The organism is Aquabacterium sp. (genome assembly GCF_036279675.1).
In the GTDB taxonomy this organism is placed as follows: Bacteria; Pseudomonadota; Gammaproteobacteria; order Burkholderiales; family Burkholderiaceae_C; genus Aquabacterium.
Genome location: NZ_DASUIS010000128.1, coordinates 1 through 57,671 on the forward strand (window position 1 = coordinate 1; position 57,671 = coordinate 57,671).

The window sequence follows — 57,671 nt, forward strand, 5'->3', positions numbered from 1 at the left end:
CCGTCGAGCATCATGTGGTCGAAGATGCGGTCGTGGCCCATGCGGTAGCCGCCGCGGCCCTTGAGCATGAGGTAAGGCGCGTTGGTCATGCTCTCCATGCCGCCAGCCACCATCACGGTGGCGCTGCCGGCCAGCAACATGTCGTGCGCCAACATGGTGGCCTTCATGCCCGAGCCACACATTTTGGACAGGGTAACGGCGCCAGCCGACAGCGGCAGGCCGCCCTTGAGCAGCGCCTGGCGCGCGGGCGCCTGGCCCTGGCCGGCCATCAGGCAGTTGCCAAACAGCACCTCGTCCACCAAGGCCTTGTCCACGCCGGATCGCTCCACGGCGGCACGGATGGCGACACCCCCGAGGTCGTGGGCGGCCAGCGAGGCGAAGTCGCTCTGAAAAGCACCCATGGGGGTACGGGCGGCGCCAACGATGACGATGGGATCGGTTGTGGACATGGCAAAACTCCTGTGAAAAGTGCAAACAAAAAAGGAAGGGTCAAACCGTTTCAGCGGGCACCGGCGCCTGGAAGCGCCGGGCCTGCTCGTAAGGGAACACGTCGTGCACGTGGCCGGCGAGGACGCGGTCTTTGTGCGCCTGCCAGAAGGCCACGTCCAGCAACTCGGCGTGGTGCTGCATGAACACCTCGCGCACCGCCGGGTGGCCCAACAAAAAGGGGGCAAAGGTTTCGGGGAACACGTCGTTCTTCGCCACCGCGTACCAGACCTCGCCCGACAGCTCGTCTTCCTCGTTGCGCGGCGGAGGCACGCGGCGGAAGTTGCAGTCCGTCAGGTACTCGATCTCGTCGTAGTCGTAAAACACCACCTTGCCCTGGCGGGTGATGCCGAAGTTCTTCCACAGCATGTCGCCCGGGAAGATGTTGGCGGCCACCAGGTCGCGGATGGCATTGCCGTATTCGATGACCGCGTGCTCCAACTGGGCATGTGCACGAGCGTCGTTCAGTCCGGCGTCGAAGGCCTCTTGCAGGTAGAGGTTGAGCGGGATCATCCGCCGCTCGATGTAGCAGTGCTTGAGGATGACCTCCAGCTGGCCATCACCGTCGCGGTCGGAAATTTCGAGCTGGCTGGGTGCGAACTTCTGCAGCTCTTCGATCAACTCATCCTCGAAGCGATCACGCGGAAACGCCACCAGCGAGAACTCCAGCGTGTCGGCCATGCGGCCCACACGGTCGTGCTGTTTGACGAGCTGGTACTTGGCACGCACCTGCTCGCGGGTGGTGTCCTTCTGGTGCGGAAAGTGGTCTTTGATGACCTTGAACACAAACGGAAAGCTGGGCAGATCGAACACCAGCATCACCATGCCCTTGATGCCAGGCGCGATGCGCAGGCGGTCGGAGCTGTGGCGCATGTGGTGCAGGAAGTCGCGGTAGAACAGCGTCTTGCCCTGCTTGGCCAGGCCGAGTGCGTTGTAAAACTCGGCGCGTGGTTTGCGTGGCATGAGGCTGCGCAGGAATTGCACATAGGCGCTTGGCACGGCCATGTCCACCATGAAGTAGGCGCGCGCGAAGCTGAACAGGAGTTGCAGGTCGTCCTCGCCGAACAAGGCGGCGTCGATGACCAGCTGGGCGCGGCGCTGGTGCACGATGGGCAAGGCGAACGGCACTTCCTGGAAGCCGTTGATGACCTTGCCGACCACGTAGGCGCCCTTGTTGCGAAAGAACAAGCTGGACAACACCTGCAGCTGGAAGTTGGAGCGCAGCTTGCCGTGGTCGAAGTGGCGCAGCATGGCCTGGTGGACGCGCTCGATGTCGCGCTCCAGGTCCACAAAGGGCACGTGCAGGTCGAAGTCGGTCACCATGCGCCGCAACTCGTCCGCCAAGGTGTCGCGCCGGGGGTAGTAGCTGCGGTAGGTCGGTCGCGTGCCGACGGCCTCGTCTTCGATGTATTCGGTGCTGACCGCGGGCCGAACGAAGATGAAATCGTTCTGAAAGTAGGTGCGGTGCAAAATCTTGGTGGTAACCGAATTGAAGAAGGTTTCGGCCAGCTCGGGCTGCAGGTGGTTGACCAGCAGGCCGATGTAATGCAGCTTGACCTGCTGCCACACGTCCATGGGCTGCTGGCTGGCCTGGAACTCCTTCTCCAGCCGCATCACACATTCCTTCACGCGCAGGTCGTAGAACTCGATGCGCTCCCGCTGGCCGCGTTGCTGGGCGTGCCAGTCGGCGGTTTCGAAGCGGTGTTTGGCACGCGCGGATTCGGCGCGGAACAGGCGGTAATGGCGGTTGAACCCGTCCATCATGGCCCGGGCGATGCCATAGGCGACGGTGGAGTCCAGCCGCTGAGGGAACATCGCCGGGATCGCCCTCAGGCGTCTTGCCTGGGGTAGCGTTTGAGTGCGTTGCGGAAGGTGGTCATGACCTCATCGGGACGGCTCATGCTCACGCCCAGGTCTTTCACCAGGCCGTCCTTCAGGCCGTAGCACCAGCCGTGCACGGTGACGTTTTGGCCGCGAGCCCAGGCGTCCTGCAACACGTTGGTCCAGGCGACGTTGCCGACCTGCTCGATGACGTTCATCTCGCACAACACGTCTTCCTGCACCGCCTCGGGCAGGTGATCCAAGCGCTTGCGGTGGCGCATTTTCACGTCGTACACATGGCGCAGCCAGTTGTCGGCCAGGCCCACGCGCATGCCGCGCAGCGTGGCCAGCACGCCGCCACAGCCGTAGTGGCCCACCACGAGGATGTGCTCGACCTTGAGATATTCCACCGCGAACTGGATGACCGACAGCGCGTTGAGGTCGGAGTGCACCACCACGTTGGCCACGTTGCGGTGCACGAACACCTCGCCTGGCTCCAGACCAGTGATCTGGTTGGCCGGCACGCGGCTGTCGGAGCAACCGATCCACAAGTACTTGGGGTTCTGCTGCTGCGCGAGCTGGCTGAAGTAGCCCGGCCGGTCGCGCTCGGTTTCAGCGGCCCAGCGGCGGTTGTTTTCGATCAGGGTCTGGATGGAGGTGGTGCTCATGTGCCGATGTTACCGAGGCGCGTTCCGCTGCCGGGCCGTCCCAAGGCGGGACAGCCCCCTTGGTGGGGCAGCGACCCGCGCAGCGGTGGAGCGTGGGGGTTTCGAAGACATCACATCGTTTCGGCAAACAACTCGCGACCGATCAGCATGCGGCGGATTTCGCTCGTTCCCGCACCGATCTCGTACAGCTTGGCATCGCGCCACAGGCGACCCAGCGGGTATTCGTTGATGTAGCCGTTGCCGCCAAACAGCTGGATGCCGTTGCCCGCCATCTTGGTGGCCTCTTCGGCGCACCACAGGATGACCGAGGCGCAGTCCTTGCGCACCTGGCGCACGTGTTCGGCGCCCAGGCTGTCCAGGTTCTTGCCGATCTGGTAGCAGAAGGCGCGACCGGCCTGCAGCACGGTGTACATGTCGGCGACCTTGCCTTGCACCAACTGGAATTCGCCAATGCTCTGGCCGAACTGCTTGCGGTCGTGAATGTAGGGCACCACGTTGTCCATGACGGCCTGCATGATGCCGATGGGACCGGCGGCCAGCACGGCGCGTTCGTAGTCCAGGCCGCTCATCAGCACCTTGGCGCCATTGCCTTCGCCACCCAGCACGTTCTCGGCAGGCACTTCGCAGTCTTCGAAGAACAACGGGTAGGTGTTGGAGCCACGCATGCCCAGCTTGTCGAGCTTGGTGCCCTTGCCGAAGCCCTTGAAGCCTTTTTCGATGATGAAGGCGGTCATGCCCTTGGCGCCGGCCTCTGGCTCGGTCTTGGCATACACGACCAGGGTGTCAGCGTCCCCGCCATTGGTGATCCACATCTTGCTGCCGTTGAGCACATAGCGGTCGCCACGCTTGTCGGCGCGCAGCTTCATGCTGACCACGTCAGAGCCGGCGTTGGGTTCGCTCATGGCCAGGGCGCCGACGTGATCACCACTGATCAGCTTGGGCAGGTACTTCTGGCGCTGGGCCTCGCTGCCGTTGCGATAGATCTGGTTGACGCACAGGTTGGAGTGCGCGCCATAGCTCAGCGCCACGGCGGAGCTGCCGCGGCTGATTTCTTCCATGGCCACCATGTGAGCCAGGTAGCCCATGTTGGTGCCGCCATATTCTTCGGGCACCGTCAGGCCATGCACGCCCAGGTCGCCCAGCTTCTTCCACATCTGCGCGGGGAAGTTGTTCTCGCGTTCCACGTCGGCGGCGATGGGCGCCAGCTCCTTGGCGACGAAGTGCTGGACGGTGTCGCGCAGGGCGTCGATGTCTTCACCGAGCTGGTGGTTCAGGCCTGGCAGGTTCATGGTCTTGTCTCCTCGGGTATATGGGTTGAATCAGGTGGTGGGGTGCGCGCGTTTGGCCAGCAAGGCATTGCTGACGCGCGAAACGGGCTTGCGGCCCAACACACCGGAGATGAAATCCGCCGCGTCCACCAGCTTGCCCAGGTCGATGCCGGTCTGAATGCCCAGGCCGTGCAGCAGGTAGACCACGTCTTCGGTGGCCACGTTGCCGGTCGCACCCTTGGCATACGGGCAACCGCCCAGCCCGGCCACGCTGGCATCGAAGGTGTGGATGCCCAGTTCCAGGCAGCCGTAGATGTTGGTCAGGGCCTGGCCATAGGTGTCGTGGAAGTGGCCGCTGAGCTCGGCGATGGGCACGTGCTTGAGGGCGCGCTCCATCACCTGCTTGACGCGGCCGGCGGTACCCACACCGATGGTGTCGGCAATGCCGATGTGGTCGCTACCGATGTCGAGCAGGCGCTTGACCACGTCTTCCACCGCATCGATGGACACCTCGCCTTGATAAGGGCAGCCCAGGGCGCATGAGACGGCGGCCCGCACACGCATGCCGGTGGCACGCGCCGCATCGGCCACGGCACGGAAGCGCTCGATGGATTCGGCGATCGAGCAGTTGATGTTGCGCTGGCTGAAAGCCTCGCTGGCCGCGGCAAAGATGACGACCTCGTCTGCGCCGGCAGCCAGGGCGCCTTCAAAGCCCTTCATATTGGGCGTGAGCACGGAGTAGCGCACCGTGTCCTGTCGCTGGATGCCAGCCATGACCTCCGCGTTGTCGGCCATTTGCGGCACCCACTTGGGGCTCACGAAGCTGGTGACTTCGATCTGCTTGAGGCCGGCCTGCTGCAAGCGGTGCACCAGCTCGATCTTGTCGGTCGCATCGACGGGGCGGGCCTCATTCTGCAGGCCGTCACGCGGGCCCACATCAACCAGTGAGACCTGTCTGGGGAAGTGAGAAGGCATCATGATGAAGACCTCTGGTTAGTCGATGCGCAGCAGTTCGACACCTTCTGCCACCTGGTCACCCACGGCGCACAGGATGGCGGCCACGGTGCCGTCTTGCGGCGCGGTGAGCGTGTGCTCCATTTTCATGGCCTCGGTCACGGCCAGGGGCTCGCCCTGTTTGACCTGCTGACCTTCTTTCACCAGCAAGGCCACGACCTTGCCGGGCATCAGCGCGGTCAGTCGGCCTGTGCCCTGGTGGCTGTGGTCGACCAGGGTCAAGGGGTTCACGCGTTGCAGATGTACAGCGCCTTCTGATGTGAAGACATGGATGTCGTCTTCATGGCGGTAGGTGTTGATGCGCAGTCGCTGGCCATTGAGGCTGATGTCTTGCTGATCGCCTTGTGCGCTCAGCAGGCTCAGTTTGCCGAGTTGATCGCCGACCTGCAGCTCATAGTCTCGCGGCCCCACGCGGGTGGTGGTCACGGTGAGGGGCTGGCCCTCATGCAGCAGCACCTCTCGATGGCGCGGCTGGCCCGACAGGCGCCAGCCGTCTTGCACGGACCAGGGGTCTCGCGCCTTGCTGCCATGGGCGGCCTTGGCCGGACGCAAGAGGCTGGCCATGGCGGCACCTATGGCCACCTCGGCGGGCACGCCAGGTGCCTGGAACAACGCCGCATGCTCGCGCTCGATCAAGGCGGTGTCCAGGTGGGCCTTCGAGAAGGAGGCGGTGTGGATCACCCTGCGCACAAAGGCCACATTGGTGTGCAGGCCGGTGATGTGCAGGTCACGCAGGGCGGCATCCAGCCGGCTCAGTGCGGCATCGCGGTCTTCGCCCCACACGATGAGCTTGGCGATCATCGAGTCGTAATAAGGCGAGATCACGTCGCCTTCGCGCACGCCGCTGTCTACGCGCACGGGGGCCACTTCAAATGAAGACGAGGCGGGTGTGCGCAGGATCTGCAAGGTGCCGGTGGCGGGCAGGAACTGCTGTGCGGGGTTCTCGGCGCAGATCCGGGCTTCAATGGCATGGCCCTTGAGTTGCAGCTGATCCTGCCTCAGGGGCAGCGGCTCGCCTGCGGCCACGCGCAGTTGCCACTCGACCAGATCCAGGCCGGTGATGGCCTCGGTGACGGGGTGCTCCACCTGCAGGCGGGTGTTCATCTCCATGAAATAGAAGCGGCCATCTTGCTCGCAGATGAACTCGACGGTGCCCGCGCCCACATAGCCCACGCTGCGCGCCGCGGCGATGGCGGCTTCGCCCATCTGCTGGCGGCGCTCGGCTGTCATGCCGGGGGCAGGGGCTTCTTCCAGCACTTTCTGGTGGCGGCGCTGCACCGAACAGTCACGCTCGAAGAGGTAGACGTAGTTGCCCTGCTGGTCACCAAAGAGCTGGATCTCGATGTGGCGTGGCTGGGTGACGTAGCGCTCGACCAGCACATGCGCGCTGCCAAAGCTGGCTTGCGCTTCGCGCTGGCAGGATGCGAGTGCGGCTTCAAAGTCGGCAGAAGCCTGCACGGCGCGCATGCCTTTGCCACCACCGCCTGCGCTGGCCTTGATCAGCACGGGGTAGCCCATGGCATCGGCCTGGGCCTTGAGGAAGGCGGCATCCTGCTTGTCGCCGTGGTAGCCAGGCACCAGCGGCACGCCGGCCTTTTCCATCAGCGCCTTGGCGGCGGACTTGCTGCCCATGGCCGCAATGGCGGAGGCGGGCGGACCGATGAAGGCGATGCCAGCCTCTTCGCAAGCTTGTGCGAAGTCTTCGTTTTCGCTCAGGAAGCCGTAGCCCGGGTGCACGGCCTGGGCGCCGGTGGCCTTGGCGGCCTCCAGGATGCGGTCGGCGCGCAGATAGCTTTCACGCGGGCTGGCCGGGCCGATGTGCACGGCTTCGTCACAAGCTTTGACGTGCTGGGCGTTGGCATCTGCGTCCGAGTAGACGGCCACGGTGCGGATGCCCATGCGGCGCGCGGTCGCCGCCACGCGGCAGGCGATTTCGCCTCGGTTGGCAATGAGAATTTTTTGAAACATCACGGCTCCGGGCGCTTCAGTCGTTGGGTTCGGCGAGATCACGCACGCCTGGTTTGATTGGTGCAGGCCGGGCATCGGCCAGCCAGGCAGGCGTGCGCTTTTGCAGGAAGGCCTGCAGGCCTTCGCGGCCTTCGTCGCTGGCGCGGATGTCGGCGATGCGGCGCGCGGTCATGTCGCGCAAGGTCTCGTTCAGCGGCTGGCCCGCCACGTCCTGGACGAGTTGCTTGCAGGCCCGCACGGCCGCCGGGCCGTTGTGGGTGATGCTGTGCACCACCTGCTGCGTGGCTTCGTGCAGGTCATCGGCTGCGCACACTTCGTGCACCAGGCCCAATGCCTGCGCACGTGCAGCGGTGAAGCGCTCGGCTGTCACGAAGTAGCGCTTGGCAGCGCGCTCGCCCAGTGCCTTGATCACATACGGGCTGATGGTGGCGGGGCTCAGGCCCAGTTTCGCTTCCGACAGGCAGAACCCAACCTGCTCGGCGGCCACCACCACGTCGCAACAAGCCACCAGGCCCACGCCACCGCCATAACAGTCGCCTTGCACCTTGGCAATCACGGGCACCGGGCTGCTGGCAATCGTCCACAACATCTGCGCCAGACGCCCGCCATCGGCGTGGTTCTCGGCCCAGGTGTAGTCGGCCATGGCGCGCATCCAGTTCAGATCGGCGCCGGCGCAGAAGGCCTTGCCATGCGCGCCAAGCACGATGGCACGCAAGGCCTTGTCGGTGGCCAAGTCGCTGAACGCGTGGGTCAGCTCGGCAATGGTCTCGGCATCAAACGCGTTGCGCAGTTCAGGCCGGTTCAGGTACACGTGGCAGACGTGCCCTTCATGCTGGATATCCAATCGGGACATGCGCGCGCTCCTTACATGCGGAACACGCCATAACGCGTGTCGCCAATCGGTGCGTTGAGGCTGGCACTCAAGGCCAGGGCCAGCACGCGGCGTGTGTCGGTGGGACGGATCACGCCGTCGTCCCACAGGCGGGCCGAGGCGTAATACGGGTGGCCCTGCGCCTCGTACTGTTCGCGGATCGGTGCCTTGAAGGCTTCTTCTGCATCGGCGCTCCAGGCTTCTTCGCCCTTCAAGCCGGTTTTGGCCTCGATGCCATCGCGCTTGACCGTGGCCAGCACGCTGGCGGCCTGTTCACCACCCATCACGCTGATGCGTGCGTTGGGCCACATCCACAGGAAGCGCGGGTTGTAGGCCCGCCCGCACATGCCGTAATTGCCGGCGCCAAACGAGCCACCGATGATCACCGTGAACTTGGGCACCTGGGCGCACGACACGGCCGTCACCATCTTGGCGCCTGCGCGCGCAATGCCTTCGTTCTCGTACTTGCGGCCCACCATGAAGCCCGTGATGTTCTGCAGGAAGACCAGCGGGATCTTGCGCTGGCAGCACAGCTCGATGAAGTGGGCGCCCTTGTTGGCGCTCTCCGAAAACAGGATGCCGTTGTTGGCGACGATGCCCACGGGCATGCCTTCGATGTGCGCAAAGCCGGTGACCAGCGTGCTGCCATAGCGGGGCTTGAACTCGTCGAACTCGGAGTTGTCCACGATGCGGGCGATCACCTCGCGCACGTCAAAAGGCTTGCGCGTATCGGTGGGGATGATGCCGTTGAGTTCGGCCTCGTCAAACCGGGGTGCGCGGGGCTCCTGCAGCGCGATATCGGGTGTCTTGCGCCAGTTCAGGCGCGCCACGCATTGGCGTGCCAGGGCCAGCGCGTGGGCGTCGTCGCGGGCCAGGTGATCGGCCACACCCGACAGGCGCGTGTGCACGTCGCCGCCGCCCAGGTCTTCCACGCTCACCACTTCACCCGTGGCGGCCTTCACCAGCGGCGGACCGCCCAGGAAGATGGTGCCCTGGTTCTGCACGATGATGGTTTCGTCGCTCATGGCAGGCACATAGGCGCCACCGGCCGTGCACGAACCCATCACCACGGCGATCTGCGGGATGCCGACCGCGCTCATGTTCGCCTGGTTGTAGAAGATGCGGCCGAAGTGGTCGCGGTCGGGGAAGACTTCGTCCTGATTGGGCAGGTTGGCACCGCCCGAATCCACCAGATAGATGCAGGGCAGGTGGTTCTGCGCGGCGATCTCCTGCGCACGCAGGTGCTTCTTGACCGACAGCGGGTAGTAGGTGCCACCTTTGACCGTGGCGTCGTTGCACACGATCATGCATTCCACGCCGGACACGCGTCCGATGCCGGCGATCACGCCAGCCGAAGGTGCGGCGTTGTCATACACATTGAGCGCGGCGAGTGGTGCCACTTCCAGGAAGGGCGAGCCGGCATCCAGCAGTTGCTCTACGCGGTCTCGTGGCAGCAGTTTGCCGCGGGCCAGGTGCTTGGCACGAGGGGCTTCGCCGCCGCCCAGCGCGATGCGGGCGAGCTGTTGTTCCAGGTCATCCACCAGGGCTTGCATGGCCTGGGCGCTGGCCTTGAAGGCTTCGGAGCGCGGATTGAGTTGGGTCTCGATGACGGGCATGGTCGGTGTGGGCCTCAGGGTTGGGGCTGGATGTGGCGCAGCGCTTCGCTCACCTCATCCTTGAAGCGGCTCAGGGCCGCCAGGGAGGCGTCTTTGGGCATCAGTGCGCTCCAGATCAGTTCGGTCAGTTGTTCTGCCGTGGTGTCGATGCGGGGGCGCTTCATCGTGGTGATGGCATCCCACAGCACGTGCTCCATCGAGCCGTAAACCAGATCGCGCAGCAGGCGCAGTGGCATGTCCTGACGGATCTGGCCTTGCGCCTGGGCTTCGGCCAGGCAGTCCATCAGGGGGGCGGTGTAGCGGCGTTTGCAGTCGGTGATCACCTGGGCCAGTTCCGGCTCGGCGGCGCGGCCTTCGCTGAGCACCAGGGCGCACATGCCCGAACCATCGGCCAGCAGCGTCACCAGGTGGGCGCGCACCACGTGGCTGAGCTTGGCGTGCACGCCGTGCAGGTGCGGCACATCGCGCTCCAGCTCGCTGCTGATTTCGTCATACCAGTCCTTGATGACCTGGATGCACAGTTCCCGCTTGCCAGGGAAGTAGGTGAACACCGTCGCCTCGGAAACCCCCGCTGCTTCGGCGATCTGGGCGGTCGTGGCGCGCTGGTAGCCGTGCTCGGAGAAAACGCGTCGAGCGGCACTCAGCAGCGTCTGGATGCGCTCCTGGGACTTGGCTCGACGAGGCGTGGTGCGTTGCAGGCTGGTGGGCACGATCAAAATTGAGTGTCACTCAAGAATGGCGCGATCATGCCACGGGCCGCTCAGCTTGTGGGGGATGCAAAACCTAGGGTAAACACGTGTTTGTGACGCATTGCGCGCAACGCGTTCACCCTTTGAGTCAGACTCAGCTGGCGGCCAGCCTCAGCCCGCCGTCCAGGCGTATCACCTCGCCATTGAGGTAGTCGTTTTCCACGATATGGCGCACCAGTGCCGCGTATTCCTGCGGCTGCCCCAGGCGGGTCGGGCAGGGCACGCTGGCGGCCAGGGCGGCCTGCCGTTCCGCAGGCAGGCCAGCCACGAGCGGCGTGTTGAAGGCCCCGGGCGCAATCGCCATCACGCGGATGCGGTCGCGCGCCAGATCGCGTGCTGCGGGCAGGGTCATGGCGGCGATGCCACCTTTCGAGGCCGCGTAGGCGACTTGCCCCATCTGACCGTCAAAAGCGGCAATCGAGGCGGTGTTGATGATCGCCCCCCGGCAGGCGTCCATGGCCTCGCCGGGCCGAGGTGGAGAAGCCATCATCACCGACACGGCCAGCCGCATCATGTTGAAGCTCCCCAGGAGATTCACCTGCATGACACGCTGGAAGGTGGACAACTGGTGAGGCCCCTCACGACCGTGCAGGCTTTCCTCGAAAGCAACGCCAGCGGCATTGAGCAGCACGTCCAGCCTGCCGAAACGATCCTGCGCCATGTACACAGCGGCAGACCCTTGCGTGTCATCGCTGACGTCGGTGTCCATCCAGTGCCATCGTTCCTGATGCGCATCCAGTTGCCGCAAAGGGTGATCAGGCGGCGGGGCGCAGCGGTCGGCCAGCAGCACGCGCGCGCCAGCCTCCCAGGCCATCAGACTGGCGGCCGCGCCCAGGCCGGAGCAACCACCTGTGATCAGGAAAACGCAGGGTGCAATCTTCATGGCCGTCCCCTTCGGATGCTGAATGGCATCATGGCGCCAATCCGCATCACACACAAGCCATGACAAGCAACTCTGTGACCGACCTCAAATGGGACCTCCCCAACCCGCATGTGCTCAAGGTATCCGTACAGGATCAGCACATTGACCTCATGCGCCATACGAACAATGTGGTCTATCTCCAGTGGCTGGAGGATGTGGCCTGGGCGCACTCCATCGCGCTGGGGTTGGGGCCTGCAGAGTACGAGGCCCTGGGTCATGGCATGGTGGTGCGCCAGCACGAGCTCAACTACATCCAGGCCACACGCCTGGGGGAGCACTTGGCGCTGGCTACCTGGATCACGCAGGCAGACAAGTTGTCCATGCGGCGCCAATATCAGTTCATCCGGCTGGACGACGGCGCCACGGTTTTCCGCGGGCACTCGCAGTTTGTGTGCGTGGATATTGCGCAAGGCAAGGTGCGCCGCATGCCGCCGGCCTTCCTGGCTGCGTACACCTCCGCCGTTGTGACGTTGCCGAATGGCCTGGCAGATGGCGTCATTTGAGCCTGCATTTCATGCTTATTTAAGCTTTTCAACTCTTCAGGTCGAGGTGTCTTTGCCCGATATCGAGGGAACTTCAGCCGGAGAAGTGTTCATGCTGGGCGTTGCCGTTTGAGCCATGCCGCCAGCCCGGCGATCGCCGGTGGGCTGGCGAGCCAACAGCCCGAAACGACCAGGGAGTCGTGATGAACCTTTCGGACTTGAAGATCGGCGCACGCGTTGCCGTGCTCGGCGGGACCATGAGCCTCGCGTTGCTGGTGGTGGGGGCCACCGGCTGGTGGGGCCTCAAGGCCGATGAGGCGCAATTTGAAGCATGCGCGCACAAGGCTCAGCAATTCGAGCAGGCCATCGACCTGGCGCGGAGCGCGCAGGTGTCGTTCAAGATTCAGATCCAGGAGTGGAAGAACACCTTGCTGCGCGGTGGTGATCAAGCCGCCTTTGAGAAATACAGCACGGCTTTCGCCAAAGAGGGCGAGGTCACGCAAGCCCGGTTGCAGGAGTTGAAGGGCGTGCTGTCCGGCATGAACTTGCCCACGTCGGACATCGATCAGGCCCAGGCCGCGCTGAGTGAGCTCAAATCAAAATACCTGGATGCGCTGACGCACTATGACCGCGCCAATCCCGATCACAGTGCCCATGAGGTAGACAAGCTCGTCAAGGGCATGGACCGACCACCGACCAAGAAGATCGACGAGATCGTGGCCGGGGTCCTGTCGTCTGCCAAGACCATGCAGGCTCGGGCGCTGGACGTGGCCAAGGCCAGGATGCGGGCGGCGATCACGACCATGCTGGGTGTGGTACTGGTGGCGCTTGGCATCGGTGCTTCGGCAGCGTGGCTGATCCTGCGCAGCATCACCGATCCCCTGGCTCAGGCCGTGTCTGCGGCGACCGAAGTGGCCAATGGGAATCTGCGCGTGAACATCCATGCCGATGGGCAGGACGAAGTCAGTCAGTTGCGCGCCGCCATGGGCAAGATGAACGACAGCCTGTTGCGTGTGGTCAGCCAGGTGCGCGAGTCGGCCGACATGGTGTCGCATGCATCGGGGGAGATCGCATCGGGCAATATGGACCTGTCTTCGCGCACGGAAGCGCAAGCGTCCAACCTGCAGCAGACGGTGGCGACCATCAGCCAGTTGTCGACGGGTGTGCAGCACAGTGCAGATCACGCGGCACAGGCCCAGGATCTCGCCAGTCGCGCCAGTGATGTCGCTGAACGCGGTGGCGCCGTGGTGGGGGACGTCGTGCAGACCATGAACGACATCAACACCAGTTCGCGCAAGATCTCGGAAATCATCGGTGTGATCGACGGCATCGCCTTCCAGACGAACATCCTGGCGCTGAACGCGGCGGTCGAGGCTGCACGCGCAGGCGAACAGGGCAGAGGCTTTGCCGTGGTGGCATCTGAAGTGCGCGCCCTGGCGCAGCGCAGTGCCAACGCCGCACGCGAGATCAAGTCCCTGATCAACGCCAGCGTGGAGTGCGTGGATCGCGGCAGCCATCTCGTGGGTGAAGCTGGCTCGACCATCGCCGAGGCTGTTCAGGCGGTCAAGCAGGTACGCGACGTGATCTCCGAGATCTCGGTTGCAGCCAGGGAGCAAGCCGAAGGCATCAGCCAGGTCAGTCATTCCATTGGTGCCATGGACACAACCATGCAACAGAACGCAGCACTGGTTGAGCAGGCCGCGGCTGCAGCGTCATCGCTACAGCAACAGGCGCAAGCCCTGCAGGGATCGGTGAGTTTCTTCCGCGCCTGACTGCACTCAACCCGCCGCATGGGCGCCCTCTGATTGGGGGTCTGCGGCTGAGTCAGCGTTGAACGCCCGGTCAGGGGCGACAATAGCGACTTGGCGCCATCAGGCTGGCGCTTTCACCGGCTGCCCATTTCCACCCCAACGTGTCTGCACTGCCCAGCGCGGCCTCTGACCAGGCTGCATCGTCCACCGAGCCCCTGACCATCCTCCAGGAGGTCTTCGGCTATGCCGCCTTCCGGGGGCAGCAGCAGGCCATTGTCGATCACGTCACCGCTGGCCACGATGCCCTGGTGCTGATGCCGACTGGCGGGGGCAAGAGCCTGTGTTACCAGATCCCGGCCATTGCGCGCCACCGAGCCGGCAAGGGCGTGACCGTGGTGGTGTCACCCTTGATCGCGCTGATGCATGACCAGGTCGGTGCACTGGAGGAAGTCGGCGTGCACGCGGCCTTCCTCAACAGCAGCCTCAGCCAGGAAGATACGCAGCGCATCGAGCGCGAAATGATGTCCGGCCGGCTGGTGCTCTTGTATGCGGCGCCGGAGCGCGTCACCAACCTGCGTTTTCAGGCCCAGCTCGCCAGCCTGCACGAGCGCGGTCTGCTCAGCCTGTTTGCGATTGACGAAGCGCACTGCGTCAGCCAGTGGGGGCACGATTTCCGTGAGGACTACCTGCAGCTGAGCATGCTGCACGAGCGCTTCCCTGACGTGCCTCGCCTGGCCCTGACCGCCACGGCCGACGACCAGACCCGGGCCGACATGATCGAGCGCCTGCAATTGCAGGATGCCCGTGTCTTTATAAGCAGCTTTGACCGTCCCAACATCCGCTACGCGCTGGTGGAGAAAGACAACCCGAGGCAACAGCTGTTGCGCTTCATCCGTGACGAACACGATGGCGAGGCCGGCATTGTTTATTGTCAGAGCCGCAAGAAGGTGGAGGAAACGGCTACCTGGCTCAATGAACAAGGCGTCTCTGCGCTGCCCTATCACGCCGGGCTGGATTCATCCGTTCGCCAGAAGCACCAGGATCGCTTTCTGCGTGAAGATGGCCTGGTCATGGTGGCCACCATTGCCTTCGGCATGGGGATCGACAAGCCCGATGTGCGTTTCGTGGCTCACCTGGACCTGCCCAAGAACATCGAAGCCTATTACCAGGAGACCGGGCGTGCCGGCCGAGATGGTGGCGACGCCGACGCGTGGCTGACCTATGGCCTGGCCGACGTGGTCAACCAGCGCCGCATGATCGATGAAAGCCCTGCGGCCGATGATTTCAAGCGCATCCAGCGCGGCAAGCTCGATGCCTTGCTGGCGCTGGCCGAAGCCCATGACTGCCGTCGCGTGCGCTTGCTGGCGTACTTTGGCGAGGAGAGCAAACCCTGTGGCAATTGCGATAACTGCCTGCATCCCCCAGCCACCTGGGACGGCACCGAGGCGGCACGCAAGATGCTCAGTTGCATTTACCGTTTCTGGCAACACGGCCGCCAGCGTTTCGGGGCTGGCCACCTGATCGACGTGCTGCGCGGCAAGCAGACGGACAAGGTGCAGCAATACGGTCACCAGAGCCTCAGCACTTTCGGCGTGGGGGCTGATCTGTCGGAAAACCAGTGGCGCGCGGTGCTGCGCCAGCTGGTGGCCTTGGGCCATGTGGTGGCGGAAGGGGAGTTCAACACCCTGACCTTGACGGACAGTGCCCGCGCCGTGCTCAAGGGTGAGGTCAATCTCACCTTGCGCGAGGCGGTGGAAGCGCCTCGTCGGGGACGTGCGACCAAATCTGGCGGCAAGGCGGCCTCCGCGCCTGCGGATCTGATCGGTGACGCACTGTCACGCTACAACGATCTCAAGGCCTGGCGCGCTGGTGTGGCACGCGAGCACAACCTGCCGGCCTACGTGGTGTTTCACGATGCGACCCTGGCCGACATGGCCCGGATTGCGCCGCAGACTCTGGGGGAGCTCGGGAGCATCAGCGGCGTAGGCGCCAAGAAGCTGGAAGCTTATGGCGCGCAGATCCTGGCCGTTCTTCAGCCTTGAAGCTCTGAGCATGCTCCATATTGGGGCTTCATTTTCCGGAAATGCAAACGATCGTTTGACAATCCGCACCATTGATGTGCATATGTGGAATTGTTTGCATGGGCAACTAAAAAGCCGGGAAATCCGCGTGATTTGGATGGCAAATGTCCTTAAATCTCATGATTAATGGGTAAAACGTTGCTTGGAGGCAACGAAAAGTGCTGAAAAACGCCTCTACAGGCTGTCACGATTCTTGCTTAAAGACCCTCGGCGGACTTTCCGTCCCACAATGAACTTCGTGGTTGGGGCTGTTTTTGGCACCCTCCCTGTTCAAATTTTTGTTCATCTCATTGCTAGGAGAACTCAATGTTTGCAAAGAAGAACCTGGTGGCTGCTGCTGCCCTGCTGGCTGTCGCTGGCGCTGCCCAAGCCGACGTCAAGCTGTACGGTTACGTTGAAATGGACGTCGGCTCCTACGAGCTGGCTCACACCAAGGGCACCCCTAGCCGCGTGACCAAGGTTCAAAGCGGCGACATGATGACCAGCTTCATCGGTTTCGCTGGTTCGGAAGATCTGGGTGGCGGCCTGAAGGCTGAATTCACGCTCGAATCCTTCCTGGCTGCTGACTCTGGCTCGACCCTGGCCAACAACCACGGTGGTTTCTGGGGCCGCGGTTCGAACGTGGCACTGAGCGGTGGTTTCGGTAAGGTTGCTCTGGGCCAATACGACAACGCGCTGTTCACTTCGGGCTACACCTACAACCCGTTCGGCAGCTCGATGACCTTCTCGCCCACGATGCGTCACCTGGCCTACATCGGTCAGACCCAAGGCGGCGTGAGCTTCGACACCGGCTGGATCAACTCCATCACCTATGAAACGCCAGTGATGGGTGGCTTCCAGGGTATCGCCCAGTACGCGCCCAAGGAAACCACTGTGGCCGGCACCAAGAACAGCTACACCCTGGCTGGTTCGTACAACGCTGGTCCTTTCAGCGCCATGCTGACCTACGTGAACGCCGGCAAGGCACCTTCGACCGCCTGGACGGGTGAAGAGAAGGTCTGGAGCGCTGGCGCCAGCTACGACTTCGGCGTGGTGAAGGCCTTCGCGCAGTACACCGACATCAACGAAAAGGATTCCGTGGCTGTGGTGGTGAGCAACACCGTGACCAACGGTGCTGTTGATGCCAACAAGACCAAGATCTACCAACTGGGCGTGACCGTGCCTGTGACCGACAAGGCCAACATCATGGCTTCGTACGGCGAATCCAAGAACAAGGTCACCTCCACTGGTGACAAGTACAAGGACCGCATCCTGTCGATCGGTTACGACTACGCTCTGTCCAAGCGCACTGGCGTGTTTGGCGCTTTCATGAACAACGATGCCACCGAAAAGGATTCGGGCCAATCGTTCGCCGTGGGCGTGAAGCACAGCTTCTGATCGATTCATTCGAATTGAATCGCGCATGAAAAACGCCCCGCGAGGGGCGTTTTTCTTTTGGCGTTTGCAAAGAGTGGCCGCCAATCGATGGTGCCTGTCTTGCGGATTCAGCGCGATCGGCCCATCAACTGCGTTCGAACTTGAAGACCGCCGTGCTCGACATCAGATTGGGCCAGTTGTGGACCACATCTCCCTGGCTGCTCAGCCCGAACGAGGCCAGGATGCGCAGGCCGTTCTTGCGCGCCAGCACCTCGAAGTCGGCAAAGGTGGCCACTCGGATATTGGGCGTGTCGTACCACTGATAGGGTAGGGCCTTGGTCACCGGCATGCGTCCGCGCAGCACGCTCAGACGGTGTTGCCAGTGGGCAAAGTTGGGAAAGCTCACCAGGCCCAGGCGGCCAATGCGCGCGGTTTCACGCAGCATGGCTTCGGTATTGCGCAAGTGTTGCAGCGTGTCGAGCTGCAGCACCACGTCGAAGCTGTTGTCTTCGAACAGGCTCAAGCCTTCTTCCAGGTTGCGCTGAATCACGTTGACACCGCGGCGCACGCATTCCAGCACCTTGGCATCATCCAGCTCCACGCCATAGCCCGTGCATTGGCGGTGGTCACGCAGATAGGCCAGCAGGGCGCCATCGCCGCAACCCAGGTCCAGCACGCGGGAGCCGGTGGGAATCAGGTCGGCAATGATCTGGTGGATGGCGCGGTCGTTGCTCATCATCGTCTCCATCACACCGCCATGTTCAAGGGCTGACCACTCGAGGTGCTCAGCGCCGCCGATCGCCCGCGCAGCTCCAGTGCGATGCGATCGAAATAGGCGCGGACCACGTCGTGGTAGCGTGGGTCGTCGAGCAGGAAGGCGTCGTGGCCGTGAGGTGCATCGATCTCGGCATAGCTCACGTCATGGCGGTTATCCACCAGGGCCTTGACGATCTCGCGCGAGCGGGCCGGCGAGAAACGCCAGTCCGTCGTGAAGCTGATGACCAGGAACTTCGCCAGCGCCTTGGCCATGGCGGCCGACAGTTTGCCGCCATAGGTGCGTGCAGGGTCGAAGTAGTCCAGTGCCCGCGTGATCAGCAGGTAGGTGTTGGCGTCGAAGTAGTCACTGAACTTGTCGCCCTGGTAACGCAGGTAGCTTTCCACCTGGAACTCAATGTCCTGGGTGCTGTAGGCGGGCTCGTCTCCGATCGCGCGGCCAACCATCTCGCGGCCGAACTTCTCGTCCATCACGTCATCGGACAGGTAGGTGATGTGGCCGATCATGCGGGCCACGCGCAGACCACGGCGCGGCACCACGCCGTGCTCGTAGAAGTGGCCGTTGTGGAAGTCCGGGTCGGTCACGATGGCGCGGCGGGCCACTTCGTTGAAGGCGATGTTCTGGGCTGACAGGTTGGGTGCCGTGGCCACCGCCACGCAATGGCGCACGCGCTCGGGGTATTGCAGCGTCCAGCTCAGGGCCTGCATGCCGCCCAGGCTGCCGCCCAGCACGGCGGCCAACTGGTTGATGCCCAGGCGATCCAGCACGCGGGCCTGCGCGTTGACCCAGTCTTCCACCGTCACGACGGGGAAGTCGGCGCCGTAGAGCTTGCCAGTGGCGGGGTTGGTGTGCATCGGGCCCGTCGAGCCAAAGCACGAACCCGGGTTGTTGATGCCGATGACGAAGAACTTGTCGGTGTCCAGCGGCTTGCCGGGGCCGATCATGTTGTCCCACCAGCCCTGGCTCTTGGGCAGGGGCTGGCCGTTTTCGTCGGCATGCAGTCCGGCCACGTGGTGCGAGGCATTGAGCGCGTGGCAAACCAGCACCGCGTTGCTGCGGTCTTCGTTCAATCGGCCGTAGGTCTCATAGACCAGGGTGTAGTCGCTCAGCACCGCGCCGCTTTGCAGCGACAGGGGGGTGCCGAAGTGCATGGTTGCGGGGGTGACGACCCCAAGATTGGACATGACGCTTGCAGATGGATCAGACAACAAAAAACCGGCCTCGCATGAAAGCAGGGGCCGGTTAGCAGCGCCCTCTTTAGCGGAATTTCTTGAGCGCCCGCAATCCGGACAAATCGGCGCTATAGGCATCAGTGTAGCGCCATTTCAAACCGCGTGGCGCACGGTGATATTTCACAATCTGACGGCGATTTGTCGCGTTGTGCGATGGACCGACCCGTCAAGTGCCACCGTAGCATGGTGCAAGGGCGTCTTTGCATGGCGTCCGTTCCATAAGGAGGCCTCATGCCCAGGTGGTTGATTCGACTCAATGAACACGTGCCCATCCGTTATGGGGCTTGGGTGTTGGTGTTGCTCCTGGCCTTGGCGGGGCTCTGGCTGTGGGGTATGGACCATCACCGATATGGCTTGTGGTTGGCGGTCATTGGCGGCTTTCTGACCTTGCTGGGTATCAAGGACATGCGCCAGACCAGCCGCTCGGTGCTGCGCAACTACCCGGTCATCGGGCACCTGCGCTACCTGCTGGAGTTCATCCGCCCCGAGTTGCGCCAGTACTTCATCGAAAGCGACAACGAGGCGGCCCCTTTTTCGCGTCAGCAACGGTCGCTGGTCTATCAGCGTGCCAAGGGCGAATCCGACAAGCGACCATTCGGCACCCAGCGTGATGTGGGTGCCGTTGGCTATGAATGGATCAGCCACTCCATGGTGCCCACGGAGGTGGCCAGCGAGGATTTCCGCGTGACGATCGGCGCGGGCGGCTCCTCCTGCACGCAGCCCTACAGCGCCAGCGTTTTCAACATCTCGGCCATGAGTTTTGGTGCCTTGAGCGCCAATGCCGTGCTGGCGCTCAACGCCGGGGCGAAGAAGGGGCGCTTTGCGCATGACACGGGCGAAGGCTCGATCAGCCGCTACCACCGGGAGCCCGGTGGGGACCTGATCTGGGAGATCGGATCAGGCTACTTTGGCTGCCGCAATGAAGAAGGCAAGTTCGACGAGGCCAAGTTCGTGGCCAATGCGCGTGAGCCTCAGGTCAAGATGATCGAACTCAAGCTGAGCCAGGGCGCCAAGCCTGGCCACGGTGGCGTGCTGCCCGGGCCCAAGGTGACGCCCGAGATCGCCGAAACCCGAGGTGTGCCTGTGGGCAAGGACTGCGTGTCGCCTGCCAGCCATTCGGCCTTCTCGTCGCCCATCGAGATGATGCGTTTCATCGAGCGCCTGCGGCAACTCTCAGGTGGCAAGCCGGTGGGATTCAAATTCTGCGTGGGCCATGTCTGGGAGTGGTTTGCCATCGCCAAAGCCATGCGCGAAACCGGCATCTGGCCGGACTTCATCGTGGTGGACGGTGCCGAGGGCGGCACGGGCGCTGCCCCGCTGGAGTTCACCGACCACGTCGGGGCGCCGCTGCAGGAAGGGCTTCTGCTGGTGCACAACACGCTGGTGGGCCTGGGTGAGCGTCATCGCGTCAAGATCGGTTGTGCGGGCAAGGTGATCAGCGCGTTCGACATCGCCCGCATGATGGCGCTGGGCGCCGACTGGTGCAATTCGGCGCGGGGCTTCATGTTCGCGCTGGGCTGCATCCAGGCGCAAAGCTGCCACACAGGCGAGTGCCCGACGGGCGTCACTTCCCAGGACCCCATGCGCCAGCGCGCGCTGGTGGTGCCGGACAAGGCCGAGCGTGTCTACCGCTTCCATCACAACACCCTGCATGCCTTGCAGGAACTGGTGCAGGCTGCGGGCCTGCATCACCCCAACGACATCACGGCCGATCACATCTTGCGCCGGGTGTCAGGGTTCGAGGTGGGGCGGCTGTCCAACCTGCTGCCTTACATGAAGCCAGGTGAATTGCTGGCTGCGGAGCGAGGTGATGCGCCCTGGCGCCAGCCCGGCTTCGAACAGTACTGGCAGCGTGCACGCGCCGACTCCTTCGAGCCGGCGGACTGGGTGCACTGAGACCGAGGGCTGATCAGGCCTTCGGGGGCGCGGTGTCGATGAAGCTCTGGCGCTGCATCAGCTTTTCATGCAGCTTGGCCAGATTGGGGTAATCGTCGCGCCAGTCGATCTCCGGGAAACGGAAATCCAGGTAGCCCAGCGCGCAGCCAACGGCGATATCGGCCAGGCTGTGGTGGGTGCCGGTGCACCAGGGGCGGTCGCCCAGGCCCTGACTCATGGCCTTGAGGCTGGCCTTCACCTTGTCGAGCTGGCGGTCGATCCAGGCCTGGCTGCGTTGCGCTTCCGTGCGGCCGGCCCAGGTCTGTTCCATGCGGGCCAGGATGGCCGCATCCAGCAGGCCGTCAGCCAGGGCTTCCCAGGTGCGGACTTCCACACGCTCGCGGCCGCTCAGGGGGATGAGCTTGCCGACAGGTGAGAGCGTGTCTACATATTCCACGATGACGCGCGAGTCAAAAATGGCCTCGCCGCCTTCCATGACCAGGCAAGGCACCTTGCCCAGCGGGTTGGATTCCGTGATCGTCGTGTCAGCCGACCAGACGTCCTCGATATCGAACTTGTAGTCGAGTTTCTTCTCGGCCAGCACGACCCGTACTTTGCGGACAAAGGGGCTGGTCAGGGATCCGATCAGTTTCATTCTGTGTTTGATGTGTGTTTGGGATCATTTTAGCCACCGACTGGGGCTTGACGCACACGTAAGGCTTCTGGGGGAGGTACCCACCCAATCAGGGGGAGCCACGGGTCGGCTGACGGTTCTAAATCGTTACATTTGATGCTGAAATGAACAATTCCGGCGTTCGCTCAGCAGTACGCGTCATCCGGCTGGACGAGTTCGTTCCCAAACAAGCCGTCATGCTCCCCGAGCGTGCGGTGGACGAACTCGAGCCTGAATGGTCGAGCCTGCCTTCTCTAGCCTGGCCTGAACCCATCGGGTCGGCTCGGCCGCGCACGCCTGTTTTGCCGGATCCCGTCGAGGACGATGGCCTGGATCCGGTGCTGGAGGAAGGCGCGCCCACCGTGCCCACGAGCACGGCGTTCGAGACGTCGGCTGCCGCCTCGTCCGCGCCCGGCAAGATGCCGCGTCTGCCAAATGGGGTTGTGACATCCTGGCCCCTGCGGTTTCAAGGCGAGCCGCTGGGCTATGCCCGCCTGTGGCTGCGCAATCTGCTGCTGATCTTGTTGACGGCGGGTCTGTATCTGCCGTGGGCACGTGTGCGCAGCCAGCGCTACCTGATGCGCCACACCAAGGTGGCTGGCCATGTGCTGGACTATCACGAGCCTCCCGGCAACCTGCTGCCTCGCTATGCGCTCAGCGCCGCCTTGATGCTGGGCGTGACAGGGGCGTGGGCCGGAGGCTCGACTCTGGCGGGCATGCTGGCCTTGTCACTGGCGCTGGCAGTCTGGCCTCTGCTGGTCTTCATGAGCCTCACGCACCGCATGGCCCACTTGAGCTGGGCGCATCGGCGGCTGGCCTTCGATGGCACGTGTCAGCAGGTCTATCGCGCCATGTGGGCGCCGTTGTTTGGCGGCGGCGCCGTGGCCTGGTTGCTGATGGCAGCCGTCATCGTGCGCAGCCCTGGCAACTGGGTGGCCTGGGGGGCGGCGCTGGGTTTGTGGGTGCTGGCCATGCCGGCCTTTGTGTGGACCTGGTATGTGTTTCGCCAGCGGCATCTGCGTCTGGGGCCCTTGCACCTGCTGTGGAAGGCGAGCAAGCCTGCCGTGATGATGATGTTCCTGCGCACCCTGGTGTGGGCCATGCTGGCGACTGTGTTCAGCCTGGGCGTGGCGGCCGTGGTGCTGGCGGGCGTGCTGGTCATGCGTGGCAAGCTCAACCTGACGATCGAGCGCGGCCTCTTGCTGGCCTCGGCCCTGGCCGTGTGCGCAGCGGTTCAGCCCTACGCCCAGGCCCGTCTGCAGAACCTGGTGTGGAACAAGTCCGGCAACCGCTACCTGCGTTTTCGCAGCAAGTTGTCGGTGGCCGATTTCGTGATGCTGCAAAGCAAGCACGCGCTGCTGCTGGTCTTGACGTTGGGGCTGTACTGGCCCTGGGCCGTGATCGCCACGCGTCGCATGCGGGCGCAATCGCTCACGATCTGGTCCCGGGTGGACGCGGACGTGCTGAAGGCGCATTGGCCCACCTATGAGGCGCCGGCTACCGGTAAAATGGCGGGTTCGCCCGCGAATTTGTAACCCGTCTCGGACCCTTGCCCATGAACCAGTCTGCCTATTCCGCCTTGACCGCCTTATCGCCGCTGGACGGCCGTTATGCCGCCAAGGTCGCCACGTTGCGCCCTTTGCTGTCCGAGTTTGGCCTGATGCACCGCCGCGTGCAGGTTGAAGTCGAGTGGTTCATCGCCCTGTCCGATGCCGGTCTGCCCGAGTTTCCATCCCTGTCCGAAGCCTCTCGCGGTTACCTGCGCGGCCTGGTGGCACGGTTTTCCGAGGCTGATGCCCAGTCCATCAAGGACATCGAAAAAACCACCAACCACGATGTGAAAGCCGTCGAGTACTGGCTCAAGCAACGTTTTGCCAATCATCCCGAGCTGGAAAAGACCGGCGAGTTCGTGCACTTCGCCTGCACCTCGGAAGACATCAACAACACCAGCCACGGTCTGATGCTCAAGGCCGCCCGTGAGCAGGTGATCCTGCCCGCCATCGACGGCCTGATCGGCACGCTCAGCGGCCTGGCCCACAACATGGCCGAGATCCCCATGCTGAGCCGCACGCACGGCCAGACGGCATCCCCCACCACCGTGGGCAAGGAAATCGCCAACGTGGTGGCCCGCCTGGCTACGGCCCGCGCCCGCATCGCTGACGTCAAACTGCTGGCCAAGATGAACGGCGCCGTGGGCAACTACAACGCCCACCTGTCGGCCTATCCTGACAAGGACTGGGAAGCCTTCAGCCAGTCGGTCATCGAAAACCAGCTGGGCCTGACCTTCAACCCCTACACCATCCAGATCGAGCCACACGACTACATGGCCGAGCTGTTTGATGCCGTGACGCGCACCAACACCATCCTGATCGACTGGTCGCGTGACGTGTGGGGCTACATCAGCCTGGGCTACTTCAAGCAGAAGACCAAGGCCGGCGAGATTGGTTCGTCCACGATGCCGCACAAGGTCAACCCGATCGACTTCGAGAATGCCGAAGGCAATTTCGGCCTGGCCAACGCCGTGCTGACGCACCTGAGCCAGAAGCTGCCGATCAGCCGCTGGCAGCGCGACCTGACTGACTCCACCGTGCTACGCAACATGGGCGTGGCCCTGGGTTACGCCCTGCTGGCGTACGACAGCCTGGCACGTGGCCTGGGCAAGCTGGAAGTCAATCCGCAAGCGCTGGCCGAAGACCTCGACAACTCGTGGGAAGTGCTGGCCGAGCCCATTCAGACGGTGATGCGCCGTTACGCCTTGCCCAACCCCTACGAGCGCCTCAAGGAGCTGACCCGCGGCAAGGCCATCACCCGCGAGTCCATCCAGGCTTTCATCGAGACGCTCGAGTTGCCTGAAGAAGAGAAGGCTCGTCTGATGCAGATGACACCTGGCAACTACATCGGCAAGGCCGTGGAGCTGGCCAAGCGCGTCTGAACCTGCTGATGAGCGCTTTGTCGCTCACTTGAAGTGGCCCGCGATCCGTTTGTGCAGCTTGCACACGTGATTGGCGGGCCATTTCCGCCATGGGGCGAGCCCCTAAGGTGAGGCCATACCTTGCCCCTACCGCTAGGGATGCGCGCTCGGCCCGCCCTTCCTACATTGGTGACTCCTGCTTTTCAGCTATTCACAAAGGAGTATCACCATGCGCTTTACCCTGTCTGCCTTGACCCTCGGCGTCAGCCTCTTGCTGGCCCAGGCCGCTCAGGCCGTGTCCCTGACCGAGCCCGTTTCCCCCGCACTTTTTGCCGACACCAGTTTGAATGGCACGACGGCAGCCGCTCGTCCCGAGCTGGCTGGTACCGTCCTGGAAGATGTCATCACCCCTTTCAGCTTCAGTGGCGTGACGGGCACCGTGCAGAACCGGGTGGTGCGTGAAACCGGCACCGGTACGCTGGACTTTTACTGGAAGGTCGATGTGGACGCCTCCACAACCGGGCTGGGTGTGAGCGCCTTCCGTCTGGCTGATTTCGGATATGCCAACCTCAAGGATGCCGACTGGCGCATCGATGGCCTGGGCAACCGTGCGCCTGACGTGGCAAGGTTGTTCAACGCGGCGAGCTACCCGACGGGCGACGTCAATTTCCTGTTTTTCAACGGCATCGCGCCCGGCAGCCAATCCGCCTTCTTCTTTTTGCACACGGGCGCCACGGCCTACGACAGCACGGCCAAGTTCGACCTCCTGACCACCGGTCCCCAAAACCTCTCCGGCAGCTTCTCGACCTTTGCGCCCAGCGCAGTGCCCGAGCCCTCCACCTATGGCCTGCTGGCAGGTGGTTTGCTGGTGATGGGGGGCGTGCTGCGCCGCCGTCGTTCTGCCTGAAATGCGGCGTGATGGGCGGGGCTGGTTCTGGCCTCGGGGTTGAGCCGGTAAAATTGGCGAATGAACTTCACCGACCAGCTCGCGCAAGCTCAGCGCCAGAACGATTCCCTGCTTTGTGTGGGCCTGGACCCCGAACCGTCCAGGTTCCCCGGTGCCTGGAAGGGTCAGAGCGACCGCATCTATGACTTCTGCGCTGCCATCGTGGACGCCACCAAAGATCTGGTCTGTGCCTTCAAGCCTCAGATTGCCTACTTTGCGGCCCACCGTGCCGAAGACCAGCTGGAGCGCCTGATGGCGCACATGCGCCGTGTGGCGCCTTACGTGCCCGTGATTCTGGACGCCAAGCGCGGGGACATCGGCAGCACGGCCGAGCAATATGCGCATGAAGCCTTCGATCGTTATCAGGCCGACGCCGTGACGCTCTCGCCTTTCATGGGCTTTGACACCATGCAGCCCTTCCTGAAGTACCCGGGCAAGGGCGTGATCCTGTTGTGCCGGACGTCCAACCCTGGTGGTTCGGATCTGCAGAACCTGCGTCTGGCCGATGTGCCCGGCCAGCCCCGCGTGTACGAACACATCGCCGCGCAGGCGCAAGGCCCCTGGAACACCAACGGCCACATGGGCCTGGTGGTGGGCGCGACCTTCCCCGAAGAGATCGCCCGCGTGCGTGAACTGGCCCCGACCCTGCCTTTGCTGATCCCCGGCGTGGGCGCACAAGGTGGTGATGCCGTGGCCACCGTCAAGGCCGGCCTGAAGAAGGATGCCAGTGGCGCCATCACCGGTACCATCATCGTCAACAGCTCGCGTGCGGTGCTGTACGCCAGCAGCGGCGAGGACTTTGCCAGTGCCGCCCGCAAGGTGGCGCAGGACACCCGCCTGGCGCTGAACGCCGCACGCTGATCCGAGCGATGCAGTCAGCCTGACATCGATGGTGCGTCAGCCCATGTCAGACTAGGGCATGTTCCTCTTCAGGCTGTTGCTCAAGAACGCGTTCAGGTATCGCCTGCGCGCCTTGCTGACCATGATCGGTCTGATCGTGGCCATTTCGGCATTCGGCCTGCTGCGCACCATCGTCGATGCCTGGTATGCGGGCGTCGACGGCACCTCCAGCACCCGCCTGGTCACGCGCAGCTCCATCTCGCTGACCTTTCCCCTGCCGCTGAACTACGCCGAGCGCATCCGCTCCGTCGATGGCGTCAGCGGCATCTCCTGGGCCAACTGGTTCGGCGGTATCTACATCACCGAGCGCAACTTTTTTGCGCAGTTCGCGGTTGATCCGCCGACCTACCTGGCGCTGTACCCGGAGTTCGTCCTCAGCGACCAGGAAAAGGCCGAGTTCTTCCGTGATCGCAAGGGCTGTGTGGTGGGCCGCAAGCTGGCGCGTAAATTCGGCTGGAAGGTGGGGGACACCATTGCCCTGCGCGGCACCATCTACCCGGGCACCTGGAGCTTCACCATCCGCGGCATCTACCAGGGCAAGGATGCCAAGACCGATGAGCAGCAGATGTTCATCCACTGGAAGCTGCTGGCCGAGACCATTCGTGCGCGCATGGGTGCCCAGGCCGATCACGTCGGCGTGTATGTGGTGGGCATCCACAACCCGGATGACGCGCCGGCGGTTTCGCAACGCATCGATGCCTTGTTCAAGAACTCGCTGGCCGAGACCATGACGGAAACCGAGAAGGCCTTCCAGCTGGGTTTCGTGTCCATGAGCGAGGCCATCCTGATGGCCGTGCAGGCGGTGAGCTTCATCATCATCCTGATCATCATGGCCGTGATGGCCAACACGATGACGATGACCGCACGTGAGCGTCTGGCCGAGTACGCCACGCTCAAGGCACTGGGCTTTCCGCCGGCCTTTGTGGTCAAGCTGCTGTTTGGCGAGAGCCTGTTGATCGCCCTCATCGGTGGGCTGATCGGCATGGCCGTGACCTTCCCGCTGGCGCGGGCCTTCGTGAATGCGGCGGGCACCTTGTTTCCTATCTTCAATGTGTCCGCGCTGACGATCAGCCTGCAGTTGCTCGCCAGTGTGGTGGTAGGCACGGTGGCCGCAGCCTGGCCGGCCTGGAAGATGTCGCGCATCGACATTGTTCAGGGCTTGCGCCATGTGGCTTGAGGACCTTGCATGATCGCTCGCAAGACGGTTCCCTTCAGCTACATCGCACGCAATCTGTGGGTGCGTCGGGTGACCACGCTGCTGACCGCGGGCGGCATGGGGCTGGTGGTCTATGTGTTTGCCACCGTGCTGATGATGAGCGAAGGCATTCGCGCCACCCTGGTGGCCACCGGGCAGCCTGACAACGTGATGGTGCTGCGCAAGGGCGCAGGTGCCGAGATCAACTCCGGGATCACGCGTGGGCAGGCCTCCGTCATCGAGAGCCTGCAAGGCATTGCGGTGGATGGCGGCGGCAACCGTTTGATCACCAAGGAACCGGTGGTGCTCAACACCTTGCCCAAGCGTTCATCGGGCAAGCCCAGCAATGTGACGGTGCGCGGCACCTCGGCCACCGGCATGGCCTTGCGGCCGCAGGTGCGCCTCTTTGCCGGGCGCATGTTCCGGCCGGGTACGAGCGAGATCGTCACCGGCAAGGCCGTGGCCAGGGGCTTTGCCGGAGCCGGGTTGGGCGAGACCATGCGCTTTGCCGGCCGCGACTGGAAGGTCGTGGGCGTGTTCGATGCCGGGCGCAGCGGTTTCGACTCGGAAGTGTGGGGCGACAGCGAGCAGATGATGCAGGCGTTTCGCCGCCAGGCCTACTCGAGCGTGGTGTTCAAGCTGACGGACCCATCCAGTTTCGATCGGGTCAGGCAGGCCTTGGAAGACGATCCTCGCCTGACGCTGGAAGCCAAGCGCGAAACCATTTTTTATGCCGAGCAATCGGAGGCCCTGGCCACTTTCATCCGCTTGCTGGGCCTGGCCTTGTCCATCATCTTTTCGATCGGGGCCGTGGTCGGCGCCATGATCACGATGTTCGCGGCGGTGGCGTCGCGCATTGGCGAAATCGGTACCTTGCGCGCACTGGGGTTTCGGCGCACGGCGGTGCTGTCGGCCTTCATGAGCGAGTCGCTGTTGCTGTCATTCGTGGGCGGCATCATGGGCCTGGGGGCCGCCGCCCTGATGCAGACGGTCAACATCTCGACGGTCAACTTCCAGACCTTTTCCGAGCTGGCTTTCCAGTTCACACTCACGCCACGCATTGCCATGCAGTCGATCAGCTTTGCGCTGGCCATGGGCTTTGTCGGGGGCTTCATCCCGGCCTGGCGCGCGGCGCGCATGAAGATCGTGGATTGCCTGCGTCAGGCATGATGACGCGGCGCCTCATCCCATAAGGAGACACCCATGCATTTGTGCAGTTATGAAGTCGATGGCCAGGTTCAAGTCGGTCTGGTGCACGGCTCCGGCATCGTCAACCTGAGCAAGGCCTTGGCGGGCGAACTGTCGGCGCACCAGCCCATGATCGACCTGATCACGCGTTGGTCGGCATTGAAAAATCGCGTGGCTGCGTTGCTGGAGGCCCCGGCCGATGTGACGGTCGACCAGGTGCACCTGCTGGCCCCCGTGCCGCGCCCCGGCAAGACGCTGGCCATCGGCCTGAACTACGTCGAACACGTCAACGAGAACATCATTGGCGAGAGCCGCACCGTGCCGGATCACCAGATCTGGTTTCCCAAGCTGGCCAATGCCATCAACGGGCCCTTCGACCCCATCGTGCTGCCGCGCATTTCGCAGATGACGGATTACGAGGCCGAGATGGTGACCATCATCGGGCAACGTTGCCGCCATGTGCCGCGTGAGCGCGCCAGCGAGGTGGTGTTCGGCTACTGCGTGGGCAACGATGTGTCGGTGCGCGACATCCAGAAGCGCACCTCGCAATGGACGCTGGGCAAGTCATTTGACACGCATGCGCCGTTTGGCCCCTGGATCACCACCGCTGACGAAGTGGGCGACCCGCATGGCCTGGAGATCCAGTGTCTGGTCAATGGCGAGGTGCGCCAGCACAGCAACACGCGCCTGATGATCCACAAGGTGTGGGATCAGATCGCGCAACTGAGCCAGGTGATGACGCTGGAGCCAGGTGATGTGATCTTCACGGGCACCTGCAGCGGCGTCGGGGCCGCGTTCAACCCGCCGAAGTTCCTGAAGGCCGGTGACACGGTTCGCGTCGAGATCGAAAGCCTGGGCGCCATCGTGGCGCGTTGCGTGGACGAGGATGACGACAGCGGCGAGGCCTGATCCGGCCTTGATCAGGCGCTGGTCTGAACCGGTGCTTCCAGCGACTGGATCACCGCCTGGACGAACTCGGTGACCGTGCCGGTGAGTTCGCTCAGGCGATGGGCCTCACCCCGCTCGATGGCCTGCAGGATCAACTCGTTGATGCCGCCGATCACGGCCGTGGCCATGGTGGGTGTCAGCGGGCGCTTGTGGGGCTCGACCACACGGAAGGCCTCGACCTGCATGATCAGGAACTGACCAAAGCGCTCGCCCATGCGCCGCCGCAAGGCCAGGCCTTCGTTGCCGATGGTCATCAATTCGATGTACATCGCCCGCATGACGGCCGTCTGGCTTTCCAGGCTGCTCAGGTAGGCATGGGTCACGTTGCGCAACTGTGTGATCCAGTCTTCGTCGAACCGGTAGTTGGCGGCGATCAGGGCCAGGGTCTGGTCACACAAGCGCTCGCCCAGCGCCAGCAGGCAGGCTTCCTTGCTGGCGAACTGTTCGTAGAAGGTGCGCTTGGAGACGCGCGCCTTGGCCACGATGTCGGCGATGGTGATGTCGGCAAAGGCCTGCGTCTGCAAGGCGTCCGCCAGCCCGTCCAGCAGGCGCTGGCGGTGCTCGGTGGCGGCAGCAAGCGCCGCTTTGGATGACGAAGAAGCCTTGTCCATGAATGAGGGGTGATTAGGCCATATGTCGCATTTGGTACTTGACGGTACCAATCGCATTGGTTATCTTTGCGGCAGTTTGGTACTGAACAGTACCAGAACGGTACTCATTCCGCTTACAAGTGTCCATACCTACCGAGGAGAGTTTTCATGCGTTCAGACAAGTTGATGGGATGGCGCCCGCTCGCCGTGGCGATGGCGACAGGCCTGCTCGTCTCGGCGGGTGGTGCGGCGCACGCGCAGCCCGCTGGTGCCGCCAAGCCCTATACCGTGGTCAACGCCAGCTTCGCCTGCCAGCAGACCACCTGCGACGCCGAACTCTGGTTGCCCGTGCAGGCGGCCAACGCCCCCAAGCCACCGGTGATCATCATGGCCCACGGTTTTGGTGGCCTGAAGGACTGGGGCTTGCAGCCTTTCGCCGAGCGCTTCGTGAAGGCCGGCTTCGCCGTGGTGCGATTTGACTACCGCGGCTTCGGCAAGAGTGGTGGCCAGCCCCGTCGCGTGGTGGACGGCAAGGAGCACGTCAAGGACTGGTTGTCTGCCATCGACAACATCAGCCAGCGCGCTGACGTGGACGGCCAGCGCCTGGGCATCTGGGGCACGTCCTACAGCGGCGGGCAGGTGCTGGTTGCCGGTGCGGAACGCCCCGCCGTGGTCAAGGCGGTGAGCGCGCAGGTGCCCTTTGTGAGCGGCTTCTCCAGCAGCCTGCGTTTCCCCATCAAGTATCAGCCGCTGGCTGGCTGGTATGCCCTGCGCGACATGATGCGCAGCGACAAGGAAGAGCCCCTGTATGTGCCCACCATCGCCAAGGGCGAGTTTTCTGCCCTGATCTGCGATGAGTGCAACGAGGGCTACAAGAAGCTGGTGCCGGCAGGTGTGGGTGAAGAAGAGAACAAGGTGGCGGCACGTGTGTTCATGACACTGCCTTTCTTCTCGCCTGGCAGCCGCGCCAAGGACATCAAGGCCCCCACACTGATCGTGGCGGCCGAGAACGATGGCCTGATCCCGGTGGGCAAGGTGCGTGAAGTCGCCAAGGAGCTGGCCAAGGGTGAGTACGTCGAGCTCAAGGGCGCAGATCACTTCTCGCCCTACACCGGCCCCCTGTTCGAGCAGGTGGTGGCCAAACAGACGGCGTTCTTCCAGAAGAACCTGATGGGGCAGTAAAGGGCTGCACACGCCCAGCATTCCTGTCAGCGTCTGAGTAAGTGGTGGCGCCAGAGAGCGAAGCCGACGTATCATGATCGGTTGCTTTTTGCCGAGGGCCCGACGCAGGTTGGGGCCTCTTCTTGCTCAGATCCGCCGATGTCTCGCCCAGCTCTCCCTGATCCCCTTGATGCGGCCCCCGAGGCGCCTGCCCAGCCCGCATCCCGACCCAGGGGCGACAACCCCTTGATCCAGATCCGAGGGGCCCGCACCCACAATCTGAAAAACATCGACCTGGATCTGCCTCGCCACCAGCTGGTGGTGATCACCGGCTTGTCCGGCTCGGGCAAGTCCAGTCTGGCCTTCGACACGCTGTATGCAGAAGGCCAGCGCCGCTATGTCGAAAGCCTGAGCGCCTATGCGCGCCAGTTCCTGCAGTTGATGGACAAGCCCGATGTGGATGTCATCGAAGGCCTGTCGCCCGCGATCAGCATCGAGCAGAAGGCCACCAGCCACAACCCGCGCTCCACCGTGGGCACGGTCACCGAGATCCACGACTACCTGCGCCTGCTGTACGCCCGCGCCGGTACCCCGTTCTGCCCCGATCACCACGTGCCGCTGCAGGCACAAAGCGTTAGCCAGATGGTGGACATGGTGCTGGGCCTGCCCGAAGACACCAAGCTGATGGTGCTGGCGCCTGTGGTGCGCGATCGCAAGGGCGAGCACGCCGAGCTGTTTGCCGACATGCAGGCGCAAGGCTATGTGCGTTTTCGCATCAACGGCGAGATCGTGGAAGCGGCCGATCTCAAGCCCCTGGTCAAGAACGAAAAGCATGACATCGACGTGGTCGTGGACCGCCTCAAGGTCAAGCCCGACATGCAGCAACGACTGGCTGAGAGCTTCGAGGCCGCCTTGCGTCTGGCTGATGGTCGCGCGCTGGCTTTCGAGATGGACACGGGCACCGAGCACCTGTGCTCGGCCAAGTTCGCCTGCCCCGTGTGCAGCTATTCGCTGGCCGAGCTGGAGCCGCGCCTGTTCTCGTTCAACTCACCCGTGGGCGCCTGCCCGACCTGCGATGGCCTGGGCCATGTGATCGCCTTTGATCCCCTGCGTGTGGTGGGTTTCCCATCGCTGAGCCTGGCCAGTGGCGCCGTGAAGGGCTGGGACCGTCGCAACCCCTACACCTACAGCCTGATCGAATGCCTGGGCAAGCACTACGACGTGGACATGGAGCAGCCTTTCGAGGAGCTGCCCGCCCATGTGCAACAGGTGGTGCTGTACGGTTCGGGCGAAGAAGAGATCGAGTTCGTCTACGAAGCGGATGGCCCGTCGGGCAAGAAGCGCAAAGTCAAGCGCACGCATGCGTTCGAGGGCATCATCCCCAACTTCGAGCGTCGCTTCAAGGAGACCGACTCCGCTGCCGTGCGCGAAGAACTGGCCCGCTATCAGCAGCCCAAGGCCTGCCCTGATTGCCACGGCACGCGCCTGCGCACCGAGGCTCGCAACGTCAAGCTGCTGGATGCCAACACCGGCGAAACCCGCGCCATCTTCGAGATCGCGCACGCCACCCTGGCCGAAGCACACCACTACTTCGAGCACCTGCATCTGCAAGGCGCCAAGGCCGAGATCGCCTCCAAGGTGGTCAGCGAAATCCGCTCGCGCCTGCGCTTCCTCAATGATGTGGGCCTGAACTACCTCAGCCTGGATCGCAGTGCCGACACGCTGTCGGGCGGCGAAGCACAACGCATTCGCCTGGCCTCGCAGATCGGCTCCGGCCTGACGGGCGTGATGTACGTGCTCGACGAGCCCAGCATCGGCCTGCATCAGCGCGACAACGACCGCCTCATCGGCACGCTGCAGCATCTGCGCGATCTGGGCAACAGCGTCATCGTGGTCGAGCACGATGAAGACATGATCCGTGCCGCCGACCACGTGGTGGACATGGGGCCGGGTGCTGGCGTGCATGGCGGCAAGGTGTTGGCGCAAGGCCGGCCAGCCGACATCATGGACAACCCCGACAGCCTCACAGGCCAGTACCTGGCGCGCGCCTTGCGCATCGAGGTGCCGACCAAGCGCCATGCCTTCACCAAGGACACGCCACGACTGCGTGTGGTCAACGCCCGCGGCCACAATCTCAAGGGCGTGACCGTGGAAGTCCCTGTGGGCCTGCTGACCTGCGTGACCGGCGTGTCCGGCTCCGGCAAGTCCACCCTGGTCAACGACACCCTGTATGCTGCCGTGGCCAAGAAGCTCTACCAGAGCCACACCGAACCCGAGCCGCACGACGAGATCGAAGGCCTGGAGCTGTTCGACAAGGTCATCAACGTGGACCAATCCCCCATTGGCCGCACACCGCGCAGCAACCCGGCCACCTACACCGGGCTGTTCACACCGATCCGCGAGCTGATGGCCGATGTGCCGGCGGCACGCGAGCGCGGCTACAACGCCGGGCGCTTCTCTTTCAACGTGGCCGGTGGCCGCTGTGAAGCCTGTCAGGGCGATGGCGTGCTCAAGGTGGAGATGCACTTCCTGCCCGATGTGTATGTGCCGTGCGACGTGTGCCATGGCAAGCGCTACAACCGCGAGACGCTCGAGATCCTGTACAAGGGCAAGAACATCCACGAGATCCTGGACCTGACCGTGGAGGCCGCGCTGGCCTTCTTCAGCGCCGTGCCCTCGATCGCACGCAAGCTGCAGACGCTGATGGATGTGGGCCTGGGCTATATCCGCCTGGGGCAGGCCGCCACGACCTTGTCAGGCGGTGAGGCGCAGCGTGTCAAGCTGGCGCTGGAGCTGTCCAAGCGCGACACGGGCCGCACGCTCTACATCCTGGATGAACCCACCACGGGCCTGCACTTCCACGACATCGCCTTGCTGCTCAAGGTGCTGCATCAACTGCGTGATGCCGGCAACACCATCGTGATCATCGAGCACAACCTGGATGTCATCAAGACGGCCGACTGGTTGATCGACATGGGGCCAGAAGGCGGCTCAGGTGGTGGCCAGTTGCTGATCGCCGGTACGCCGGAAGACATCGCCCGGCACGCAGGCAGTCATACCGGGCACTACCTGCAGCCCTTGCTCACAGCATGAAACCCAGATCGTAGGCGTTGCTGTTGAACTGACTGAGGTTGGGCAGGATGCTGGCCAGATCGGTGGGTGACACGCCCATCCATTTGCCCAGCGTGTAGGCGTACTGATCGACCGAGGTGCTCGGCAGCATCACGCCGTTCTGGATCTGATCCGGGCTGGCGAACACACCGTTGGCGTCGGCCGTGCTGTATTGCGGGAAGGTGCCATAGACCTCCGTGCCGCGAACGGCCCCGCCCATGATCAGGTGGTGCGAGCCCCAGCCATGGTCGGTGCCATCGCCATTGTTGGTGAACGAGCGGCCGAACTCGGATGCCGTGAACGTGGTGACCTGGTTGCGCATGCTGCCGCCAGGCATGTTGCCCAGCAACGTGTCGAAATAGGCCATGGCGTGGTTGAGCTGCGCCATCACGTCAGCGTGAGCCTGGTTCTGGTTGTCATGCGTATCCAGGCCATTGAGGCTCACCATGAAGAACTGCCGCTTGATGCCCAGCCCGGCACTGCGGTTGACATCGATCAGGCGCGCCACCATCTGAAGCTGTGCCGCCAGGCTGTTGAATCGCGTGCTGCCTTCAGTCGGACTCATGTATTGCAGCATCGGATCCGAGTAGGCGTTGTAGTTGCCGGAGCCGGGCGTGCCCCAAGGCGCCTGATTGGCCACAGGCAGGCGGCTGCTCAGCAGGTTGCCTGCCTGAAAGCTGCGCTGTACCAGTTGCTGATGATCCTGCACCAGGTAGTTGCTGCTGGAGGCCGAGCTCATGATGTTGCTCAGCGCTGTCTGCAGTTGCGTGTAGCCATAGGTTCTGGTGCCCAGGCTGGGGATGCCACTGGAGCTCGTCTGGTAGGGCAGGACCGCGCGTCCATTCATCCAGACGGATGCCCCGGCCGGTGTCATGCAGGTGAACGAACGCTGGATCAAGGCCATGTTCGCGCCCGCGCTGGTGGCGTTGCCCGCCATCAGCAGGTCGCCCATGCGGCCCGCCCACCCTTCGGTGCTGCCCTCCACTCCGAATGACTGCCAGGTGGCTTGCTGGTCATTGTGCGAAAACAGCTTGGCAGGCTTCTCGAACCGGGCGTTGGACCAGTCCGCCTTGGTGGTTGGCCGGGTCAATGGGCCGACATTGGCCAGGACGGCCACGCGTCCGGCTTGATGCAGCTGTTGAACCTGGGCCAGTGCGGGGTGCATCGCAAATTGACGCCCGGTGTGAACCGCCCGCCCTGCGTGGTTGATGGGCAGCACGCCCCCGAGCTTTTCTGGTGAGCCACCTGATGCCGTGTTGTCGGGCGTGGTGCCGGGGGCCAGCAGCGCAATCGATGTGCTGCTGTCCTGTGGATTGCGCAGGCGTGGGTTGCGGTGGTTGACGTAGTGCGTCCAGGAGGTGGAATCGGTCGCCAGCACGGTGTTGTAGGCGTCGTTGCCGCCGTACATGAAGATGCAGACCAGAGCGCGGTAATCCGACGGGGCTGATTGCGCAGCAGCCTGTGTGATCGCAGACAGGTTGACACCCAGAGGCAGTGCACTGCCCATCGCGGACATGGCTGCAGTCTGTTTGAGGAAGGCGCGGCGGCTGACTTGGCTCATGCGTATCTCTTACTGCTGGATGTTGAAGGCTGGCGAAGCTGCCACCAGCAACAGTGCGCCGGTGATGCGCACACGCTTGCCGTTGGCATCAGCAGCAGGGATGGCCGACAACGCGGTGATCGCCTGATCCCGCACATCGTCCTGCAAGACGGTGCCCAGCAGGCGTGTGGACACGGCATCGATCAATCTGGATGCATCACTGGCGACGCTGTCCCAGGTGGCGGTCTCGAACTGGATGTCGTAGCGGGTTGAGCCGGGCAGCCACTGCCCCCAGCCATCGCGCAAGGCCGCGGTCACGAAGTTGACGTAACCGATGACCGATGTCTCGTTGGCGATCTGCATCTCCGGCGCGACCAGGCCTGCCGTCGTCATCAGGCTTTGTGGTGCCTTGTAGCCCGGCCTGAAGTAGTTGAAGACCGATGGCGCGCGCATGGGCGACTGGCCCAGCGAGCTGCTGGCGCTGTCTGTTTCGTAGACCTGGTAGATGGGCAGGGTGCCATTGCTCAGGGCGCTGTTGTAGGTGACGCTGTTGTGGGGAATGGCCCGCAGCAGGTGAGCCCACTTCAGAACGGGTTCGCGCAACTTGCCGTATGTGGTCGTGTCGTAATTGGATGGGTGGCGCGCTTCATCGTGCAGGAGGATGGCCTTCACGACGGCGTGCAGGTTGCCTTGCGTCGCCCGGAACACGCCCGTGATGTCGGCGACGTACTGGTTGCTCGGGTTGCTGGTCACCAGACGCTGAATCAATTGCCGGCTGATGAAGGGCGCCGTGTTGGGGTGGTTGGCCAGGGTGTCCAGGGCGATCCTCAGGCTGGCGCGGGGATCGGCGCTCGACTGCGCGGGGATGGTCACGCCCAGGAACTGCTTGGCGCTGGTGGAGTGCTCCTGCGCATAGGGCGTCATGGGGCTCACATCCTGCGAACTTTCCTTGCAGTCTGCCGCGCGCCAGAAGCAATGCCACCAGATGACTGCCGACTTGGCCGATGGCCAATTCCAGCTCCAGCCGGTGAAGACCTTGGCCAGCCCTTTGATGTCATCGGCGGTGTAGGTTTCCACCTGCTTGCCATTGACCACTTTGGGGTTGCCGCTGTCATCGAGCTCATACAGCCCGATCGAAAACAGCTGCATGATTTCCCGGGCGAAGTTCTCGTCAGGGACGCGGCCCGTGTTGGTGTCTTCCTTGCGGTTGCTCATGTGGGACAGGTATTGCCCCATGGCCGGGTGGGTGGCCACGGCCTCGAGCAGATCGCGATAGCTGCCATCCGCGTGGCTGTCGAGCATGTCCATGTAGCTGGCCACGGTGCGGCCATTGCCCTGAGACGTCGTGGACACCACGAAGATCTCCGATAGCGCAAAGGCCACGCGTTGACGCAATTGGGCGGGATCCCGCACGGCGTGGGTCCACCAGGTCACCAGCACGTCATACACATTGGCATCGGTGGCGCCACGGGCTGTGGCAGAGGCCATGGCCATCTGCTGGTGCGTGCTTTGCAGTGGCAGGGCGAACTGCTCGTCAATCCAGTTGTCGTAACCGATCTGGCTGACGCGTGCCACCGATTCCGGGGTCGGGCCAAAGCTGGCCTGGGTCAGAAAGCGATAGGCATCGGAGGAGTTGGCGGGCAGCATCGCCGCGCTGATGCGCATGTTGCCCCCGGGGTTGGCCGTCTCGGACGAGGAGCCGCTTCCGCCGCCACAGGAGGCCAGCACGATGGCCAGGCCGACGGTCAATACAGTGCGGGCAACGCGATTGATTCGCTTCGGGCTACCGGATGCAGGGCTTGCAGTGGGGATCAGTGTGGCAAACATGGATACGAGCAGGCGACGACGGTGTGGTCATCGCCTGACTGGATTGGCATGTGGATGCCTGCAGTGGACTGGCCTGACCCGGTAGGCGGAATTTGCCACGCCCCCCTTGTGCCCATGTGATGCCAGATTGCCATGTTTGTAAGCAGTGGCAACGCGCATCACATGAAATGCGCACAAGCGTGAATCAGTTCACAGCAGAGGGGCCAATGCGCGCTCGGCCTCTGTCGTGGACAGCCCCATGCGCAGCGCCCAATCTTCAACCTGATCGCCACCGATCTTGCCCACGTTGAAGTAGTCCGCCTCAGGATGGGCCATGTAGAAGCCGCTCACGGAGGCTGCCGGCATCATGGCCAGGCTTTCCGTGAGGTGCATGTGGATGTCATGCGCCTCCAGAACCCGGAACATGTCCTTCTTGACAGTGTGATCCGGGCATGCGGGGTAGCCAGGCGCCGGGCGAATGCCGCGGTACTGCTCCTTGATCAGTGCCACGTTGTCGAGCGACTCGCCACCGGCGTAGCCCCAGAACTCCTTGCGCACGCGTTCATGCATGCGCTCGGCAAAGGCTTCGGCCAGGCGGTCGGCCAGGGCCTTGAGCATGATGGCGGAGTAGTCGTCTTCACGGCCGAGGAACTCGGCTTCCTTCTTCTCGATGTTCAGGCCGGCGGTGACCGCGAACATGCCGATGTAGTCAGGCTTGGCTTCGCGCGGCGCGATGAAGTCGGCCAGCGATCGATTGGGGCGCTTCACACCATCCACGACAGGGCGCTCGGTCTGCATGCGCAGCGGGTTCCAGCTCATCAGCACTTCGCTGCGGGACTCGTCACGGTAGATCTCGATGTGGTCGTCCTGCACGGTGTTGGCCGGGTACAGCCCGATCACGCCATTGGCCGTGAGCCAGCGGCCTTCCACGATTTTCTTGAGCATGGCCTGCGCGTCGGCGTAGACCTTCTTGGCTTCCTCGCCCACGACTTCATCTTCCAGGATGGCAGGGAAAGGCCCGGCCAGATCCCAGGTCTGGAAGAAAGGACCCCAGTCAATGTAGGCCGCCAGTTCACCCAGGTCGTAGTTGTGGAACACGCGTCGGCCAATGAACTTGGGCGCTTCGGGCGTGTAGGTGGCGAAGTCGGCCTGGTGCTTGTTGGCGCGGGCCTCGGCCAGCGACACCATCGGCGTGGCCTTCTTGTTGGCATGCTGCTGGCGCACGCGCTCGTAGTCGGCGTTCAACTCGGCGATGTAGGCGGCCTGGCGCTCGGGGCTCAGCAGTTCGGAGCACACGCCCACAGCCCGCGAGGCATCAGGCACATAGACCACGGGGCCGCTGTAGTTGGGCGCGATCTTCACGGCGGTGTGCACGCGGCTGCACGTGGCGCCACCAATCAGCAGCGGGATCTTGCGTTCACGGAAATACGGGTCGCGCTCCATTTCGGCGGCCACGTACTGCATCTCTTCCAGTGACGGCGTGATCAGGCCTGACAGGCCGATGATGTCGGCGCCGACTTCCTTGGCCTTGTCGAGGATGTCCTTGCAAGGGACCATCACGCCCATGTTGACCACTTCGAAGTTGTTGCACTGCAGGACCACGGTCACGATGTTCTTGCCGATGTCGTGCACATCACCCTTGACGGTGGCGATCACGATCTTGCCCTTGGCCTTGGCATCGCCGCCGCCTTCGATCAACAGCTTCTTTTCTTCTTCGATGTAGGGCAGCAGATGGGCCACGGCCTGCTTCATCACGCGGGCGGACTTCACCACCTGCGGCAGGAACATCTTGCCTGCGCCGAACAGGTCACCCACCGTGTTCATGCCGGCCATCAGCGGGCCTTCGATCACGTGGAGCGGGCGGCCACCGCCGGCCTTGATCTTCTGATAACACTCTTCGGTGTCCACCGTGATGAAGTCGGTGATGCCGTGCACCAGCGCGTGGCTCAGGCGGGCCTCCACGGTGGCGGGCTGTTCGGCCGTACCACGCCAGGCCAGCTTGGCCGAGTCATCCTTGGCCGAGCCCTTGACCTGCTCGGCAATCGCCAGCAGGCGCTCGGTGGGCGTCAGGCTGGTGTCTTCGCCTTCCTTGAACACTGGCTGGCGGTTCAGGACGATGTCTTCGACCAGTTCCCGCAGGTGGGCGTCGAGATCGTCATACACGCCGACCATGCCTGCGTTGACGATGCCCATGTCCATGCCCGCCTGGATGGCGTGGTACAGGAACACGGTGTGGATGGCTTCGCGCACGGGTTCGTTGCCGCGGAAGCTGAAGGACACGTTGGACACGCCGCCCGACACTTTGGCGCCGGGCAGGTTCTGCTTGATCCAGCGCGTGGCTTCGATGAAGTCCACGGCGTAGTTGTCGTGCTCTTCGATGCCGGTGGCGATCGCGAAGATGTTCGGGTCGAAGACGATGTCTTCTGGCGGGAAACCGACTTCATCGACCAGGATGCGGTAGGCGCGTTCACAGATCTCGATCTTGCGTGCGTAGGTGTCGGCCTGACCTTGTTCATCAAAGGCCATGACCACGGCCGCTGCGCCATAGCGCTTGACCAGCGTGGCCTGGTGCTTGAAGTTGTCGACGCCTTCCTTGAGCGAGATCGAGTTGACGATACCCTTGCCCTGGATGCACTTGAGGCCCGCCTCGATCACGTCCCACTTGGACGAGTCGATCATGATGGGCACGCGCGCGATCTCGGGCTCACCGGCGATCAGGTTGAGGAAGCGCACCATGGCGGCCTTGCTGTCGAGCATGGCCTCGTCCATGTTGATGTCGATGATCTGGGCGCCGTTTTCGACCTGTTGGCGCGCTACCGACAGCGCGTCTTCAAATCGTCCCTCCAGGATCATGCGGGCAAATGCCTTGGAGCCCGTCACGTTGGTGCGCTCGCCCACGTTCACGAACAGCGAGCCCTGGCCGATCAGCACCGGCTCCAGGCCGGACAGGCGCATGGGCGACACGGTGGGGTTGGCGGGCGGGGTGCCGGCAGCGGCGGCGGAGGTGGGGCGGGCGGACTCGGTCATGGCCGGCATTTTACGAGGCACCGAGGGCTCAATCGGCCCATGGAGCCCGGACATGCCCTAAATACGTCGCCCAGAAAGTGGAAAGGGCGCGGTGCTTGTGGCACCGTGCCCCGAGGCGCTGTCGATCTACCCGATCAGGTAGCGTGCAGCGATTGCCTTAAACCTTGCAGCCTGACTTCAGGCCTTCAGCATATTGTAGAGCTCGTCCTTGAGCGAAACGCGCTGCTGCTTCTTTTGTTCCAGTTCGATGCTGGAGCCATGCTCCACGCCGGTTTCGAGTCGAACAATGGCTTTGTCCAGATCTTCGTACTCACGTTCCAGCTTGGCGAAATGCGTGTTCGATGTCTTCAGCGAGTGGATCTTGTCCTTGTACTCGGGGAAGTCCTTGGCCAGCGGGTGGTGATCTTGAATCATTCGTATGTCCTCTCGTTCTCAATCCGTCTGCGTTTATCGCGACGACCTCATCTTGGGGTTGGTACGAGGTCGAAGCCTTGCGGTAGATCAAGCCTTGTGCCCGGGCGTGAGGAAGACGCTGTCGATGTCGAAGGTGCTGCTGTGGCCGACCTGTGCCTTGTGCGCCGTCAGCCAGTCGTGCGCAGCGCGGTGCCCCAGGTGATGCAGTTCCTGCAGGAAGGCCCAGTCCGTGTTGAACTTGCTGGAGGCGTTGTAGGGCAACATGCCCTTGTCGTCGGCCACCATGTGCATGTGGATGTTCTTGTAGCGACCCAGTTCCAGCTTTTCTTCCTTGAGCAGCTTCTTGACGAAGGAGATGGCCCGCATCTCGCCGATCAGGCTGGCGTTGAAGGTGATTTCGCTGAGCCGGTCAATGATGTCGATGCTGCGCGTGGGGTTGTCGTCGCGTCTCAGCGGGGTCAGGCGCACCAGCAGGACGTCACTGAGATCGGTGTTGTAGATCAGCGGGTAGAGCGCGGGGTTACCGGTGTAGCCGCCATCCCAGTAAGGCTCGCCATCGATCTCGACGGCCTGGAACACGAAGGGCAGGCAGGCCGACGCCATCAGGGCATCCAGTGACAGCTCTTCAGCTGTGAAGACGCGTGCCTGCCCCGTGTGCACGGACGTGGCCGTGACAAACAGGGGCACACCGCAATGCTGGCAGCCGGTGTGCAACGCGTCCACGTCCACATGGCGGCGCAGCACGTCTTTCAAAGGGTTCAGGTTGAGCGGGTTGAACTCGTAAGGACTGAACGAGCGCATGAACAGGTTGAGCCACTGGTAGGCGGGGAACTGATCGAAGTTGAACTGGTTCTTGATCAGCCCGTTGGACTGGATGGTCAGGGGTGAAAACAAGGGGCCGTGCTGGCTGACGTCGCGCCAGAAGTCGTGCAGACCCTTCTGCGCCTGCTTGCGCGCATGCGCCTCGCTGCCCTGCGCGAAGCCCTTCACATAGCCGGACAGCAGGACGGCGCCATTGAGTGCGCCAGCGCTGGTGCCCGAGAGCCCGGCGAAATCCAGGCCATCGTCGTCCAGCAGGCGGTCCAGCACGCCCCATGTGAAGGCACCGTGCGAGCCGCCGCCCTGCAGCGCCAGGTTGACGCGGGGGCGACCGTTGCGAGCGCTTGCCGCAGTCCTGGAATCCGATTTGCCGGCCTGGGGTCTGGCCTTGCTGGCCACCTTGGCGGCTGCCTGAGGCTGGCTGCTTGAACCCGCTTTGGCCGTGGACTTTCTGGCCGGGCGCGCGGTGGTCTGGCTGGCGCGGGCCGATGGCGCTTTTTTTCTACTGGCGGGATGCTGACTCGTCATGGTTACAGTCTAGTCGCAATTGCTGCGCTGCAGCAAAAGACTGTGTGTGGGTATGCCGCATCCCCCGCAGGCGGGATCAAAAATTTTCGCAAAGGTACTGTACAAACATCCAGGCTTTGCCATAATGGCGCTCAAATTCAACAACCCGCATCCACGGAAACATACGGAGTCACGCACATGGAAGTCACCAACAAGTCCGCCCTCAGCGCAGAAAAAGCCAAGGCCCTGCAGGCAGCGCTGGCCCAGATCGAAAAGCAATTCGGCAAGGGTTCCATCATGCGCCTGGGCGAAGGTGAAGTGGCCGAAGACATCCAGGTCGTCTCTACCGGTTCCCTGGGGCTGGACATCGCCCTGGGCGTCGGTGGTCTGCCCCGTGGCCGTGTGGTTGAAATCTATGGCCCTGAATCCTCTGGCAAGACCACGCTGACGCTGCAGGTCATCTCCGAGATGCAGAAGCAAGGTGGTGTGTGCGCCTTCATCGATGCCGAGCACGCCCTGGATGCCCAGTACGCCCAGAAGCTGGGCGTGAACCTGCAGGACCTGTTGATCTCCCAGCCCGACACCGGTGAGCAAGCTCTCGAAATCGTGGATGCGCTGGTGCGCTCCGGCTCGGTCGATCTGATCGTGGTGGACTCGGTTGCTGCCCTGACCCCCAAGGCCGAACTGGAAGGCGAAATGGGCGATGCCTTGCCCGGCCTGCAGGCCCGCCTGATGAGCCAGGCCCTGCGCAAGCTGACGGCCACCATCAAGAAGACCAACTGCATGGTCATCTTCATCAACCAGATCCGCATGAAGATCGGCGTGATGTTTGGCAGCCCTGAAACCACCACGGGCGGCAATGCGCTGAAGTTCTACGCATCCGTGCGCCTGGATATCCGCCGCATCGGCTCGATCAAGAAGGGCGATGAAATCATCGGCAACGAGACCAAGGTCAAGGTTGTCAAGAACAAGGTGTCGCCTCCGTTCAAGACTGCTGAATTCGACATCCTCTACGGCGAAGGCATCAGCCGCGAAGGTGAAATCATCGATCTGGGCGTGGTTGCCAAGATCGTCGACAAGTCCGGTGCCTGGTACGCCTACAACGGTGAAAAGATCGGTCAGGGCAAGGACAACGCCCGCGAATTCCTGCGCGAGAACCCCGAACTGGCCCACGAGATCGAAAACAAGATCCGTGAATCGCTGGACATCGCCCTGCTGCCGGCCGCTGCAGCCGATGCTGGCGAATAACAAGCCACCCAGGCCAGGCGTTCCTGGCCTGTCGCTCAAGGGCCGGGCGCTGAAGTACCTGGCTGCCCGTGAGCATTCCCGGGTCGAGCTGCGGCGCAAGCTGGCGCCGCACGCTGAATCAGCTGAGCAGATCGAGCAGGCACTGGACGAGCTCGAAGCCCGCGGCTTGCTGTCGGCCCAGCGTTTTGCCGATTCCATGCTTCATCGCAAGGCTGCCAAATTCGGCGCCGCGCGCCTGCAAGCCGAACTGGCGCAACACCAGTTGCCACCCGATATCGCCCGTGAGGCCGCTCAGGCCTTGCGCGAAACCGAGTTCGAGCGCGCCCACGCCCTTTGGGTGCGTCGCTACGGTGAAATCCCTGAGACGCCCGAAGACAAGGCTCGTCAGATGCGCTTTCTCGCTGGGCGCGGATTCTCCGGCGAGGTCATTCGCCGCGTCGTTCGTGGCGAAGGTTTCACACATTCCTGATCTTCGCGCCGGTCTTGTCATCAAGCCTTTTTGTGTTCAAGGCCTGCGGTGCTATGCTGGTTGCTGCACTGCAAACAAGTCATCCTTGTGCGCGGACGCTTCCCGTCAAAACCCGATCGGTTCTGGCGGTTATTGTCATGTTCGGTAAGAACGCAAAACCTTCCTGCGAGTTCCCCCATGAAGATTCATGAGTACCAAGGCAAAGAGATCCTGAGCCGATTCGGTGTGCCAGTCCCACGAGGAATCCCGGCATTTTCTGTTGACGAAGCGGTCGCTGCCGCGCAGAAACTGGGTGGCCCCGTCTGGGTCGTCAAGGCCCAGATTCATGCGGGCGGTCGCGGCAAGGGCGGTGGCGTGAAAGTCGCCAAGTCCATCGAGGACGTCAAGCGTCTGGCTGGCGAGATCCTGGGCATGCAGCTCAAGACCCACCAGACCGGCCCGGAGGGCCAGAAGGTCAACCGTCTCTATATTGAAGACGGCGCTGACATTCAAAAGGAATACTACGTGTCCGTGGTCACCGACCGCGGCACCCAGAAAGTCGCCTTCATCGCATCGAGCGAAGGCGGGATGGACATCGAAGAAGTCGCCCACAGCACGCCCGAGAAGATCATCAAGGTCTTCGTCGATCCGCTGGCTGGCCTGACAGATGCCCAAGCCAAGGAAATCGCCGACGGCATCGGCATGCCGGCTGATTCGACCGCACAGGCCACCGACATCTTCAAGAAGCTCTACCAGTGCTACATGGAGACCGACGCCTCCCTGGTCGAGATCAACCCCCTGAACCGCGACAGCAAGGGCAATGTCATCGCCCTGGACGCCAAGTTCAACTTCGACGCCAACGCGCTGTTCCGCCACCCCGAAATCGTGGCCTACCGCGATCTGGACGAAGAAGATCCCGCTGAAATCGAAGCCTCCAAGTTCGATCTGGCCTACATCCAGCTCGACGGCAACATCGGTTGCCTGGTGAACGGCGCCGGCCTGGCCATGGCCACGATGGACACCATCAAGCTGTTCGGCGGCGAGCCCGCCAACTTCCTGGACGTCGGCGGTGGCGCCACGGCCGAGAAGGTCACCGAAGCGTTCAAGATCATGCTGAAGAACCCGGATGTCAAGGGCATCCTGGTGAACATCTTCGGCGGCATCATGAAGTGCGACACCATCGCCGATGGCGTCATCACCGCCTGCAAGGCGGTGAACCTGAACGTGCCTCTGGTGGTCCGCATGAAGGGCACCAACGAAGACCTGGGCAAGAAGATGCTGGCCGACTCCGGCCTGCCCATCATTGCCGCAGACTCCATGGCCGAAGCAGCGACCAAAATCGTTGCTGCCGTGAAGTGACCTTGGCCCACGTCTTCTAGGAATCCATCATGAGCATTTTCATCAATAAAGACACCAAGGTCATCACCCAAGGCATCACGGGCAAGACCGGTCAGTTCCATACCCTCGGTTGTCAGGCTTACGCCAACGGCAAGAACGCTTTCGTGGCGGGCGTGAACCCCAAGAAGGCCGGCGAGAAGTTCTCCGACATCCCCATCTTCGCCTCCGTCAAGGACGCGGCCAAGGAAACCGGCGCCACCGTGTCGGTGATCTATGTGCCGCCCGCCGGTGCGGCTGACGCCATCTGGGAGGCCGTCGAGGCTGATCTGGATCTGGTCATCGCCATCACAGAAGGCATCCCTGTGCGCGACATGCTGATGGTGCGCAACAAGATGAAGGCCAAGGAAGCGGCCGGTGGCAAGAAGACCTTGCTGCTGGGCCCCAACTGCCCTGGTTTGATCACGCCAGAAGAAATCAAGATCGGCATCATGCCTGGTCACATCCACCGCAAGGGCCGCATTGGCGTGGTGTCACGTTCGGGCACGCTGACCTATGAAGCCGTGGCGCAACTGACCGAACTGGGCCTGGGTCAATCCAGCGCCGTGGGTATCGGTGGCGACCCGATCAACGGCCTCAAGCACATCGACGTGATGCGTGCCTTCAATGACGATCCGGACACGGATGCCGTCATCATGATCGGTGAAATCGGTGGTCCGGACGAGGCTGAAGCCGCGCAGTGGTGCAAGGCCAATATGAAGAAGCCCATCGTTGGCTTCATCGCTGGCGTCACCGCGCCTCCGGGCAAGCGCATGGGCCACGCCGGCGCGCTGATCTCGGGTGGTGCCGACACGGCCGACGCCAAGCTCGCCATCATGGAAGAGTGCGGCTTCAAGGTCACGCGCAACCCATCCGAGATGGGCCGCATCCTGAAGTCGCTTATCTGACAATCTTGCAGAGTATGTGCATTCCTGGGTGACACGTCCGGGAATGCAGGTCAATCAGCCCCTACACTCAGGGGCTGATTCTTTTTTTGAAGTGACATGGAAGCATTGATGCACCCGGAGTTCTGGCTCGCTGTTGGCCAGATCGTGATGATCGACATCCTGCTCGGCGGGGACAACGCCGTGGTGATCGCCCTGGCGTGCCGCAATTTGCCGCCTGAATTGCGCACCAAGGGCATCATCTGGGGCACGGCGGGCGCCATCGCCCTGCGTGTGGTGCTGATCTTCTTTGCCATGTCGCTGCTCAAGCTGCCTTACCTGAAGCTGGTAGGTGCCGTGTTGCTGCTGTGGATCGGCATCAAGCTGTTGGTGCCGGAAGACGACGACCATGGCAATCTGCAAGCCAGCGACAGGCTGATGGGTGCCATCAAGACCATCATCGTGGCCGACTTTGTCATGAGCGTGGACAACGTCATCGGCATCGCCGGCGCGGCACAAGGCGCTGGTCACGAAGGGCATCAGATGCCGCTGGTGATCTTTGGCCTGCTGGTCAGCATTCCCATCATCGTGTGGGGCAGCACGGTCGTACTCAAGCTGATGGATCGCTTCCCGCTCATCATCACAGCGGGTGGCATGTTGCTGGGCTGGATTGCCGGTACGCTGGCTGTGGCCGATCCGGTGGTGGCGCCGCATGTGCCGACCCAGGAGTCCATTCGCTACTTTGCCGGCGCGCTGGGTGCCTTGCTGGTGCTCGCCGTTGGCAGTGTGCTGGCCAGAAGGGCTGCCGCAGAGGCCGAGGCCTGATCGCATGCACCTGACCGCCCTGACGCTGATCATCGTCCTGCTGGTTGTGACCGGCGTGGGCCTGGTCTTGTGGCTGGTGCGTCAACGCAGGCAGGTGCCGCTGGCCAGGAACGGCTTCGTGCACACGCGCCCCATTTTCGAAGATACGGACCCTGTCACCGGCAGGCAGCCAGGCGGCGCGCCCGCCGGCAGCCACGAGCGCGTGCTGCCAGACGATGATGCCGGCCCGGAGACCGTCCTGTCCTACCTGGACGTGCCGCAGAACTCGTCTTTTCACTCGCAGTTCTCCAACAGCATGCCCTCGCTGTTTCCGGAGGATTTCGCCTCCAGCACCATGCCGCAGGCCTTGATGAATGTGTCGCCCCAGACGCCGGGCGAGCAGGTGGGCGTACAGCGCATCCAGCGTGCCTTGCAGGCCCTGGGTGATGGTCCGGTCGATCAGGCCTGGCAGACCATGCAGGGCTTTTTCCCCGAGGCGAGCAACCGCCACGCGACGCTGGAAACCCTGGAGCGCATCGCGGTGGCCTTCGAACGCGACGCGCGCTACGACTGCGCCCGAGACGTCTACGAGCACATTGCCGACATCGATCCCAACTGGCATCAGGTCAAGTTGCGCCTGATGCGCGCCCGTGGTCTGGCTCAAGTTGCCACGGCCAACACCTGGGGGACCCTGCCAGCGCGGCCGGTGCCGCAGGTCTCTCAAGGGCAAATGGGCAAGTACCTGGTCGAAAAGCAGATCGGCAAGGGCGCCATGGGGGCGGTTTATCTGGGGTTCGATCCCGCCACCGATCGCAAGGTGGCGCTCAAGACCATGGCCCTGGCTCAGGAGTTCAGCGGTGCCGAACTGGCCGAAGCCCGCAACCGCTTCCTGCGTGAGGCAGAGATGGCGGGGCGCCTGCAGCATCCGGACATCGTCAGCATCCTGGATGCGGGCGAGCAGGGCGGCGTGGCCTACATCGCCATGGAACTGATCGACGGCACGGACATGAGCCAGTATGCGCAGCCTGACAAGTTGCTGCCGTTGCAGCAGTTGTTGCCCATCATGGCGCGCGTGGCCGACGCCCTGGCTTACGCCCACACCCGAGGTGTGACTCACCGCGACATCAAGCCGGCCAACATCATGGTGGATGTGGCCACGGGCACCGTGAAGGTGATGGATTTCGGCGTGGCGCGCGTGGCCGATGCCACCCGTACGCGCACGGGGGTGGTTCTGGGGACGCCGACGTTCATGTCGCCCGAGCAGTTGTCGGGTCAGACCATAGACGGGCGCAGCGACCTGTACTCCCTGGGCGTCAGCCTGTTCCAGTTGCTGACCGGGCAGTTGCCTTATCGCAACGATTCCATGGCGGCTCTGATGCGCGCCATTGGTCGTGAAACCGCCCCCAATGTGTGCAGCATCCGGCCTGATCTGCCGCCCGCGCTGGGCGACATCGTGGCGCTGGCGCTGGAAAAACACCCTGGCACGCGCTATGCCTCTGGCCAGCAGATGGCCGAAGACTTGCGTGCAGTGGCACAGTCCCTCCAGAAAGTGGATGTGGACCTCGCCTGAAATCCCTGATCTGTCTCCCATGAAAACGCAGCGACAATCCCGCCATGGACTTTGAGTTCTTTAGTCATACCGACACTGGGCGGGTGCGAACCAACAATGAAGACTCCATCGCCCTGGATGAGAGTTGCGGCGTCGCCGTGCTCGCTGATGGCATGGGGGGTTATGCGGCGGGCGAAGTGGCCAGCGGCATGGCCTGTGATTTCATCAAGAGCGAACTGGGGCGCTGGCTTCATGAGGCCTCGTCGAACGCCAGCGACGGTGATGTCAAGCGCGCGATGGATATCTGCGTGGACAACGCCAACCGGGCGATTTTTGGCGCAGCCAATTCCAATCCGACCTATGCCGGCATGGGGACGACCCTGGTTCTGGCGGTTTTCCGGTCAGGTCGCCTGTTAATGGGACATATTGGTGATTCGCGCGGCTACCGCTGGCGCGACGGTCAGCTTCAACAGATCACAAAAGACCATTCGTTACTGCAAGAACAGATCGATGCTGGCATCCTGACGCCTGAGCAGGCCCAGTACGCCGCCAACAAGAACCTGGTGACCCGGGCCTTGGGCGTGGAAGATCTGGTCCTGATGGAAACGCATCTGCACGACATCCAGTCTGGTGATATCTACCTGATGTGCTCTGATGGCCTGTCCGATATGCTGCGTGATCAGCAGATCGCCGATGTCATGTCGGCCCACACCAGCTTGCCCGAGATGGGCGAGGCGCTGGTGGCGGCGGCCAATGAAGCCGGCGGTCGGGATAATATTGCCGTGGTGCTGGTGCGTGCACAGGGAGTAGCCGATCCGGCGCCGAGGTCCTGGTGGCCCTTCAAGCGTTGAGCGGCTTTAATTAAACGCCAATTAGAGATCAATACCCGAGAGGTTCCGAATGGGAAAACTGGTCGTCTCGCTAGACGGGGTCGTCATCAAGGAAGTCCAAATTACCAAGGACAAAACCTCGCTTGGGCGCCGTCCATATAACGATATCGTGATCGACAACCTGGCTGTCAGCGGCGAACACGCCGTGCTGCAACTGGTTGGCAACGATGTCTTCATCGAAGACCTCAACAGCACCAACGGCACCTATATCAATGGCAAGGCAGTCAAGAAACAACTGCTGCAGCACAACGATACGGTCGAGATCGGCAAGTACAAGATCAAGTACCTGGTCGAAGAAGGCTCCGATTACGAAAAGACGATGATCATGCGCCCGGGCACTCCCCTGGCCACGGCGATGTCGTCGGCGCAGGGCGCGGGCGGCAGTGGTCTGTCGACGCCGGCCCAGGCTTTTGGCAGCACGATGGGTGCCGCCACGCTGGGTTCCGGTTTCGGGGGGCTGAGCCCCCAGTCGCCGGCATCGATCAAGGTGCTCAACGGTGCCGCGGCCGGTCGTGAAGTGGCGCTGACCAAGGTGGTGACCACTGTCGGCAAGCCCGGCGTGCAGGTGGCTTCCATCACCAAGCGCCCTGGTGGTTATGTGTTTGCCCACGTGGAAGGCGGCGCTCGCCCTACAGTCAACGGCAACCCCGTGGCGGCCGAGCCCGTGCACCTCAAGAACGGTGACGTGATCGAACTGGCCGGTACGCAAATGCAATTTGTGCAGGCCTGATCCCGTGGGCTGCCAGCAAGGAGCCCGTGCATGATCCGCGTTCTGGGCTGTTCCGGATCGATCGCGGCACGTTGCCACACCACGGCCTTTCTGCTGGATGACGACATCCTGCTGGATGCGGGCAGCGGTGTGGGTGAGCTGCGCCTGGATGAACTGGCGCGCATCGACCACATCCTGCTGAGCCACAGCCACCTCGATCACATCCTCAGCATCCCGCTTCTGGCCGACAGCGTCATGAAGTTGCGTGCGGGTCCAAATGGCAGCATGGCCGAGTTGCGGCCCATCCACGTGCATGCGCTGCCAGCCACGATCGACGCGATGCGCCAGCACATCTTCAACGGTGTGATCTGGCCTGATTTCACGCGCCTGCCCAGTGCGCACAACCCGATCCTCGTGCTGCATGAAATCGAGGTGGGGCAAGCGCTGTCCTTCCCGGCGCGAGGCGGGATGGCTGATCGCCGTATCCACGTCTTGCCAGCGGCGCACACCGTGCCGGGGGTTGGTTTTGGTGTCGAAACGCCGATGGGGTGGTGGGTCTTCTCGGGTGACACAGGTCCCAATCCGGCCTTGTGGCAGGCGTTGAGTGGTCAGCGCATTGCGCAGCTGATCATCGAGACGGCGTTCGGCAACGAAGAGGCGCACCTGGCCCATATCAGTGGCCACCTGTCGCCGCAAAGCCTGGCCAAGGAGCTGGCGCAACTCGATGGCGAGGTCAGCGTCTTCATCACCCACCCGAAGCCAGGTGAGGTGCCTTCGGTGCTGGCGCAGATCCGTGCGCTGGATACGCAGCACCGTATCGAGCCGCTGCGCGAAGGCCAGCGCTTCAACGTGCCCGTTGAGGACTGACAAAAATTGTCATCACCCTTAAGGGGGTGACAATTTTGGGCGCTACAGCAGACACAAGGTCGACCAAAGTGGTCCTGCTTTGGGTCCGGCCTAGGGGAAACTGCCAACTAAATCACGTTTTTTCAGGTCCTGAAAGCTGGCACGCTGTCTGCCTTATAGAACACGTGGCCCCCGGTAGGGTGGGGTCGTTCAAGGCAAGTTTCTTAGCGGGTCGAGGCCCAAGGAGTTAATCATGCGAGTGATGAAGCAAGTGCAAAAGGGTTTCACCCTGATCGAACTGATGATCGTCGTGGCCATCATCGGTATTCTGGCTGCGGTGGCGCTGCCAGCGTATCAGGACTATACGGTCCGTGCCCGTGTGACGGAAGGTCTGGGATTGGCCGAGGTGGCCAAGCACTCTGTGGCAGAGGCGTTCCAATCCTCGGGTGCTGTGCCTGCAAATAACGCGGCAGCTGGTTATAACGGCGCAACGACGAAGTATGTGACTTCTGTGGTTGTGGTCGATGGCGTCATCACGGTGACCTACAACACGGCTGCTGGTGGTATTCCTGAACTTGCCGGTGCCAACACCATTTTGCTGACGCCTTTCGTTGCCAATGCGGTTATGGCCGCTGGCGCAACAGGCGCCGTGGATTGGGCTTGTACCTCCGCAACTCGTGCTACTGCCACCACCCGTGGGTATGGCGCTGCTGGTCTCGGTACCGTTCCTGCTCGATTCGCCCCCAATGAGTGCCGTTAATTTGGTGCAGGTGTGAATATAAAAGGGGGCTTCGGCCCCCTTTTTTGTGTTTCTTCATCTTGATAAGCATGCCGTTTAAAAGACGTTTCAGGGCATTTGGTGTTCATGCACTATTTAGTGTGGCCGTGTCCGCTGTGGCTGCGCTATTGGTTTTCTACTGGTGGTTTCCTGGTGTTTATCGCGACATGTGTGGCGGTTGGCAGTTGTTCCTTCTGTTGACGTCGGTGGACGTCGTTGCCGGCCCAGTGTTGACCTTCATTGCCATGTCGGAGGGCAAGTCGCGAAGGCACCTGATGCTTGATCTGTCTGCCATTGTGCTGCTTCAGTTGATGGCGTTGGCGTATGGCATATATGCGGTTTCCATGGCGCGGCCCGTGGTCCTGGCGGCTGAGAACGGCCTGTTTCGAATCGTCACCGCACGCGACCTGAAGTCCGATGAGCTGTCTCAGGCTCCGGAGGCTTTTCGCGAGTTGTCATGGCGCGGCCCCGTGACGGTAGGCGTCAGGGCGTCACGTAACGCGGATGAAATGGCGAAGTCCATCGACTGGGCACTACGTGGCTACGATGCGGGCACGCGACCAAGTTACTGGCAGGCCTACAGTGCTGATCGAGCCCGCGTACTGGCGCAGTCCTTGCCATTGGCGGAGATCGCATCGAAATCTGCTTGGCACAAGGCTGCTGTGGAGTTGGCTGTTGGAGAGCTGGGTGTGACGGCAGATGGGCTGCGAGCTACGCCTGTCGTTTCTCGTCAGACTGGTTGGTATGTCCTGCTGGATGCTCAATCTGCCGAAGTTAAAGGATTTGCCCGACTGGATGAGGACGTCAAATGAGGCTGCGCAAACCAGCGCGCAATTCATCAACAGGTGGATAAGGGTGCGTCCCGGGCTAAAATCCTGGATTCCCGCGACCCCACAACCTCCACCAACATGTCCAACTCCACCAAGAACATCACAGCCATGGCCAATGCCATCCGTGCCCTTGCCATGGATGCTGTCCAGCAAGCCAATTCCGGTCACCCTGGCGCCCCGATGGGCATGGCCGATATGGCAGTGGCGTTGTGGAGTCGCCATCTGCGTCACCATCCTGCGCAGCCTCAGTGGGCTGACCGCGACCGCTTCGTGCTGTCGAACGGTCATGCGTCGATGCTGATCTATTCGCTGCTGCATCTCTCGGGCTATGACCTGTCGATCGACGATCTGAAGGCCTTCCGCCAGATGCACAGCAAGACGCCCGGCCACCCCGAAGTGGGCATCACCGCCGGCGTTGAAACCACCACTGGCCCGCTGGGGCAGGGCATCACCAATGCCGTGGGCTTTGCCCTGGCCGAGAAGATGCTGGCTGCCGAGTTCAACCGCGAAGGCCACAACATCGTCAACCACCATACCTATGTGTTCATGGGTGACGGTTGCCTGATGGAGGGCATCAGCCATGAAGCCGCCGCCCTGGCTGGCGCCTGGAAGCTCAACAAGCTGATCGCGCTGTACGACGACAATGGCATCTCGATCGACGGTCAGGTGGCGCCCTGGTTCATCGATGACACGCCCAAGCGCTTCGAGGCCTATGGCTGGAACGTGATCGGCCCGGTGGACGGCCACGATGTGGACGCCGTGGACGGTGCCATCGAAAAGGCCAAGATGAGCGCCGACAAGCCCACGCTGATCGTGTGCAAGACGGCCATCGGCCACGGTTCGCCCAACCGCGCCAACACGGCCAAGGCCCATGGCGAACCCCTGGGTGGCGATGAAATCAAGCTGACCCGTGAAAACCTGGGTTGGTCGCACGACGCTTTCGTGATCCCCGAAGAGGTCTATGGCGACTGGAATGCCAAGGCCGACGGCGAGTTGCTGGTCAATGACTGGAACACGCGTTTCGACGCCTACAAGGCTGCCTTCCCCGAACTGGCGGCCGAGTTCACGCGCCGCATGGCCGGTGACCTGCCTGCCAACTTCGCCGAGATCTGCGTGCAGGCCGTGGCTTCCGCCCACGACAAGGCCGAGACCGTGGCCAGCCGCAAGGCCAGCCAGATTGCCCTGGAGTTCTTCACCGCTGGCGTGCCCGAAATGCTGGGCGGCTCGGCCGACCTGACCGGCTCCAACCTGACCAACACCAAGAGCACACCGGCCTTCCGCGTGGACGATGAAGGCGCCATGGTCCTGACCGACGGCAAGCCCGGCCGCCACATCAACTACGGCGTGCGCGAGTTCGGCATGGCCGCGATCATGAATGGTGTGGCCCTGCACGGTGGCTACATCCCCTACGCCGGCACCTTCCTGACTTTCTCGGACTACAGCCGCAACGCCATCCGCATGGCCGCGCTGATGAAGCAGCGCGTGATTCATGTGTTCACGCACGATTCCATCGGTCTGGGCGAAGACGGCCCGACCCACCAGTCGGTCGAGCACGCGGCCAGCCTGCGTCTGATCCCCGGTCTGGACGTGTGGCGTCCTGCCGATACGACGGAAACCGCCGTGGCCTGGTCCATCGCGCTGGCCAACAAGAACCGCCCCTCGGCGCTGTTGCTGTCGCGTCAGAACCTGCCCTACGCACCCAAGCAGGATGCGGATGTCATCACGCAAGGCGCGTATGTTTTGGCTGAACCCTCAGAAGTGGGGTTGAAGAAAAAGCCGGTCGCCGTGATCATCGCGACCGGTTCCGAAGTGCAATTGGCGCTGCATGCCCAGGCCGAGCTGGCCAAGCTGGCCATCCCCGTGCGCGTGGTCTCCATGCCCTCGACCACCGTGTTCGATCGTCAATCGGTCGAGTACAAGAAGTCGGTTCTGCCTGCCAACCTGCCGCGCATCGCGGTCGAGGCCGGCGTGACGGACGGCTGGTGGAAGTACGGATGCGCCGCCGTGGTGGGCATCGACACCTATGGCGAATCTGCGCCTGCTGGCGTGCTGTTCTAGCACTTAGGCTTCACCACCGAGAACGTGGTGGCGACGGTTCGCAAGGTGCTGCAGCTCAAGAAGTAAGCACATCACACACAACTCAGGCACAAGTTTTTCGCAACATCCAGTTTTCAACTTCAAGGTAAAGCAATCATGGCTATCAAGATTGGTATCAACGGCTTCGGTCGTATCGGCCGCATGGTCTTCCGCGCTGCCATCCAGAACTTCAACGACATCGAAGTCGTCGGCATCAACGACCTGCTGGAGCCTGACTACCTGGCCTACATGCTGAAGTACGACTCGGTGCATGGCCGCTTCAAGGGCGACGTCGCTGTGGACGGCAACACCCTGATCGTCAATGGCAAGAAGATCCGTCTGACCGCCGTGAAGAACCCCGCTGAACTGAAGTGGGATGAAGTCGGCGCCGACGTGGTGGTTGAATCCACTGGTCTGTTCCTGACCAAGGAAACCGCTGAAGCCCACCTGAAGGCTGGTGCCAAGAAGGTCATCATGTCGGCTCCCTCCAAGGACGACACCCCGATGTTCGTCTACGGCGTGAACGACAAGACCTACGCTGGTCAGGCCATCATCTCCAACGCTTCGTGCACCACCAACTGTCTGGCGCCCGTGGCCAAGGTGTTGAACGACACCTTCGGCATCAAGCGCGGCCTGATGACCACCGTGCACGCCGCCACCGCCACCCAGAAGACCGTTGACGGTCCTTCGAACAAGGACTGGCGCGGCGGCCGCGGCATCCTGGAAAACATCATTCCCTCGAGCACGGGCGCTGCCAAGGCCGTGGGTGTGGTGATCCCCGAGCTGAACAAGAAGCTGACCGGCATGGCTTTCCGCGTGCCCACCTCTGACGTGTCGGTGGTTGACCTGACCGTCGAGCTGAACAAGGAAGCTTCGTACGAAGACATCTGCGCTGCCATGAAGGCCGCTTCGGAAGGCGCCATGAAGGGCGTGCTGGGTTACACCGAAGACAAGGTGGTGGCCACGGACTTCCGCGGCGAAAGCTGCACCTCGGTGTTCGATGCCGAAGCCGGTATCGCCCTGGACAAGACTTTCGTGAAGGTTGTGTCCTGGTACGACAACGAGTGGGGCTACTCGAACAAGGTCCTCGAAATGGTGCGCGTGATCGCCAAGTAATACGGGCATTGCTTTCACCTGGTGACAAAAAGGCCTCTTCGGAGGCCTTTTTCTATGAACGGCGCGCATCTTTTTTGTGCGTATTTGTGAACAGTCGCCAATTGGTGCATGTGTCACGAGGTGTGCAAGACATAATCGGCGCTCCCTTTGGATCATGGCTGTAGCAGGACGACACCCCTGATGAGGAAGCTTTTCGCGCTGATGTTGTGGCTCATCTGCTGGATGGGTGTCGGGCCGGTGATGGCTGCTCAAGCTCAACCTAGTTTGGCCATGGGCTTGATCGTCAAGCTCAAAGGGCAGGATGCAGCCGTGGCTGGCCAGTCCCTGGTGCGTCTGCAGGCTGCGGCCATGCCCGCGGCCAACGCGCAGGATCTGCGCGCACGTCTTTCTGCGGCGGCGCAGCGCCAGCGCGTCAGCTTTCTGATGCGCAAGCCCACGGCGTTTGCGGCTCAGGTGATTCACAACGGCCATCCCGTTCCCGTGGCGCAGGCTGAAGCCGAGGCGGCTCGCTTGCGCAAGGACCCGGACGTCGAGTGGGTGATCGTCAACGAGATGGCGCGGCCCGCGTCGGTCAACGTGGATGATCCGGGCTACGGCATCCAGACCTGGTTGCAGACAAGAGATGCCGCGATCGGCCGTGTGGCTGTGGCGAACTTTCCTCCAGCCTGGGAGGCGCTGTCCAATCGGACCTTGTCGCCCGTGGTGGTGGCGGTGCTGGACACGGGCATCCTTCACGCGCCGGATCTGGATGGGCGCTTGCTGCCGGGCTATGACTTCGTGTCGGAGCTGGCCTATTCGGGTGATGGCAACGGTGTGGACGCCGATCCGACCGATCCCGGCGAAGACATCATGAAGGTGCCCGAAGCCTTGCGGGACGGGTGCCCTGTGTCGCCGGTGTCCTGGCATGGCCTGAGCGTGACCGCCATGCTGGCTGCCACGACAGGCAACATGGTGGATGGCGCCGGTGCGTTGGCGCCTTTGCCGGGGCCTTTGGTGCTGCCGGTGCGAGTGGGTGGCATGTGCGGGGCCATGGTCAGCGACATCATCGAGGGCATGCTGTGGGCTGCCGGTGTGGATTACAACGGTTCTCCTGCGCGCAATCTGCATCCGGCTCGGGTCATCAACCTGAGTTTTGGTGGTGACGGTTCGTGTGCAGATACCGGCAGCGGGGCCCACGATGCATCGTGGTTGTACCGCCAGACCATCGCTACCCTGAAGAGCCAGGGTGTGCTGGTGGTGGCGTCGGCCGGTAACGGCGATGCCTCGTCCGGCCTGGGTCTTTGGGGCGCAACGCGGCCCGCCAATTGCGCGGGCGTGCTGGCTGTGACCGGGCTCAATGAACGCGGCTACAAGGCCCGCTACGCCAATCTCATGCAGACGGACGGCATCCAGTCCTTCGGTGTGGCTGTCGCCTCGGGCGACATCGATGCCAACGACGTATTGACGGA

At 62.8% G+C, this 57,671-nt stretch carries 46 protein-coding genes, 1 pseudogene and 1 riboswitch (1 of these 48 running past the window's edge); of the genes and pseudogenes, 28 read left to right on the forward strand and 19 right to left on the reverse strand.

Features of this window, described 5'->3' with window-relative positions; translation table 11 throughout:
- From VFW93_RS14790 to VFW93_RS14835, 10 genes and pseudogenes are all read right to left on the reverse strand, one after another.
- A pseudogene (locus VFW93_RS14790) lies at nt 1-449 on the reverse strand (acetyl-CoA C-acetyltransferase); the annotation flags it as partial.
- Between the two features lie 40 nt (nt 450-489).
- Nucleotides 490-2,301: a bifunctional isocitrate dehydrogenase kinase/phosphatase gene (gene aceK, locus VFW93_RS14795; protein ID WP_329694733.1), complete on the reverse strand. Its 1,812-nt coding sequence runs from the start codon at nt 2,299-2,301 to the stop codon at nt 490-492.
- 14 nt (nt 2,302-2,315) lie between these two features.
- Nucleotides 2,316-2,975, reverse strand: coding sequence for a carbonate dehydratase (gene can, locus VFW93_RS14800; RefSeq protein WP_329694734.1), 660 nt, complete (start codon nt 2,973-2,975; stop codon nt 2,316-2,318).
- Nucleotides 2,976-3,085: 110 nt separating this feature from the next.
- A complete protein-coding gene (locus tag VFW93_RS14805; RefSeq protein WP_329694735.1) occupies nt 3,086-4,264 on the reverse strand; it encodes an isovaleryl-CoA dehydrogenase in 1,179 nt (392 codons plus the stop codon).
- Nucleotides 4,265-4,294: 30 nt separating this feature from the next.
- Nucleotides 4,295-5,218, reverse strand: a complete 924-nt coding sequence (locus tag VFW93_RS14810) for a hydroxymethylglutaryl-CoA lyase (protein ID WP_329694787.1) — start codon at nt 5,216-5,218, stop codon at nt 4,295-4,297.
- An 18-nt stretch (nt 5,219-5,236) separates the two neighbouring features.
- Nucleotides 5,237-7,225, reverse strand: a complete 1,989-nt coding sequence (locus VFW93_RS14815; protein WP_329694736.1) for an acetyl/propionyl/methylcrotonyl-CoA carboxylase subunit alpha — start codon at nt 7,223-7,225, stop codon at nt 5,237-5,239.
- Between the two features lie 16 nt (nt 7,226-7,241).
- Nucleotides 7,242-8,078: an enoyl-CoA hydratase/isomerase family protein gene (locus tag VFW93_RS14820; protein ID WP_329694737.1), complete on the reverse strand. Its 837-nt coding sequence runs from the start codon at nt 8,076-8,078 to the stop codon at nt 7,242-7,244.
- A gap of 11 nt (nt 8,079-8,089) precedes the next feature.
- On the reverse strand, nt 8,090-9,712 hold the full coding sequence (locus tag VFW93_RS14825) for a carboxyl transferase domain-containing protein (protein ID WP_329694738.1): 1,623 nt from the start codon (nt 9,710-9,712) through the stop codon (nt 8,090-8,092).
- Between the two features lie 14 nt (nt 9,713-9,726).
- Nucleotides 9,727-10,422: a TetR/AcrR family transcriptional regulator gene (locus VFW93_RS14830; protein WP_329694739.1), complete on the reverse strand. Its 696-nt coding sequence runs from the start codon at nt 10,420-10,422 to the stop codon at nt 9,727-9,729.
- Nucleotides 10,423-10,555: 133 nt separating this feature from the next.
- Complete coding sequence (locus VFW93_RS14835; protein WP_329694740.1) at nt 10,556-11,344, reverse strand: SDR family NAD(P)-dependent oxidoreductase; 789 nt, start codon at nt 11,342-11,344, stop codon at nt 10,556-10,558.
- A 59-nt stretch (nt 11,345-11,403) separates the two neighbouring features.
- Between VFW93_RS14835 and VFW93_RS14840 the strand changes: the two genes are divergently transcribed.
- From VFW93_RS14840 to VFW93_RS14855, 4 genes are all read left to right on the forward strand, one after another.
- Entirely contained in the window at nt 11,404-11,886 is a 483-nt protein-coding gene (locus tag VFW93_RS14840) for an acyl-CoA thioesterase (protein WP_329694741.1), read from the forward strand.
- A 182-nt stretch (nt 11,887-12,068) separates the two neighbouring features.
- Nucleotides 12,069-13,637, forward strand: coding sequence for a methyl-accepting chemotaxis protein (locus tag VFW93_RS14845; RefSeq protein ID WP_329694742.1), 1,569 nt, complete (start codon nt 12,069-12,071; stop codon nt 13,635-13,637).
- Nucleotides 13,638-13,777: 140 nt separating this feature from the next.
- The gene (recQ, locus tag VFW93_RS14850; protein ID WP_414639685.1) at nt 13,778-15,658 is read left to right on the forward strand and encodes a DNA helicase RecQ; all 1,881 of its coding nucleotides are present in this window, start codon (nt 13,778-13,780) and stop codon (nt 15,656-15,658) included.
- Nucleotides 15,659-16,003: 345 nt separating this feature from the next.
- Complete coding sequence (locus VFW93_RS14855; RefSeq protein ID WP_329694743.1) at nt 16,004-17,074, forward strand: porin; 1,071 nt, start codon at nt 16,004-16,006, stop codon at nt 17,072-17,074.
- 124 nt (nt 17,075-17,198) lie between these two features.
- On the opposite strand, the gene metW is transcribed toward VFW93_RS14855, so the two are convergent.
- Both metW and metX read right to left on the reverse strand, forming a co-directional pair.
- Nucleotides 17,199-17,789 carry a methionine biosynthesis protein MetW gene (gene metW / locus VFW93_RS14860; RefSeq protein ID WP_329694744.1) on the reverse strand — a complete coding sequence of 197 codons (591 nt, stop codon included), beginning with the start codon at nt 17,787-17,789 and terminating at the stop codon, nt 17,199-17,201.
- 11 nt (nt 17,790-17,800) lie between these two features.
- Nucleotides 17,801-19,012 (reverse strand): homoserine O-succinyltransferase MetX, encoded by a 1,212-nt coding sequence (metX, locus tag VFW93_RS14865; protein WP_329694745.1) that lies wholly within the window; start codon nt 19,010-19,012, stop codon nt 17,801-17,803.
- Nucleotides 19,013-19,064: 52 nt separating this feature from the next.
- A riboswitch (SAM riboswitch) is annotated at nt 19,065-19,139 on the reverse strand.
- A 152-nt stretch (nt 19,140-19,291) separates the two neighbouring features.
- Between metX and VFW93_RS14870 the strand changes: the two genes are divergently transcribed.
- Nucleotides 19,292-20,956: an FMN-binding glutamate synthase family protein gene (locus VFW93_RS14870; protein WP_329694746.1), complete on the forward strand. Its 1,665-nt coding sequence runs from the start codon at nt 19,292-19,294 to the stop codon at nt 20,954-20,956.
- A gap of 13 nt (nt 20,957-20,969) precedes the next feature.
- On the opposite strand, the gene VFW93_RS14875 is transcribed toward VFW93_RS14870, so the two are convergent.
- Nucleotides 20,970-21,590 carry a glutathione S-transferase gene (locus VFW93_RS14875; protein WP_329694747.1) on the reverse strand — a complete coding sequence of 207 codons (621 nt, stop codon included), beginning with the start codon at nt 21,588-21,590 and terminating at the stop codon, nt 20,970-20,972.
- Between the two features lie 143 nt (nt 21,591-21,733).
- On the opposite strand from VFW93_RS14875, the gene VFW93_RS14880 reads away from it, so the two are divergent.
- From VFW93_RS14880 to VFW93_RS14910, 7 genes are all read left to right on the forward strand, one after another.
- Nucleotides 21,734-23,143: a DUF898 family protein gene (locus tag VFW93_RS14880; protein WP_329694748.1), complete on the forward strand. Its 1,410-nt coding sequence runs from the start codon at nt 21,734-21,736 to the stop codon at nt 23,141-23,143.
- Nucleotides 23,144-23,163: 20 nt separating this feature from the next.
- Nucleotides 23,164-24,540, forward strand: coding sequence for an adenylosuccinate lyase (gene purB / locus VFW93_RS14885; RefSeq protein ID WP_329694749.1), 1,377 nt, complete (start codon nt 23,164-23,166; stop codon nt 24,538-24,540).
- Nucleotides 24,541-24,748: 208 nt separating this feature from the next.
- Complete coding sequence (locus VFW93_RS14890) at nt 24,749-25,426, forward strand: PEP-CTERM sorting domain-containing protein (RefSeq protein ID WP_329694750.1); 678 nt, start codon at nt 24,749-24,751, stop codon at nt 25,424-25,426.
- Nucleotides 25,427-25,486: 60 nt separating this feature from the next.
- Nucleotides 25,487-26,326 (forward strand): orotidine-5'-phosphate decarboxylase, encoded by an 840-nt coding sequence (pyrF, locus tag VFW93_RS14895; protein ID WP_329694751.1) that lies wholly within the window; start codon nt 25,487-25,489, stop codon nt 26,324-26,326.
- Nucleotides 26,327-26,384: 58 nt separating this feature from the next.
- Entirely contained in the window at nt 26,385-27,542 is a 1,158-nt protein-coding gene (locus tag VFW93_RS14900) for an ABC transporter permease (protein ID WP_329694752.1), read from the forward strand.
- A 9-nt stretch (nt 27,543-27,551) separates the two neighbouring features.
- Nucleotides 27,552-28,730, forward strand: coding sequence for an ABC transporter permease (locus tag VFW93_RS14905; protein ID WP_329694753.1), 1,179 nt, complete (start codon nt 27,552-27,554; stop codon nt 28,728-28,730).
- Between the two features lie 33 nt (nt 28,731-28,763).
- Nucleotides 28,764-29,657: a fumarylacetoacetate hydrolase family protein gene (locus VFW93_RS14910; RefSeq protein WP_329694754.1), complete on the forward strand. Its 894-nt coding sequence runs from the start codon at nt 28,764-28,766 to the stop codon at nt 29,655-29,657.
- A gap of 11 nt (nt 29,658-29,668) precedes the next feature.
- Here VFW93_RS14910 and VFW93_RS14915 read toward each other — a convergent pair whose 3' ends face one another.
- Entirely contained in the window at nt 29,669-30,307 is a 639-nt protein-coding gene (locus VFW93_RS14915) for a TetR/AcrR family transcriptional regulator (protein WP_329694755.1), read from the reverse strand.
- A 147-nt stretch (nt 30,308-30,454) separates the two neighbouring features.
- Here VFW93_RS14915 and VFW93_RS14920 point away from each other — a divergent pair, with 147 nt between their 5' ends.
- Together VFW93_RS14920 and uvrA are read left to right on the forward strand one after the other, a co-directional pair.
- Nucleotides 30,455-31,468 carry an alpha/beta hydrolase gene (locus VFW93_RS14920; RefSeq protein WP_329694756.1) on the forward strand — a complete coding sequence of 338 codons (1,014 nt, stop codon included), beginning with the start codon at nt 30,455-30,457 and terminating at the stop codon, nt 31,466-31,468.
- Between the two features lie 138 nt (nt 31,469-31,606).
- Nucleotides 31,607-34,540 carry an excinuclease ABC subunit UvrA gene (gene uvrA, locus VFW93_RS14925; RefSeq protein ID WP_329694757.1) on the forward strand — a complete coding sequence of 978 codons (2,934 nt, stop codon included), beginning with the start codon at nt 31,607-31,609 and terminating at the stop codon, nt 34,538-34,540.
- On the opposite strand, the gene VFW93_RS14930 is transcribed toward uvrA, so the two are convergent.
- The 5 genes from VFW93_RS14930 to VFW93_RS14950 form a co-directional block, all read right to left on the reverse strand.
- Entirely contained in the window at nt 34,530-36,119 is a 1,590-nt protein-coding gene (locus VFW93_RS14930) for a DUF1501 domain-containing protein (RefSeq protein WP_329694758.1), read from the reverse strand. The genes uvrA and VFW93_RS14930 overlap by 11 nt on opposite strands.
- A 9-nt stretch (nt 36,120-36,128) precedes the next feature.
- Nucleotides 36,129-37,925, reverse strand: coding sequence for a DUF1800 domain-containing protein (locus VFW93_RS14935; RefSeq protein ID WP_329694759.1), 1,797 nt, complete (start codon nt 37,923-37,925; stop codon nt 36,129-36,131).
- 189 nt (nt 37,926-38,114) lie between these two features.
- Nucleotides 38,115-40,931, reverse strand: coding sequence for a methionine synthase (gene metH, locus VFW93_RS14940; RefSeq protein ID WP_329694760.1), 2,817 nt, complete (start codon nt 40,929-40,931; stop codon nt 38,115-38,117).
- A 177-nt stretch (nt 40,932-41,108) separates the two neighbouring features.
- Entirely contained in the window at nt 41,109-41,345 is a 237-nt protein-coding gene (locus tag VFW93_RS14945) for a YdcH family protein (RefSeq protein ID WP_329694761.1), read from the reverse strand.
- A gap of 87 nt (nt 41,346-41,432) precedes the next feature.
- Nucleotides 41,433-42,692 (reverse strand): patatin-like phospholipase family protein, encoded by a 1,260-nt coding sequence (locus VFW93_RS14950; RefSeq protein WP_329694762.1) that lies wholly within the window; start codon nt 42,690-42,692, stop codon nt 41,433-41,435.
- Nucleotides 42,693-42,869: 177 nt separating this feature from the next.
- Here VFW93_RS14950 and recA point away from each other — a divergent pair, with 177 nt between their 5' ends.
- The 14 genes from recA to VFW93_RS15020 all read left to right on the forward strand — a co-directional run.
- The gene (gene recA, locus VFW93_RS14955) at nt 42,870-43,919 is read left to right on the forward strand and encodes a recombinase RecA (RefSeq protein ID WP_329694763.1); all 1,050 of its coding nucleotides are present in this window, start codon (nt 42,870-42,872) and stop codon (nt 43,917-43,919) included.
- On the forward strand, nt 43,906-44,388 hold the full coding sequence (gene recX, locus VFW93_RS14960; RefSeq protein ID WP_329694764.1) for a recombination regulator RecX: 483 nt from the start codon (nt 43,906-43,908) through the stop codon (nt 44,386-44,388). Before recA ends, recX begins: the two co-directional genes overlap by 14 nt.
- Nucleotides 44,389-44,565: 177 nt before the next feature.
- Nucleotides 44,566-45,726 carry an ADP-forming succinate--CoA ligase subunit beta gene (sucC, locus tag VFW93_RS14965; protein WP_329694765.1) on the forward strand — a complete coding sequence of 387 codons (1,161 nt, stop codon included), beginning with the start codon at nt 44,566-44,568 and terminating at the stop codon, nt 45,724-45,726.
- 29 nt (nt 45,727-45,755) lie between these two features.
- Nucleotides 45,756-46,649, forward strand: a complete 894-nt coding sequence (gene sucD / locus VFW93_RS14970) for a succinate--CoA ligase subunit alpha (protein WP_290676169.1) — start codon at nt 45,756-45,758, stop codon at nt 46,647-46,649.
- A gap of 96 nt (nt 46,650-46,745) precedes the next feature.
- Nucleotides 46,746-47,450, forward strand: a complete 705-nt coding sequence (locus VFW93_RS14975) for a TerC family protein (RefSeq protein WP_329694766.1) — start codon at nt 46,746-46,748, stop codon at nt 47,448-47,450.
- A gap of 4 nt (nt 47,451-47,454) precedes the next feature.
- Nucleotides 47,455-48,999: a serine/threonine-protein kinase gene (locus VFW93_RS14980; RefSeq protein WP_329694767.1), complete on the forward strand. Its 1,545-nt coding sequence runs from the start codon at nt 47,455-47,457 to the stop codon at nt 48,997-48,999.
- Nucleotides 49,000-49,043: 44 nt separating this feature from the next.
- The gene (locus VFW93_RS14985) at nt 49,044-49,829 is read left to right on the forward strand and encodes a Stp1/IreP family PP2C-type Ser/Thr phosphatase (RefSeq protein WP_329694768.1); all 786 of its coding nucleotides are present in this window, start codon (nt 49,044-49,046) and stop codon (nt 49,827-49,829) included.
- A gap of 49 nt (nt 49,830-49,878) precedes the next feature.
- Nucleotides 49,879-50,598, forward strand: a complete 720-nt coding sequence (locus tag VFW93_RS14990; protein ID WP_329694769.1) for an FHA domain-containing protein — start codon at nt 49,879-49,881, stop codon at nt 50,596-50,598.
- Between the two features lie 30 nt (nt 50,599-50,628).
- On the forward strand, nt 50,629-51,444 hold the full coding sequence (locus VFW93_RS14995) for a 3',5'-cyclic-nucleotide phosphodiesterase (RefSeq protein WP_329694770.1): 816 nt from the start codon (nt 50,629-50,631) through the stop codon (nt 51,442-51,444).
- A 232-nt stretch (nt 51,445-51,676) separates the two neighbouring features.
- On the forward strand, nt 51,677-52,183 hold the full coding sequence (locus VFW93_RS15000; protein ID WP_329694771.1) for a pilin: 507 nt from the start codon (nt 51,677-51,679) through the stop codon (nt 52,181-52,183).
- A gap of 68 nt (nt 52,184-52,251) precedes the next feature.
- On the forward strand, nt 52,252-53,013 hold the full coding sequence (locus VFW93_RS15005; protein WP_329694772.1) for a pilus assembly protein: 762 nt from the start codon (nt 52,252-52,254) through the stop codon (nt 53,011-53,013).
- Between the two features lie 96 nt (nt 53,014-53,109).
- On the forward strand, nt 53,110-55,089 hold the full coding sequence (gene tkt, locus VFW93_RS15010) for a transketolase (RefSeq protein ID WP_329694773.1): 1,980 nt from the start codon (nt 53,110-53,112) through the stop codon (nt 55,087-55,089).
- A gap of 135 nt (nt 55,090-55,224) precedes the next feature.
- Complete coding sequence (gap, locus tag VFW93_RS15015) at nt 55,225-56,223, forward strand: type I glyceraldehyde-3-phosphate dehydrogenase (RefSeq protein WP_329694774.1); 999 nt, start codon at nt 55,225-55,227, stop codon at nt 56,221-56,223.
- Nucleotides 56,224-56,403: 180 nt separating this feature from the next.
- Nucleotides 56,404-57,671, forward strand: partial view of a S8 family serine peptidase gene (locus VFW93_RS15020; RefSeq protein WP_329694775.1) — the 5' portion only. The gene runs 529 nt beyond the window's last position; the window shows 1,268 of its 1,797 coding nt (coding positions 1-1,268); its start codon is at nt 56,404-56,406; the stop codon falls past the right edge of the window.

Excerpts from the sequence above, each read along its gene's own strand:
- aceK (WP_329694733.1), bottom strand. The coding sequence starts at position 2,301 with ATGTTCCCTCAGCGGCTGGACTCCACCGTCGCCTATGGCATCGCCCGG.
- can (WP_329694734.1), bottom strand. The coding sequence starts at position 2,975 with ATGAGCACCACCTCCATCCAGACCCTGATCGAAAACAACCGCCGCTGG.
- VFW93_RS14805 (WP_329694735.1), bottom strand. The coding sequence starts at position 4,264 with ATGAACCTGCCAGGCCTGAACCACCAGCTCGGTGAAGACATCGACGCC.
- VFW93_RS14810 (WP_329694787.1), bottom strand. The coding sequence starts at position 5,218 with ATGCCTTCTCACTTCCCCAGACAGGTCTCACTGGTTGATGTGGGCCCG.
- VFW93_RS14815 (WP_329694736.1), bottom strand. The coding sequence starts at position 7,225 with ATGTTTCAAAAAATTCTCATTGCCAACCGAGGCGAAATCGCCTGCCGC.
- VFW93_RS14820 (WP_329694737.1), bottom strand. The coding sequence starts at position 8,078 with ATGTCCCGATTGGATATCCAGCATGAAGGGCACGTCTGCCACGTGTAC.
- VFW93_RS14825 (WP_329694738.1), bottom strand. The coding sequence starts at position 9,712 with ATGCCCGTCATCGAGACCCAACTCAATCCGCGCTCCGAAGCCTTCAAG.
- VFW93_RS14835 (WP_329694740.1), bottom strand. The coding sequence starts at position 11,344 with ATGAAGATTGCACCCTGCGTTTTCCTGATCACAGGTGGTTGCTCCGGC.
- VFW93_RS14840 (WP_329694741.1), top strand. The coding sequence starts at position 11,404 with ATGACAAGCAACTCTGTGACCGACCTCAAATGGGACCTCCCCAACCCG.
- VFW93_RS14845 (WP_329694742.1), top strand. The coding sequence starts at position 12,069 with ATGAACCTTTCGGACTTGAAGATCGGCGCACGCGTTGCCGTGCTCGGC.
- VFW93_RS14855 (WP_329694743.1), top strand. The coding sequence starts at position 16,004 with ATGTTTGCAAAGAAGAACCTGGTGGCTGCTGCTGCCCTGCTGGCTGTC.
- metW (WP_329694744.1), bottom strand. The coding sequence starts at position 17,789 with ATGAGCAACGACCGCGCCATCCACCAGATCATTGCCGACCTGATTCCC.
- metX (WP_329694745.1), bottom strand. The coding sequence starts at position 19,012 with ATGTCCAATCTTGGGGTCGTCACCCCCGCAACCATGCACTTCGGCACC.
- VFW93_RS14870 (WP_329694746.1), top strand. The coding sequence starts at position 19,292 with ATGCCCAGGTGGTTGATTCGACTCAATGAACACGTGCCCATCCGTTAT.
- VFW93_RS14875 (WP_329694747.1), bottom strand. The coding sequence starts at position 21,590 with ATGAAACTGATCGGATCCCTGACCAGCCCCTTTGTCCGCAAAGTACGG.
- VFW93_RS14880 (WP_329694748.1), top strand. The coding sequence starts at position 21,734 with ATGAACAATTCCGGCGTTCGCTCAGCAGTACGCGTCATCCGGCTGGAC.
- purB (WP_329694749.1), top strand. The coding sequence starts at position 23,164 with ATGAACCAGTCTGCCTATTCCGCCTTGACCGCCTTATCGCCGCTGGAC.
- VFW93_RS14890 (WP_329694750.1), top strand. The coding sequence starts at position 24,749 with ATGCGCTTTACCCTGTCTGCCTTGACCCTCGGCGTCAGCCTCTTGCTG.
- pyrF (WP_329694751.1), top strand. The coding sequence starts at position 25,487 with ATGAACTTCACCGACCAGCTCGCGCAAGCTCAGCGCCAGAACGATTCC.
- VFW93_RS14900 (WP_329694752.1), top strand. The coding sequence starts at position 26,385 with ATGTTCCTCTTCAGGCTGTTGCTCAAGAACGCGTTCAGGTATCGCCTG.
- VFW93_RS14905 (WP_329694753.1), top strand. The coding sequence starts at position 27,552 with ATGATCGCTCGCAAGACGGTTCCCTTCAGCTACATCGCACGCAATCTG.
- VFW93_RS14910 (WP_329694754.1), top strand. The coding sequence starts at position 28,764 with ATGCATTTGTGCAGTTATGAAGTCGATGGCCAGGTTCAAGTCGGTCTG.
- VFW93_RS14915 (WP_329694755.1), bottom strand. The coding sequence starts at position 30,307 with ATGGACAAGGCTTCTTCGTCATCCAAAGCGGCGCTTGCTGCCGCCACC.
- VFW93_RS14920 (WP_329694756.1), top strand. The coding sequence starts at position 30,455 with ATGCGTTCAGACAAGTTGATGGGATGGCGCCCGCTCGCCGTGGCGATG.
- uvrA (WP_329694757.1), top strand. The coding sequence starts at position 31,607 with ATGTCTCGCCCAGCTCTCCCTGATCCCCTTGATGCGGCCCCCGAGGCG.
- VFW93_RS14930 (WP_329694758.1), bottom strand. The coding sequence starts at position 36,119 with ATGAGCCAAGTCAGCCGCCGCGCCTTCCTCAAACAGACTGCAGCCATG.
- VFW93_RS14935 (WP_329694759.1), bottom strand. The coding sequence starts at position 37,925 with ATGTTTGCCACACTGATCCCCACTGCAAGCCCTGCATCCGGTAGCCCG.
- metH (WP_329694760.1), bottom strand. The coding sequence starts at position 40,931 with ATGACCGAGTCCGCCCGCCCCACCTCCGCCGCCGCTGCCGGCACCCCG.
- VFW93_RS14945 (WP_329694761.1), bottom strand. The coding sequence starts at position 41,345 with ATGATTCAAGATCACCACCCGCTGGCCAAGGACTTCCCCGAGTACAAG.
- VFW93_RS14950 (WP_329694762.1), bottom strand. The coding sequence starts at position 42,692 with ATGACGAGTCAGCATCCCGCCAGTAGAAAAAAAGCGCCATCGGCCCGC.
- recA (WP_329694763.1), top strand. The coding sequence starts at position 42,870 with ATGGAAGTCACCAACAAGTCCGCCCTCAGCGCAGAAAAAGCCAAGGCC.
- recX (WP_329694764.1), top strand. The coding sequence starts at position 43,906 with ATGCTGGCGAATAACAAGCCACCCAGGCCAGGCGTTCCTGGCCTGTCG.
- sucC (WP_329694765.1), top strand. The coding sequence starts at position 44,566 with ATGAAGATTCATGAGTACCAAGGCAAAGAGATCCTGAGCCGATTCGGT.
- sucD (WP_290676169.1), top strand. The coding sequence starts at position 45,756 with ATGAGCATTTTCATCAATAAAGACACCAAGGTCATCACCCAAGGCATC.
- VFW93_RS14975 (WP_329694766.1), top strand. The coding sequence starts at position 46,746 with ATGGAAGCATTGATGCACCCGGAGTTCTGGCTCGCTGTTGGCCAGATC.
- VFW93_RS14980 (WP_329694767.1), top strand. The coding sequence starts at position 47,455 with ATGCACCTGACCGCCCTGACGCTGATCATCGTCCTGCTGGTTGTGACC.
- VFW93_RS14985 (WP_329694768.1), top strand. The coding sequence starts at position 49,044 with ATGGACTTTGAGTTCTTTAGTCATACCGACACTGGGCGGGTGCGAACC.
- VFW93_RS14990 (WP_329694769.1), top strand. The coding sequence starts at position 49,879 with ATGGGAAAACTGGTCGTCTCGCTAGACGGGGTCGTCATCAAGGAAGTC.
- VFW93_RS14995 (WP_329694770.1), top strand. The coding sequence starts at position 50,629 with ATGATCCGCGTTCTGGGCTGTTCCGGATCGATCGCGGCACGTTGCCAC.
- VFW93_RS15000 (WP_329694771.1), top strand. The coding sequence starts at position 51,677 with ATGCGAGTGATGAAGCAAGTGCAAAAGGGTTTCACCCTGATCGAACTG.
- VFW93_RS15005 (WP_329694772.1), top strand. The coding sequence starts at position 52,252 with ATGCCGTTTAAAAGACGTTTCAGGGCATTTGGTGTTCATGCACTATTT.
- tkt (WP_329694773.1), top strand. The coding sequence starts at position 53,110 with ATGTCCAACTCCACCAAGAACATCACAGCCATGGCCAATGCCATCCGT.
- gap (WP_329694774.1), top strand. The coding sequence starts at position 55,225 with ATGGCTATCAAGATTGGTATCAACGGCTTCGGTCGTATCGGCCGCATG.